This window comes from Endozoicomonas sp. ISHI1 (assembly GCF_024606225.1).
Classification (GTDB): domain Bacteria; phylum Pseudomonadota; class Gammaproteobacteria; order Pseudomonadales; family Endozoicomonadaceae; genus Endozoicomonas_A.
Window position 1 is genome coordinate 115,344 of record NZ_JAGRPU010000013.1, and the last position, 41,116, is coordinate 156,459.

Annotated in this window: 15 protein-coding genes (1 of these 15 running past the window's edge); 6 read left to right on the plus strand and 9 right to left on the minus strand. The window is 48.0% G+C overall.

Features of this window, described 5'->3' with window-relative positions:
* The 3 genes from KBW69_RS10285 to KBW69_RS10295 form a co-directional block, all read right to left on the minus strand.
* Positions 1–272 carry the beginning of an AAA family ATPase gene (locus KBW69_RS10285; protein WP_257280821.1) on the minus strand. Its footprint begins 7,102 nt before the window's first position, so the window shows 272 of its 7,374 coding nt (coding positions 1–272); its start codon is at positions 270–272; its stop codon lies off the left edge, out of view.
* 88 nt (positions 273–360) lie between these two features.
* Positions 361–8,121 carry an AAA family ATPase gene (locus KBW69_RS10290; RefSeq protein WP_257280822.1) on the minus strand — a complete coding sequence of 2,587 codons (7,761 nt, stop codon included), beginning with the start codon at positions 8,119–8,121 and terminating at the stop codon, positions 361–363.
* A gap of 339 nt (positions 8,122–8,460) precedes the next feature.
* Positions 8,461–10,410, minus strand: a complete 1,950-nt coding sequence (locus tag KBW69_RS10295) for an ATP-binding protein (protein WP_257280823.1) — start codon at positions 10,408–10,410, stop codon at positions 8,461–8,463.
* A 202-nt stretch (positions 10,411–10,612) separates the two neighbouring features.
* Here KBW69_RS10295 and KBW69_RS23765 point away from each other — a divergent pair, with 202 nt between their 5' ends.
* Together KBW69_RS23765 and KBW69_RS10305 are read left to right on the plus strand one after the other, a co-directional pair.
* Positions 10,613–10,882 carry a hypothetical protein gene (locus KBW69_RS23765; protein ID WP_257280824.1) on the plus strand — a complete coding sequence of 90 codons (270 nt, stop codon included), beginning with the start codon at positions 10,613–10,615 and terminating at the stop codon, positions 10,880–10,882.
* Positions 10,883–11,111: 229 nt separating this feature from the next.
* Positions 11,112–11,234 (plus strand): hypothetical protein, encoded by a 123-nt coding sequence (locus KBW69_RS10305; protein ID WP_257280825.1) that lies wholly within the window; start codon positions 11,112–11,114, stop codon positions 11,232–11,234.
* A gap of 8 nt (positions 11,235–11,242) precedes the next feature.
* Here KBW69_RS10305 and KBW69_RS10310 read toward each other — a convergent pair whose 3' ends face one another.
* Positions 11,243–13,414 carry an ATP-binding protein gene (locus tag KBW69_RS10310; RefSeq protein ID WP_257280826.1) on the minus strand — a complete coding sequence of 724 codons (2,172 nt, stop codon included), beginning with the start codon at positions 13,412–13,414 and terminating at the stop codon, positions 11,243–11,245.
* Between KBW69_RS10310 and KBW69_RS10315 the strand changes: the two genes are divergently transcribed.
* Positions 13,389–13,652 carry a hypothetical protein gene (locus KBW69_RS10315; RefSeq protein WP_257280827.1) on the plus strand — a complete coding sequence of 88 codons (264 nt, stop codon included), beginning with the start codon at positions 13,389–13,391 and terminating at the stop codon, positions 13,650–13,652. The genes KBW69_RS10310 and KBW69_RS10315 overlap by 26 nt on opposite strands.
* A 206-nt stretch (positions 13,653–13,858) precedes the next feature.
* On the opposite strand, the gene KBW69_RS10320 is transcribed toward KBW69_RS10315, so the two are convergent.
* Positions 13,859–15,961 (minus strand): F-box protein, encoded by a 2,103-nt coding sequence (locus KBW69_RS10320; protein ID WP_257280828.1) that lies wholly within the window; start codon positions 15,959–15,961, stop codon positions 13,859–13,861.
* A gap of 424 nt (positions 15,962–16,385) precedes the next feature.
* Here KBW69_RS10320 and KBW69_RS10325 point away from each other — a divergent pair, with 424 nt between their 5' ends.
* From KBW69_RS10325 to KBW69_RS10335, 3 genes are all read left to right on the plus strand, one after another.
* Positions 16,386–16,904, plus strand: coding sequence for an ATP-binding protein (locus KBW69_RS10325; protein ID WP_257280829.1), 519 nt, complete (start codon positions 16,386–16,388; stop codon positions 16,902–16,904).
* Positions 16,904–17,476: a hypothetical protein gene (locus KBW69_RS10330; protein ID WP_257280830.1), complete on the plus strand. Its 573-nt coding sequence runs from the start codon at positions 16,904–16,906 to the stop codon at positions 17,474–17,476. Before KBW69_RS10325 ends, KBW69_RS10330 begins: the two co-directional genes overlap by 1 nt.
* A gap of 585 nt (positions 17,477–18,061) precedes the next feature.
* Positions 18,062–20,455, plus strand: a complete 2,394-nt coding sequence (locus KBW69_RS10335; RefSeq protein ID WP_257255265.1) for a hypothetical protein — start codon at positions 18,062–18,064, stop codon at positions 20,453–20,455.
* Between the two features lie 113 nt (positions 20,456–20,568).
* On the opposite strand, the gene KBW69_RS10340 is transcribed toward KBW69_RS10335, so the two are convergent.
* The 4 genes from KBW69_RS10340 to KBW69_RS10355 all read right to left on the minus strand — a co-directional run.
* Complete coding sequence (locus KBW69_RS10340) at positions 20,569–22,662, minus strand: F-box protein (RefSeq protein ID WP_257280831.1); 2,094 nt, start codon at positions 22,660–22,662, stop codon at positions 20,569–20,571.
* A 149-nt stretch (positions 22,663–22,811) separates the two neighbouring features.
* Positions 22,812–30,353, minus strand: a complete 7,542-nt coding sequence (locus KBW69_RS10345; RefSeq protein WP_257280832.1) for an AAA family ATPase — start codon at positions 30,351–30,353, stop codon at positions 22,812–22,814.
* 192 nt (positions 30,354–30,545) lie between these two features.
* Entirely contained in the window at positions 30,546–38,084 is a 7,539-nt protein-coding gene (locus KBW69_RS10350; protein WP_257280833.1) for an AAA family ATPase, read from the minus strand.
* 150 nt (positions 38,085–38,234) lie between these two features.
* A partial coding sequence (locus tag KBW69_RS10355; RefSeq protein ID WP_257280834.1) for a transglutaminase-like domain-containing protein occupies positions 38,235–41,116 on the minus strand: 2,882 nt, incomplete at its 5' end.

A 41,116-nucleotide genomic window follows, 5' to 3' on the forward strand; every position in this document is an offset into this window, starting at 1 on the left:
TGGGCCACTAAAAGCTGTCGAACCTCATCGTCATTGGCAACAAAACGAAAATCGAAGGAACAAGAAGCCCCGGGGGACAGGAAATCTCCTGAGGATACGGTTCTCTCCTTCTCAGGCAACGTCATCGAAGGTGATGATCTATTGAGTTCGGGAGTGACATCAGGGCAGGTTTTGACATTCTTTTTTGACGATAACTCCAGCTTTGCTGCATCGGCTGGCACGCCGCTGCCAGGAACGGGTTTCTTTACTTCCCCACCAATCCGACCATCCATCGTCAACCTCTCTCCTGTGATCTGAAGGACTGCATTTAAATTGTTTGCTTATATGACCTTCAGACAGGATGAAAGTTCCAGTGGCGTATCACTTATCCAATGAGTCAGACAATGAATTCAAATTCACGCTGCTCAAAAACTCTTCGGCAATGGTTGTCAGCTCAGCGGATTTAAGCACCAGAGCGTCACTGGCCTTAAGTGCCTGCTTTAAGTAGGTTTTCCTGAGAGAGCCCTCAAAACACCAGGATCTATTGATTTCAGACATCATGGCAGAGAGCTCTTCTGGTGAAGATGGGTCGTGAGCGCCATAGTTGTTCGAATGATGGTTAAACCCGGTGGTTGCATTGGCCCAACAAAGCGTTAAACGACCACCCTTCGAGTGTGTCAACCCATACAGGTAATGACTGAAGGCCTGAAGAATCGCTTGTTTGCATTTGGTTTTCAAATTGCTAAAAAGGTCTCTGTCCTCGGGTGAAAGCTCACTGGCCCTCAGAATAGGTCGGTACTTTTCGTCGATAGCACGCTTTTGTTCTTCATATTCTTTTTCTTCAGCTCGAAACAGCCGATCCAGAGAAGCATCCTGGTTGTGACGTCGGTAGTAACTTCTTTTTTGACGATTGTTTTTTTTCAGATCACTGATGTGTCTGGTCAATGCATTCAGCTCCCTGTTGCGTTGATTTTCCGTCGCACGAGACTCTCTGTATCTTGCCAATAACTGCTTTAGATTCGGGCTCTTCTCGACTTTTAGTTGATACAGGGCCTCGACTTTTTTATTAATTAATGTGTTTTCCCAGAAAGGTTTACCCAAGATAATCACCGGACGGTGGTTCGCCTTGGCCGAGTTTAACTTTGCAAACGCAGGATGGCGCACCAGCATTCGTTCTATATTCGGGACGCCCTCAGGTTGGTCCGTCCAGACGTCCTTTAAAGATGGATTGGCAATGTTCTCTTCAAAGAAGGGCGAAAACCCTTCATGACAATGAGTGACGAAAAAGGCACCGACTTCTTTCTCCTGAATGACTTTATAAGCCAACCGCCATTCCTGGCTATTTTTTTCCCCGGACAGCAATGCCTGATACCACTTTTTCAGAGAATGAGCGGCTTCAACCTCCAGTTCATCGACATCTTTCAGACGCATCAATAGCTCATGGTGCTGAAGGGCATCTGCAATATAACTCTCATACATCGGCTGTGGATCCAGCCAGCCCGAAGTCAGAGCTTCATGGGCAAAGCGAATAACCGAAGGCTCGGCTAAGTTGCTGTATTTCAGAATGTACAACATTGAACTCAACCACTGCTGTGGGCTTGCTCCGCTCTGAACAACCATTTTTGAGTGCAATGACTTGAGCAGTTCAATGACCTGGTTTGCATCACTGTTGGGCAATATTTCTCTTAATGCCAACGATATCGGTTTATAGCAACATTTCACGTTGGGAGGCAGATCGCCGATCAATGTCTTTTCGTCTTCACTCAATGTTTCTATCTCCAGTAACATTGAGACACCCATGGAAAAACCGGGTAAATCCAGTCTCTGCCATAGGTTCCTTACAATTTCGAGAGTACTCAGATTGATTTTTGGCAATGCACCGTTTGTCTCCAGCGTTTTTTTCAGTCCCTCAAAACTCATGCCACAGGCTTTTGCCAGAGCTTGCTGTTGTGCTAAATCAGCCCCTTTCAGGACATCACTCAGGAGTTGTCTACTCTGCCTGGACTTAGTACCGGAAGCACTGACCTTCCTGGTGGGCTGGAAGTCAGGCAGAATTTCTGTTGCCTCGACAGGTGCCCCACCCAAATCCACTGACATCCAGGTTTGGCCTCCATCTGCGGAACACTCTGCAAAGGCGTGGGTGCGGTTAGCAATTTGCCGACATGGAATGCCAAAATAACGACAAAAAGCAATAAAAACAGGCACACGATGACGACAGCTCCCTTGTCGCTGTGTTACCAGGAATTCAAAGAAATTTTGTGTGCGCTTTGGTCTAGCATCACCGGAAAAATGATGGCAATAGTCCTTGATCGCCTCAATGCGTTGCGTCGTGTTTTTAGCGTTTTGTATTGTCCGCAAAGGCTCCCGTACTTTCTGTGGTTGTTCGTTAATGTTGGTAAACACTTCCTTCAGTACTGTTTCCATGCCTTCGCAACAGCGGGCGTCAAAACCTGTTGATTGTGCTTGCCGGGCTCTTCCGGTACGTGTTTTTTTGCCCGGTTCCCGTTGTTCTACGACATAAGCAAAGCGAATACTCTGGTGGGGTTTGGCCCCCGGAACAGACAGTGTGTGAATTCCGGTATATCGATCTCTTAACAGGATAAATGGCAAATCGGGTTCTATACGCAGGGCCACGATATAGTCGTTAACCGTCAGGCTGGGCAATGCATATTGACCATCGTTCGATGTCCAGTCAAAGGTTGCCAGCGTTTGGTCACTGGTTAATGTCACGTCCTGATCACGCCCTGGTAACCGATCAGGTATGAGGAATTCGGCCCCCTGCATGTACTTATTGCTAATATCGATCTCTTTGATATAACCCTCAGCAGACACATAAACATCCTCTGCCCACCAACGGTAAATCCCGGGGAAATGGTCCTGCTTGTCGAAAACTATATAATCGTCAAGTTGCTGCGTCTCCTGGTTCTCATAGTCTGTTATCTGGTCCAATGCCGGAACTATTTGTCCGACATTTTCTGGAATGTATTTTTGAGGAACGTTATCACTGCCAATGGTCAACGCTTCGGTCACGGGTTGTGGCTCATGATTCGTTCTCTGATCGAACGCCGGAGCCTGTTTCTCGTGAGCTTGTGGCAGGTGTTGTTCAGCAGCGTTGTCACCGTTAACAGCTAACGCTTCATCAATATAATCGTCAACCCAATGGTTCGGCAGTGCACTTATCTGATGCCAGAACGCAGGCCACAATCGAACTGCCTTGGAGTTCCAGTCACTTATCCGCCGATCAGCCTCCAGAAGATAAGGTCGGTTAGCTGATAAATTCAGCGTTAGTCCCTGTTCTATCGTGAGGGGAAATACGCTATCAACGCCCACGCCCGTCTGGCCAAAATTATGATCAAACCAGCGTTGCTGCCAGTGTCGGTACAATGCCTGGGTGAGAATATCATCCGAGTGATTCGGCTTCAGGGAAAGACCGGATGCCCGCCACCGGGTTTGAGCTACCCTCTTGGTAATTTCCGTTTTGGCTTCCTCTTCACCCTGTTCAGTCTTAACACGAATTTCATGGCATTTTTCATCGATACTGTTGAAATCACTGCGGCGTATCAACCATGGACGATCAATGCCCGATACCGTTTGGTTGAACCATTCGCAAAGTTCAGAATCAAACGCACTCTTACTCACGGCAACAGTCGCTGGCTCAGGCAGTTCCTCCAGTGATATTTTGGCGGCCATAAGGTAAAGCCGGTAGTGTTGATTGAGGCATTGATAAAGTCCGTTTTCGCTAAAATCGCCTCCCCGGATGACGGCTCTGGCCACATTCTGTAAATCAAGGCTGGTCGGCTGCAACGGTATTTTGTTCAGTTGCAGGTAAGCCCTTAAACGACAATGTTGCTCAGTCAGTTGTACAGCGATGATTTTTCCCTGCAGGGTCTCTGGCAACACTTTCTCAGCAACAGTCATTAGTTCTGCCGGGTTGTACTGGCGGATGGGTAAATGCCGGAAACGACCTTTCAGCGCCGGTGATAATGGTTTTCGCCCGCTGTACTCGGGTGGGTTAATGGTGGCAAACAGATGGAACCCCGGATGGGCGTCACCGGCCAGAATATCGTTCAACTCACCTTCCAGGTGCTGGCTGTGGATCAGATTCATTTCTGAAATAACCACGATGCCGCCATGCACTTTTGCCGTCTGGATCTTTTCACACACTCTGTCCCAGGAACAATCACAGGCATTCAGGAGAAAGACCTCTGGCATGGATTCTCCCCGTTGCTGAGCCTGTCGTTTGACGCTTTCAATCACCAGATTCAGAGTGGCATCTTTACCCCGCCCAGCCGGACCTTCAATCAGTGTCGCCTGACGACCGTCGTGTTTTATTTTGAGATGATAAGCCTGCTGACAGCGGCTTAAATCCTGTCCCAGCCGTTGCACCAGTTCATGGACTGCTGATCCGGAGGTATCAAAGTCAGGTCGGGTTTGTTGGGTGAATTCTTTGAAGGCCTGCTGTATATGCAGCAGGGTGGTTTGGTTATGAACTTTGTTGCTCAGGCTGTTGTCCGGTTCGTAACGGGCAGCAAACCAGATTTCCAGTGCTGACAGGGCATCCTGATGAGTCTCGCTGATTTCGGAACCCAGTACATCCCGAAAACTTTGCTGGATTAAACCGTTTATTTGCTTACCGGTAACAGTGTCGTTTACGGGTAGGGCACGATCCAGATACCAACCCACCCAACTGCAGATATCGGTTAAATCTCTGGGGGTAAACTCATGCTCCGGCAACAGTTCCTGATAATATTGCCAGAGTGTCATCACAATTTCGGTGGCACTGTGTGCAATGTCGTTTATTTGAGGTCTCGGCAGATGCCGTTGTAGCTGTTTGAACAGAGCCGGTTCCACCACTCTGTCTCGAAGAAATGCCTGATCCAGGCGGGGGTAATATGCTCTGGGCAGTTTCTCCTTCAGCGCCGGGTCCAGTTGGCGGCCTGTGTAATGATCCGGGTTACCGGTGAGAATCACCCGATGTTTTGCGCTGACCTTGACAGGATGACCGTTCACATAGATGCAGGGTTTGGGTTCCCACAAGCCGTTCAATGATGCCAGCAATCCGGCCTGGGCCAGGTTAGCCTCATCCAGCACCAGGGTAATGTATTCTCCGTCTTTGTCGGATTCGGTATTGGCCCATTCCATCAATGCCCGGTTTTGCTGTGCCATAGAACGGTCGCCATCGGTGTGGTGTTGCCATTGCCACCGTTTCATCAGGGTCTGTTCGCTGTCAGAAGGTCCAAGAGAAATGACTGCAGCCTGCCCTGAAGCCTTCGCCATTTTAGCGGAAAAGTAGCTTTTCCCGGTGCCGGTTTCTCCTTGCAGGAATATGACGGGAGAGTCCGTAAGTCGGTCATGGAGTCGGGACAATCGACGGCTTTCACGATCCTTCTGATGAGTCGAGCCGTGATAAAGGTCGTCAGCCAGTGCCGACAGCGGCTGGTCGGCAGAACCTTGCCATGCCAGTGATTGAGACAGTCGGTTTTTTATGTATTCTATGCGTTCTTTGTCAGGATTCTCTGAGTCAAGTTCTCTTTTGGCCATGTGATAACAATCGCTGACCAGAGCGTGAATGGTATCGAATCGGGTCTGCCCTGATGGCAAAAGTAGCTGCCAGCCAGAAGCCAGGGCATCTTGCAAACGTTTGATCTGTCTTGCCGGTCTGATGGCTAACCGTTGATAGGGCTCCGCTGCCGCCGGATCAACTTCCAACTGACAAGCTATTGCCTCTCTTTGTTCTTCAGGAGCATGGGCGACGATCATCGCACAGAGCCTGTCCAGATATCTTTCTTCAGCCCCCGATGGCCAGGGACTTTCATAGTACAGTTGCAAACCTTCAAGTTGGGTGTCCTTAAAGATTGCCGGGTCAAAGGCTCTGGCCAGTGGCCACAGGTTCTGTTTGACAAATTCTCGATCCAGCCGTGTAGCACTGGTGATGATGGCATTTAACCGATCCGGGTCTACCGAGGCGGTTTGATCCTCATCGGGCTTTTTATGAGCATCCGGCAATTTATGAGCATCCGGCAATAACTGCCAACAAGCCACTTTCATAAAATCTCGCACTGACGGATTCTGACGGGTGCCATGAGTGATGACGCTATTGATGGCTTTACGCCAGTGGCGAGTCAAGAGCTTTGGCGACTGGTCAACCTGCTGTGCTCGCCGGGCAGCCAGTATCAGGTTATTCAACAACCCTTCGGTCAGTTCAGGCAGAGGACTACAAAGGTGGGTTGGTACTGTTTTAAACGCTTCGTAAAGTGAGTGAAGTGCTCGTTCTGGTAACCCAGTCCGGGGGATATCATGCTTGGCCCCATTGATCTCCCAGATATCCACCTCAGGACAGGGTTTAGCCGTGGCAACCATTGAGCTGAATATCAAAGATGGACTTTTCACAGACTCAGGCCAGAGTACGGTGACATGAGCTTGTGGGTAGGCTTGTAATTGGCCATTAACCAACAGAGGTCGCCCAACAGCCAGGGGTTCCAGAAGCTGCTGTAGTGTCGGATTGGTTTCCAGTCCACGCAATACAACCAGTTGGCCAGTGGTTAATGCTTTCTGTAAATCAGTCTGACATCGTCCAAAATGAGCCTTTTGTTCCGAGGTGATATAGATATTATCAAACAGCTGGCTAAGGCTGGTCTGTTCATTGACCTGAATGACCAAAGGCGCTGCCTGATGATTGATCCAATGACTGGCCCGGGCTTGTTGCTGATACGTGATGGTATTAAAGGCGGCCTGATCTTTTATTGAGTGCCCACGGTTTTCTGCCAACCCCAGGGCTTTCGGCTGCTGTTTTGTGTGAGCCACCTGAAGTCGGGGCGCCAGGCCTGTGGTCTCGTGAATCGTCCGCAGTGTACCCAGTAAACAAAACCAGAGTGGCTCAGTGAGGGGAGACGTTACGGTGACGACACCACCCGACCGAATTTGCTCCAACAGGCGGATATTAGGGACTGCGGAGCCTTCCGGGGCAATGGCAATCGGGTTTAGCCATTGGGAAATATTACTTTGGTTAATAATGATCGGCGTTCCCGGTGCCTGCTCTTTATCAGCTTCCTTATCAGCTTCTTTATTACTCAAGTGGGACAGGGTTTGGAACAGTGCATGAAGCTCGTCGTTCCTTACCGGTATCTGGTAAAACTGAACATCGTCTGGCAACTGACAGATCTTCCCATTGCTCTCAAAGTTCTTTTGCTCCAGCATTTGTCGAATCGCCTGCTCAAAGGCCAGATCCTGCCAGTTGGCTCCTTTCAGAATCACCCGTTGTCCGGCCCTCAATGTTTCAAGCCTGCCGGGGATATGCTGGATTCGTCCTTGCTTATCCACTCCGGGGCCGCCCAGCAGCAAGTGTCGCCAGCTACTGTGCAAGTGACAGTCAATAAGAAGGGTATGGTCGTCATCCGTAGCACTTTGGGTACAGGGGAGTTCAGCCAATAGCGGAGGGACCACGTTGATGTTCATCGCCTGGTCATGGCCGGTCTGTGCGTCGAACTGCCAGGTATTTTCCGGTCGATTAATTCGCCGCCAAAAATCAGCGCCCGGAGCGCCATCAACGCGGCCAACCGATGTCAACTGTGCGGGGCCTGCCAAAACCAGCAGAGCAACATGTTCTCCCAGAGGGCGTTTCTTCTGGCTGACTTTGTCGAACAGACTGGGGTTGTCCGGGTCCAGTAGATCGTTAAATTTTGGCAGCTCCTCACTGGTGAGCTTGCGGATATCCATCACCAGGGTGAGTGGCTGTCGGCCTTCAAACAACTTGCCTGAACGCAGAACGTGGTGACCATCGTCAGAAATGCTTAACTGGCTCACCAGATTAGCCTGTGAGAGGTCATCGGGATGGGAGATAAGCACGACATCCCTATGTGCATCGCCGGTCTGGGCCACTAAAAGCTGTCGAACTTCATCATCACTGGCGACAAAACGAAAATCGAAGGAATAAGAAGCCCCGGGGGGCAAGGAATCTCCTGAGGATACGGTTCTCTCCTTCTCGGGCAACGTCATCGAAGGTGATGATCTATTGAGTTCGGGAGTGACATCAGGGCAGGTTTTGACATTCTTTTTTGACGATAACTCCAGCTTTGCTGCATCGGCTGGCACGCCGCTGCCATGAACGGGTTTCTTTACTTCCCCATCAATCCGACCATCCATAGTCAACCTCTCTCCTGTAATCTGAATGACTGCATTGAAACTGTTTAATTCTATGACCTTCAGACAGGATGAAAGTTTCGTTTTAATAGCCAGGAGCCTGTCAGACCTAACATCAGGTCATCTCAAGACGACGTGCAAACGATTTGATTCTGATACTTTCGTCTTAATATCTTGGCCAACAAGGAAGTGATTGCGTTAACTGCCAGATAGAGGTGCCCGGTTCAGAAGTTTGAATCTGATTGGTCGCTGTCTGCGCTTTGGTGTCACGATTGAAGGCATCGTCTGCCCGGTCAGAGCAGACGTGCCAACGAGTGGGAGTTCCGTATCATAAACAGTTATTCAGCGATTTTTTTCTGACGCAAAGTCCCGGAACATATGCGCTAGCCGCTCTTTGGTACGGACATCATTCTTTTCAAGTTTAAGAAGATTTAAATAATCCAGTACCTCATTTAACAATAATGAGCGGTCTTTGGTTTTCACTACGAGCTTCAGGCCTTCGTCGTGTACTTTCCGAATAACTCTTAAGAACTGCGTGGTATAAGCGCTACTATCAGTAACATCACACTCCATAAAAACAGCCTGATGCTCTGTTTTGGATAAATGGCTGAAATGGTAATCCGGGCTTACAACTTGCCTTCCGGGTAATAAGGGGGGCCCCACCCGGCGGATCTGTTCGGCTGGAATATTGAGTGCTCTGGCCATTTCGTCTATTGATACCGCGTGCTCAGTGATCACTGCTGCCGCATTGCGACCTTGATACTGACCCAGTTGCGATATTGCATCAGCAGCCTGTACTTCAGGGCTGTGCCACCAGTGGGAACGGTAACCATCTCCCTGCAAATCGTTCAGGTAAAGAAAGTTATGGGCGTACGCAGTTAAGGGGTCAATATCGTCATGGCATGCAGCTTTGACAGGAATATGATGATTTGAACTGACCATGATAGCTTTATTCTCAGTCATCACATGTTTCATTGTTTTTGCCAGCAGTTGGTCGCTGAAATAACCGCCGTTGGCATCATCGATGACCACCAAATCTTTACCGGCAAGTAATTCCCCGATCTTGCTATCCCATTCATTACCCTGGAAGCACTGATACAGTTCCCCTGCCTTGTCTGCGTCTATATACAGGGTGTTGACACCATAGTCGGCTGCTTTTCTGGCAACCGCTACACAAAGATGTGTCTTTCCTAGTCCGGGTGATCCGGTCAGGAACAGTCCCATGGGCTTTTTATGCAGGGCTTCACCCTGATTATTAATCACAGCATGGGTGAACTTCAGGGCCGTCCTGTGCATCAGTTCCTGCTGTGTTGAGTGGGGTTTGAATTGGTCTAAATCAGCATCAAGATTTTCAGTGTGGAACTGTGACCCATGATGCACCGGCTTTGGCTCCATAGTCGGAGTGACAGACAAAAGCGGTTGACGATGCCAGACTTGATCGCACCGGGACAAAAGATGTTCCCAGACGCCAGTATTAAAGCGAGCCGAAATAACAATACCGCCAATAGGGTGGTCATAGGGCAGAACATCGCTGGCCAGCACTTTGTGGTTCGTTTTCCCTTCTTTAATGGCAAGGAGTGTCTCGGGACTCTGTGGTTTATTGTAACCATCAATCAGCATTTTTTTGACTTGGTCGTAGGTTTTCGGTTCATCAAATTTACCCGGACCAAACCCCAGATAGAGATTCTGTCCACTGCTGTTTTGCCCGGTGCATACCAGATTGAAACCGACAGCAGAACCGCTTGCGTGCTTTAAACCGTAGTATTTTATGCCCTGAATATAGAGGATATCACCTTTTCTTATATCCAGTTCTGACGGCCCATCGCTCCCTGAACCTTTGTCAAAATGATGATAATCAAACAGATAATAGAGAGGGTTGCTGTAATGTATCAGATTTACATATTCATATTGTTTTGCGAAGAATTCAGAACTCTGGCTGATGTGAGCGAAAAGATTGGCGGAAATTCTGAACTTTGAGATCGGTGCGCCAAAGATGCGGTCGAATTCGTCGGTACCAATGATGGTTTCAATGGCCCGATACTGACAGGCCAAAAGGGTCGTTGCACAGTCTGCACAGGTTGGGCCATGAAAAAAAGCATTCAGACACTCACTGGGTTTATGCCCTTTATCCGTTGCCAGAAAGCTACGCTTGCTCTTGATGTCAAAATATTCCGGTAGTGAGTGCAACCCGAGGTCGTGACTTTTTGACAGACCTGGAAGTTCGTGGGCCCGATAATCCTCACGATAAAAAATACCCAGACGTTTTTTTTCTTCTACTTCAACACATCTCACTAGCCAAAGATCTCTCTCTTGACGACAAAAGCGTGTCTTGACTTTGTCCCGTTCCGCGTACGGTGTATTAATGAGCTGGAGCCAGTGAATTGTATTTTCGGCGAACTGCTCAGCCACGGGCTTGGTGCTGAGACTTTTCGGGAAGGGTTTGTAAGAGGGGGTTATCTTGCGCATAGCGCTGAGATGATCGTTTAAAAGAATAGTGTCCGGGACATCAGTTAAAACTGATTTCGTCTCATCGCCTGATGGCAAAGATGATACACACCTGGACGAAATAGATGTATGCATCGGTTTCTTTTCGAGCCCGATAACGGTTGCGCTTAAGGGTTTTAAATCATCTGTAGAACCTAATGGCAAAGACGATACAGACCTTGAGGGGTTAACTGAAAATTTTGTGGTGGAGCTTTCGTCAGGAGCTGTTTCAGAAAATTCAAAATCAACTGCTCCGGGCTGGAGATATGTGCCGGGTTGAAAGTTTGTAAGGCTGGTATCCATAGTTCTTATCCTCCATTCACTTATGCTTGCTGTTAATACCGTTCTTGTAGTCAGCTCATATAGTCAGCATGTTCAATCCTGCCTGACAGTATTTCAGGTGATCTCAAGAGAACGTTCGAATTATATGATTCTGACACTATCGTCTTAATATTTTTGACAACGAGAAAATGATTTAGTTCATTGCCAAAAGTTGAGGAATTTGAACCATGATCTACCAAATTGCGAACTTAAACCTGATGGTTCGCTGTCTGCGCTCCGGTGTCATGATTGATGGCATCATCTACCCGGTCAGAGCAGACGTGCCAGAGAGTGGGGGTTCAGTATCATAAACAGTCATTCAGGGATTTTTTACTGACGCAAAGTCCGGGAACATATGCTCTAGCCGCTCTTTGGTACGGACATCCTCCTTTTCAGGTTGAAGAAAATTTAAATAATCCAGTACAGCTTTTGACAATAATGAGCGGTCATTGGTTTTGACCACCAGCTTCAAGCCTTCGTTGTGTACTTTCTGAATAACATTTAAGAACTGCCTGATTCGAGTACTATCACGGGTAGCATCACACTCCATAAAAACAGCCTGATGCTCTGTCTTAGATAAATGGCTGAAATGGAAATCCGGGCTTACAAGATTTTCTCCGGGTAAATAGGGGGAGCCCACCCGGCGGATCTGTTCGGCTGGAATACTGAGTACTCTGGCCATTTCGTCTATTGATACCGCATGCTCAGTGATCACTGCTGCCGCATTGCGACCTTGATACTGACCCAGTTGCGATATTGCATCAGCAGCCTGTACTTCAGGGCTGTGCCACCAGTAGGAACGGTAACCATCTCCCTGCAAATCGTTCAGGTAAAGAAAATTATGGGCGCACGCCGTCAAGGGTTCAATATCGCCAGGGCATGCAGCTTTGACAGGAATATGATGATTTGAACTGACCATGATAGCTTTATTCTCAGTCATCACATGTTTCATTGTTTTTGCCAGCAGTTGGTCGCTGAAATAACCGCCGTTGGCATCATCGATGACCACCAAATCTTTACCGGCAAGTAATTCCCCGATCTTGCTATCCCATTCATTACCCTGGAAGCACTGATACAGTTCCCCTGCCTTGTCTGCGTCTATATACAGGGTGTTGACACCATAGTCGGCTGCTTTTCTGGCAACCGCTACACAAAGATGTGTCTTTCCTTGTCCGGGTGATCCGGTCAGGAACAGTCCCATGGGCTTTTTATGCAGGGCTTCACCCTGATTATTAATCACCGCATGGGTGAACTTCAGGGCCGTCTCATGTATTAGTTCCTGCTGTGTTGAGTGGGGTTTGAATTGATCTAAATCAGCATCAAGATTTTCAGTGTGGAACTGTGATCCATGATGCACCGGTTTTGGCTCTATAGTCGGAGTGACAGACAAAAGCGGTTGACGATGCCAGACTTGATCGCACCGGGACAAAAAATGTTCCCAGACGCCAGTATTAAAGCGAGCCGAAATAACAATACCGCCAATAGGGTGGTCATAGGGCAGAACATCGCTGGCCAGCTCTGTATAGCTCGTTTTCCCTTCTTTAATGACAAGGAGTGTCTCAGGACTCTGTGGTTTATTGTAACCATCAATCAGTATTTTTTTGACTTGGTCGTAGGTTTTCGGTTCATCAAATTTACCTGGACCAAACCCCTGATAGAGATTCTGTCCACTGCTGTTTTGCCCGGTGCATACCAGATTGAAACCGACAGCAGCACCGGTTACGTGCTTCAAAGCGTAGTGTTTTACGCCCTTAATATAGAGGATATCACCTTTTCTTATATCCCGTTCTGACGGCCCATCGCTCCCTGAACCTTTGTCAAAATCAAGGTAATCAAACAGATGATAGAGAGGGTTGCTGAAATGGATCAGATTTTCAGTTTCACCTTTTTTTGTTAAGAATTCAGGACTCTCGCTGATGTGGCCGAAAAGGTCGGCAGAAATTCTGAACTTTGAGACCGGGGCGCCAAAGATGCGGTCGAATTCGTCGGTACCAATGATGGTTTCAATGGCCCGATACTGACAGGCCAAAAGAGTCGTTGCACAGTCTGCACAGGTTGGGCCATGGAAAAAAGCATTCAGACACTTACTGGGTTTATGCCCTTTATCCGTTGATACAAAGCTACACCTGTTCATGGTGTCAAAATATTCCGGTAGTGAGTGCAACCCGAGGTAGTGACTTTTTGACAGATCGGGAAGTTCGAGGGCCTGATAATCCTCACTATAAAAAATACCCAGACGTTTATCTTCTTCTGATTTAAGATTTCTCCCTTGGAGATAAAAACTTGTCCTGACTGAGTGCCGTTCAGCGTAAGGTGTGTTAATGAGCTGGAGCCAGTGAATTGTATTTTCGGTGAACTGCTCAGCCACGGGCTTAGTGCTGAGACTTTTCGGGAAGGGTTTGTAAGCGGGTTTTATCTGGCGTATAGAGTTAATATGATCGTTGAAAACAATAGTATCGTAGTCCTTGGCAGTATTTAAAACTGATTTCATCTTATCGTCTGATATCAAAGATGACACATACCTGGACGAAATAGATGTATCCATCGGTTCCTTTTCGAACTCGATATCGGTTGCGCATAAAGGTTCTAAATCACCTATAGAATCTGATGGCAAAGATGATACAAGCCTTGAGGGGTTAACCGAAAATTTTGTGGTGGGGCTTTCGTCAAGCGCTGTTTCAGAAGATTCAAAAGCGACTGCTCCAGGCTGGAGATATGTGCCGGGTTGAAAGCCTGCAAGTCTGGTATCCATATTTCTTATCCTCCATTCACTTATGCTTGCTGTTAATACCGTTCTTGTAGTCAGCTCATATAGTCAGCATGTTCAATCCTGCCTGACAGTCGTTCAGTTAATCTCAAAAGGATGTGCGAATGATATGATTCTGACACCATCGTCTTAATTATTTGGACAATGAGAAAATAATTTAGTTCATTGTCAAATGGAGGTGCCCGGTTCAGGCATTTGGGTGACCTTGTCGGGCATGATCTGCCAAAGCGAAAAAAACTCTCGTCCTCTGGTAGAGCCGGTGGGAGGGCACAAACTGCGGACTTGAAGGGTGCGACTGCAAGGGCTGAAGCAAAATTTGAAAATTCTGCCTTCTGTTTGCAAACGGGCCCTTTCCAGCCAGCTCCCTTCTGCCGTCAAACCGAACAGAATCAGGCTGTGCGTTCCCGTCTTGGGAATCACAGCCAGAAGACAACCTTCCTGATTGAAACCTGCACCTATGATGGAAAACCCAATGCGTTGATTGACCCATTCAACGGCGGCGGGTTCAACGAATGGCTGTCCCAAAGTTTCAGCAAAAGGCTTACGTTGATAAATATCAGTATGTCCGGCACGATCGTTACAAACAATGGTTTCACCGTTGGGGCTGGTTTCTACCAGGGACTCAGCCGGAAATGTTTGTGTCTCGCCCCAGATTCCCGACGCTGCCTTGCGCCAGATCGTTACGCTTTGATTGCAACTTCTGATGAATTCACAAGGGTCCACAGAAAATTGAATTTCACCACCGCCGCTCCGGGGCTTCTTCTGTGCAGATTTGTGCCATTGGTCGTCAGTTAATTCCCAGATATCAATACTTTCCCGAGTGGTGATAATCAGAAGCCGACCATCCAGGCTGAATTCAGGTTTAAGAGTGAAATATCGGGTTGCCCGGTTACAGGATTCAACGATTCTCTCTTTTTCACGCCACTGCCCTTGCGGGTCACGGGCAAAAATGACGACAAAGAAATAACGCCGTTGAATATCATTGTGATGTGAATCATGGCCGGCCTCCTCAAACCATGTAGCAAAATGGCGGTTATCCGGACTGAATACCACGCGTAGATAATCAAAGTCGCTCACTGTTTCGCCGCTGGGTGTTTCTTTCAGATCATCAGCAGGGTTGGTAACAACAATGTCACCCGTTTGTGACCAGGAATCATCTTTTGCCCGGCTCATCACCTTGATGCATGGTCCATCATAAAGCGCAAGATGATTGCTGTCAGGACTGAACAGCCGGGGATAAAGACTTGTATTAATGTTGCCTCTGTTGATCCACTGCCCATCAGCCCCCCGACCGAGAATAGCAACACCGTCGCTCATGTTAATACAGACCGCTGACTTGGCATCAGGTGACAGGCGTATCCTAAAGATTTGCTTATCCTGACATTCAGGAAAAATCTCACCCGATGTCAGTTGTTGCTCAACCCACGCATCATTCTTGCGTTCATAGACAGATAGAAAATGCTCTTTGCCACTGTAATTGTAAGGAAACGGTCCTTCTCTCAACGCAAAGGGTTGCTCGACAAATAAAATATGGTCGGCCTGCTGATGATGATATTCGACCAGGTAATCGTGTGTGATCTCAGCTTCCCTGACCCATTGACCATCAGGACCCGGAGCCAGAATATCGCTGTAGTTATCCGACTTCTTCTCAATGACAAAGGGAATATGATCACGCAGATGATGTTTTTGGCGAACCTCTAAAACGCCACTGGGTATAAGGCTCAGTGTGGCCCCATCGAGAATCTGCTGGCGCAAATGGCTGGCGTAAAAGGAGTAAAAGGCCGGGCCCTGTTGTACAGGGAAATGACGAACAGAAAATATGGACAATGTCCTGAGGTACTCAAGGAGTAGATGACTGGACTGAATGATTGTCCGGCACGAAGTCTGCCTTTGTCTGCTCAGAGAGAGGAAGTGATGGACTTCTTCCAGACCGCATGAACTCAGGCGATCGCTCATTGTCGTCGATGTTTGCCCAAAATTATTGAGATCTTCGATGGACAAATAGCTGGCGATTATCTCAAGCACTTCCCGGGGCAGGGCAGCCCACCGCAGGTCGTAGCAAGTCATCGCCGTCGCTGAATCCGTTGAAGATACGATCCTCGTCTTGTCAGGCACAGTAACCGCAATTGACAATGAGCTGAGTTTGGGAATGACATCCGAGACCTCTACAATGTTTGACGGTGCATCTTGCTTTGCTCTATTGGCTGGATTGGCTGGCGCGCCAATATCAGGAACGGGTTCGTTTATCTTCCTGCCAGTAAGGCCATCCATAGTTGTTAATCTCCCTTCTGTCATCCGGAGGACTCTGTTGAAATTCTTTTATGGTTCGACCTTCAGACAGGAGAAAAGTTCTATTTGGATGGCTCTGTAGGAGACAATTTCGAACTTCAGCGCAGGACCGCCACCGAACCAGGTGGGGGGATGTAAGCTCGGCTTGCTTGGAGCAAGCCCATAAACTATCTTTCCTTGCGTCTCTTGCAGACCTGCCTCCAGGCTGGAGGAATGTTAAGCCTTCGGGGTTCGTGTGGCGCCCCCAGCCAGGCGCCCCCGACGCTACGCTTCCAATGAGAGGCTATGGATGGAGAATTTCTCGAGTTTCGTTAAATGAGTTCATGGTCAGCAGAAAAAGACGATAGAACCAGAATCTTGATCCATGGACATAGCAGCCTTTTACACTGCAAGGATCTGAGAGAGTATGAGTAACGTCAACATACAACGTGCAGTCGATCATATTCCGGCAGGCTCTGGTGTCAACGTCTACACCCCCATTATTGAATTGATGGTCAATGCGATTCAGTCCATTGAATGCACTGGCAATGATAGTGGCCTTGTACAGATTGTTGTTCATCGTGAACAACAAGACGATCTGTTAGAAAATTCCATGCCTGCTGTTTGTGGCTTTACTGTTATTGACAATGGTGTAGGGTTCGATACTGAAAATCGAAACTCTTTCGATACACTCTACTCAGACCACAAAATCACTCAGGGCGGCAAGGGGTTCGGTCGGTTTACCTGCTTAAAATATTTTCTAACGTTTAATGTCAAGAGCGTTTACAAAGAAGGTAAGGAATTTTTTTGCCGACGGTTTGAAATGGGTCGTCATAAAGACATCGTTACCTGGCTCATTATATTTCCATGCGTCGCAGTGTTATTGACATTTTTGAAAAAAGCCTGCAAACCGGTGATGATGGTAAGTACTCTTCTGAGGGTGTAGTGCATGACATTATTTTCCCCAGAAAAGGCGACAGTGACCAAACACCTTTTGAGGATCATAACCTTTGGTTAATTGATGAACGCCTCAATTTTACCGAGTACCTCTCCTCTGATATCCCTTTGGAAGGAAAGTCAGGCAGGCCAGATATTCTGGCATTTGATCACCGAATGGTTTTTCGAGGTGAGAATGAAGCCAGCAATCCTGTAACTATATTCGAGTTCAAGAGGCCACAGCGAGATGATTTTGCCAACCCATCTTCTAAGGAAGATCCTGTGCAGCAAATTATTCGCTATGTTCGCAAGCTACGTGATGGCGAGTTCACCACACCCCAGGGCAGGGAGATACAGATTAACACCAACACCCCGTTCTATGGCTATGTTATCTGTGACTTAAACAAAAAGGTGAAGACTTGGTTGGAAGAAGAAAAAGATTTCAAGCCCCTTCCAGATCGACAGGGGTACTTCCGTTGGCATGATAGTCTTAATCTCTACACTGAAGTAGTCAGTTGGGATAAGGTGTTAAAAGATGCAATGATGCGGAACCGGGTGTTCTTTCATCATCTTAGGATTTGACTTATGGAATAACCTATTGATTCGGACATTTGTCAATGATTGGCGGGAACTGCTGTATACAAAGACGGTGGTAAATTCTTTTGCCGACGTTTTGAAACGGGTCGCCATAAAGACATCGTTACTGACGACAGATATTAGGTAAATATCAGTCGGTGCGGTGAAAGGCAGATATAACCTTCAGATAGGATGAAAGTTCAATTTGGAGATATGTTTCTGGTCGGTTGGTTGGATACTTATAGGCTTGAATGAGTAAGTCAGTCTCCAGAGCCTTGGTGAGAAATCGGACAACGACACATAAACTTCGTTATTGGCGAAAGAATATTTCCCCGGCACACTTGATTAATAACTAGTCTGTTACTACCTTTTTGCGAAGTTAATTGAATATTAGAATAATTAGAGAGCACTGTGGTGATCCTTGTGAATAGAATTCTTAGTACTTTTTCATGTACAGAAGTACTTGCTCAGAGTATTTAATGGTAGGTATTGAGCGTGTCCTTTCACAGGTATAGCACCAGGGGTTACTCAACAGAGATTATTCGAATTATCATAATCAAGAAATATGGTTAAAAACTGAACTTTGTTACTATGAAATTATTTATATTTTTTTTCTGTTCATTCCTGAATGTTTCCCACGTGCTAGCTTTTGGTTCGCTTTCTTTTGACTATCAGAATGTTTTAACTCCGGCACTGAATGGGAAGCTTTTTTTCAGTAAACCTCCCATTGAAAAAAACAGTACTGACAAAATGTTAGTTGATGCTTTTAAGGAAGAAAAAATAGAAGATCTGAAAGGCTGGAAAGACCCCTATCTTACAAGCATAACATACAAAGTGACAAAAGAGTTTCAGGAACTCGATTACAAAAAGAATACAGGTTTTTCTAAAAAAGAAAAGGATGATTTCTACCAGCTAGCCCATGGAAAAAATGAGGGTAGCAATGGCGCAAATGTCTTGAATGTTTTTTTACCTTTATTACTTGGTACTGCTGACAATTTTTTTTTGAAAGTTAATATAAGTGACATAAACGGAATAATCAGCCTCGGTAACTCAAATAAAGAGGGAACAGCGAGTGACAAAGGTGATCGGGTACCTGAAAAAAATAGAGAGCAGACCAGGGCGGAAAGCCAACAAGCATCATCGGAAATGAAACCGGGAAAGCGCAAGAGAGGAAAAGAGCTTAACGTTGATGTACTGTTGTCACCCCGGGAGGCAGCCGGGCATTTGTTAAATACTGTTAATAAACTGGCTGAGGAGCATGGTTTATCCATCGAAAGAGTCATCGGGCATAAAAAATGGAAGACAAATGGTTATTTGCGTTTTGATAGTACTGATTATGTTACTACCAAAGAGAATGTTAAAGAAATATTTGTGGATTTTATATTGTTCACGGAAGGATTGTTAAGAGATCAGAAGTTTATTTATAGTAACGATGCTGATAAGTATCGTTCCAATCAAACAATTAGTCATAAACGAATCGAAATAATAGATTCAATATTGTCAGAAATGTTTGCTCAGCGACAAATTGAGATGTCAGATAGATATCGTCAATATTATTATCTTGGTCAGTTATTACCTGATTACCTTTATGAAAATTTCAAGGGCTCTGATGATAGTAGGGGCTATCAATTTGTTGGGCATGAGACATTTCAATTCTTTGAAAGGATGCTTTTTGGGGATGGCTATTTTTCAGAATATGACCATTTTATGAGATTTAGTGTTCGCTACAAGCGAGAACTTATTGATGAGATAAGGAAGGAAACCGTTGGATGTATAAAGTGCAAGAATTCCATTATTGCTGCCCTGAGAAGTAATCATAAGCTTAGAATGACTTTTAATGAAGAAGTCATGGGTTCGAAATTTAGAAGACGCTGGTTAGATGCTCTTAATGATATGTCTGAAAAAAAGCCAGATACAGCTGGACAGGGTATTCCACTCGACAAGCGTATTGATCTCAAATTTGGTGAAGAGTTGGAATATGATTTGATTTCTGAAGATGAACAAGGGGGCGGGTCAAGTTACTATTATCTTAATAAAGTCAATAAACATATGAAAAGATTAGGAGCAAATAAGACAGGTTATGATCCTGAAAGTTTCACTTTTGACGGTCAATTCTATGTAACTCCTTTTGTAGACTTTAGGAGATGGCTTGAGTTTAATTGTACGCCTTACCACGATGGTGACGCCGGTGCGAATAATTGTTTAGAAAAAGTATTTGAACTGGTTGACTTAATGATTAAAGATGGGCTCATAGGTTATGCCTCCGGTCACAAGCATGTCGATGCGCTCTCCGCTACGCATGGTAATCCCGGAGCTCTACTGGAATTACAGAGGGAAATTGAGAGCAATCCTTATCTAATCAGGGCATTCGGTAATAATGACCGAATTGTTAAAAATAATGAGAGTCAATGGTATAAATTGTTTTCTGATTATTCTGACATGAGAGGGTTAGCCATTGAACGGATCAATTGGATGATTGCTACGTATAATGAAAAGTTAGCTGGTTCCAATTATGAAGAAGCGAATGGTGACTGGTTAACGGATTCAGAAAAATTGGATAAGCTTAAACAGTTTTCAAAAATATATAGTCATTTTGTGCAGATGGCCCCCTTGCAACAAATGTTTGGTGAAATTGCTGATGTGATGATAGACAAATATATGGCCATATCTTTGTTGCATATTCCAGGAACTGAGGTGATCGATCCATATTCCACAATGGAGTTTCGGTTTTTCCGTTGTCCTGAAAATATGCAGGAATTAAAACTGATCAATCAGTTTTTACAAGCCTGGTTCGAATATATCCATGACCGTCGAATGAGAAATGAGCCGATTGAGGCTGTGCCTGATGATGTTAAAGCCAGCCAAGATTATACTACTGAAGAAGTTGTTCATCATACTATTCAATACTTGCGGAAACTGGGACTGAATCCTGACGACTATCATAGCTTCCTGGATAAAGTATCAAAAGGATTGAGCAGACTTTGAACACTGCAGGGGCTGCTAGAGACAGGATCATCTTTTCTTATATCAGGTGCAGCTTCCCCTTAACTTTGGCCAGCTCAAAATCAACAACATGATGGTCGCTAAGTAGGAGGTCGTCATTCCCCGTCAGCTGTCCGGGTGACTTTATCGGGCATGATCTGCCAGAGCGAAAAAAACTCTCGCCCTCTGGCATAGCCGCTGGCAGGGCTCAAACTGTGGACTTGAAGGTTGCGGCTGCAAGGGCTGAAGCGAAATTTGTAAATCCTGCCTTCTGTTTGCAAACGGGCCCTTTCCAGCCAGCTACCGTCTGCCGTCAACCCGAACAGAATCAGGCTGTGCGTAGCCGTCTTGGGAACCACAGCCAAAAGGCAACCTTCCCCATTGAAATCTGCACCTATGATGGAAAACTCAATGCGTTGATTAACCCACTCAACGGCGGCAGTTTCACCGAATGGCTGACCGAAAGGTTCAGCAAAAGGCTTACGTTGATAGAGATCAGTGTGTCCGGCAGGATCGTTACAAACAATGGTTTCACCGCTGGGACTTTTGACTACCAGGGACTCAGCCGGAAATGTTTGTGTCTCGCCCCACATTCCCGACGCTGCCTTACGCCAGATCGTTACGCTTTGATTGCAACTTCTGATGAATTCACAAGGGTCCAAAGAAAATTGAATATCACCGCCGCCGCTCCAGGGCTCCTTCTGTGCAGCTTTGTGCCATTGGTCGTCGGTTAATTCCCAGATATCAATACTTTCCGGAGTGGTGATAATCAGAAGCCGACCATCCAGGTTGAATTGAGGTTTAAGAGCGAAATATCGGGTTGGCCGGTTACAGCATTCAATGATTCTCTTTTTTTCACGCCACTGCCCTTGCGGGTCACGGGCAAAAATGACGACAAATAAATAACGCTGTTGAATATCATTGTGATGTGAATCATTGCCGACCTCCTCAAACCATGTAGCAAAATGGCGGTTATCCGGACTGAATACCACGTCAAGATCAAACTCAAAGTTGCTCACTTTTTCGCCGCTGGGCGTTTCTTTCAGATCATCAGGAGGGTCGGTAACAACAATGTCACCCGTTTGTGACCAGGAACCATCGTCTGCCCGGCTCATCACCTTGATGCGTGGTCCACTATAAAGCACAAAATGATTGCTGTCGGCACTGAACAGCCTATGACGAAGTATTGTATTAATGTTGCCTTTATTGATCCACTGCCCATCAGCCCCCCGACCGAGAATAGCAACAGCGTAGTTCATGTTAATACAGACCAGTGATCTGGCATCAGGTGACAGGTACATGCCAATGATATGCCTATCCTTACATTCAGGAAAAATCTCACCCGATGTCAGTTGTTGCTCAACCCACGAATTATTTTTGCGTTCATAGACAGACAGAAAATGCTCTTTGCCAGTGTAATTGTAACGAAACGGTACTCCCCCAATGCTCAACGCAGAGGGTTGCTCGACAAATAAAATATGGTCGGCCTGCTGATGACCATATTTGACCGGGGAATCGTGTTTGATCTCAGCTTCCCTGACCCATTGACCATCAGGACCCGGAGTCAGGATATCGCTGTAGTTATCCGCCTTCCCCTCAATGACAATGGGAATATGATCACGCAGATGATGGTTGTGGCGAACATTTAAAATGCCACTGGGTATAAGTGTCAGTGCGGCCCCATCAAGAATCTGCTGGCGCAAATGGCTGGCATAGCAGGAGTAAAAGGCCGGGCCCTGTTGTGCAGGGAAATGACGAACAGAAAATATAGACAATGTCCTGAGGTACTCAAGGAGTAGATGACTGGACTGAATGATTGCCCGGCACGAAGTCTGCCTTTGTTTGGTCTGGGAGAGGAAGTGATGGACCTCTTCCAGACCGCATGACCTCAGGCGTTCGCTCATTGTCGGCGATGTTTGCCCAAAATTATTGAGATCTTCGATGGATAAATAGCTGGCGATTATCTCAAGCGCTTCCTGGGGCAGGTCAGCCCAAGGGAGGACGTGGCAAGTCATCGCCGTTGCTGAATCCGTTGAAGATACGGTTCTCGTCTTGTCAGGCACAGTAACCGCAATTGACAATGAACTGAGTTTGGGAATGACATCAGAGACCTCTGCAATGTTTGACGGTGCATCTTGCTTTGCTCTGTTGGCTGGCGCGCCAGTATCAGGAGCGGGTTCGTTTATTTTTCTGCCAATCAGACCATCCATAGCTAATCTCCCTTCTGTCATGCGGAGGACGTTACTGAAATTGTTTAATGATTCGACCTTAAGACAGAAGAAAAGTTCTATTTGGATGGTTACCCGTAACCAGTGGTCGACATCAGCGGCCCGGAAAGCTCATCATGAGCAAACGGTTATTAAGCGTCCAATGATTCATAAATCGAATTCAAATTCACGCTGCTCAAAAATTCTCCGGCAATTTTTGTCAGCTCATCGGATTTGAGTACCAGAGCGTTACTGACGTTGAGTGTCTGCTGCAAGAAAACATTGTCAACAGACTTCCCAAAATCACTAGAGGTATCAATTTCGGATATCATGGCATACAGTTCTTCTGGCGAGGATGGATTATGAGCGCCATAGTTGTTTTTAATGCTCGTGTCCTCCCCGATGGTAGCTCTGGCCCAACAGAAGGTTAAGTGACCGGCTTTAGAGTGTGTCACTTCATACAGGTAATGACTGAAGGCCTGCCGAATCGCTTGCCTGCATTTGTCTCTTAAATTATGCAAAGGCTTTGTATCCTCCCGTGACAATTTAAGGGGTTTTAAAATGGCTCTGTGCTCGTTTTCAATATCAAGTTTTTTGTTCTCATAGTCTGTCTGCTGAGCTTGATATTCCTGATTGGAACGCATTGATTTTCCATAGATTGTATGATGGAACTCACTCTTCAGATCATCCAGGGCGCAGTGAAGTTCATCTACAGCCTTGTTATATTGTTCGCTTTTTTCCAATAAATACTGTAAGTGCGGGCTGCTCTCAACTTTTCGTTGATACAGGGCTTCGACCTTTTCATTAAACGCTGTGTGGCGCCAGGAAGGTTGCCCCAGGATAATCACCGGACGCTGGTTCGCTTTGCCCGAGTTTAACTTTGGAAACGCAGGTTGATGCACCAGCATTCGTTCTATATTCGGAATGCCTCCGGGTTGGTCCGTCCAGGTGTTCTGTATAGATGAGATGGTCATACTACCTTCAAGGAATGACGAAAACCCATCATGACCATGAGTGACGAACAAAGTGTCGCCTTTTCTCTTTTGGAAGTCTTTATACGCCAACTGCCACACCTGGCTATTTTTTTCTTTGGAGAAGAATTCCCTGTACCATTTTTTCAGACAATGGGCGGCTTTATCCTTCAGTTCATCGACACGGGTCAGACGCACCAATAGACTATGATGTTCATCAGCCTCCATAATGTGGCTCTTGTAGGTCGCCAGTGGATCCAGCCAACCCGATTCCAGAGCTTCAATGGCAAAGTGAATAACCGAAGGTATGGCTAAGTTACGGTATTTAAGTATATTTTGCATTGAGCGCAACCACTCGAGAGGGCTTGCTCCGGCCTCAACAACCAGTTTTGAATGGAGTAACTTGAGCTGTTCTGTGACCCGATCTTCGTCACTTTCGTATAATATTTTTCTTACTGCCTCTGACATGGGTTTAACAATACGACAATCGTCTTCAATGATTACAGCGCCGACCAATGCCATCACATCCTTGCCCAATGCTTTTGTCTCCAGCAACTCTATGATTGAGACACCCATGGCAAAACTGGTTAAATCTTTTTGCAGCCAAAGGTTCCTTACCATTTCGGCAATACTTAAATGGGTTTCCGGCAATGCGCTATTTGTCTCAAGGGCTTTTTTCAGTTCCTCAGGACTCACATCACAGGCTTTGGCCAGGGTTTGCTGTTGTAATGAATCAGCCCCTTTCAGGAGAGTCTTAATCTTTCTCGTCTCAGTACTGGAAGCACTGACCATTTTGGTAGGCTGGAATTCGGGTGTAATTTCTGTTTTCCGTACTGGTGCTCCGTCCAAATCTACTGACTCCCAGGTTTGGCCTCCATCCACAGAATACTCGGCAAAGCAGTGTCCAGCGTTATCAATTTGCCGACATGAAATCCCGAAATAACGACAAAAAGCAATGAAAACAGGCACGCGATGGCGACAGCTCCCTTGCCTTTGTGTTACGAGGAATTTGAAGAAATTCTTATGCTTCTCTGGTTTAGCCTTGCCGGTGAACTTCCGGCAATAGTTCGTGATCGTCTCAATTCGTTGCGTCGTGCCTCGCGCCTTTTTTAAGGCCCGCAAAAACCTCCGTACTTTGGATGATGGTTGTTCGGCAATGTTGTCAAACAGGCTGTTCAAAACTGTTTTCATACCTTCTGAACAACGGGTGTCAGGATGCGTTGATCGTTTTGGCCGGGCTTCTTTAGCAGGCGTTTTTTTGCCCGGTTTTCTGGTTTCCAGGACATAAACACACCGAATACTCTGTTCAGCGTCAGCTGCCGGAACAGACAGTGTGTGAAGCCCGGTATATCGATCCCTGATCAGCGTAAATGCCAAATCGGGTTCTATACGCAGGGCCACGATGTAGTCGTTAGCCGTCAGGCTGGGCAATGCATATTGGCCATCGTCCGATGAGATGTCCAAGGTTGCCAGCGTTTGATCGCTGGCTAATGTCAGCTCCTGTCCATGTTCTGGTAGCCGGGTGGGCATGAGGCTTTCGACTCCATGAATGTGTTGATCTACCAAATCGATCAGTTCGACACTACCCTCAGCAGAGACATCAATATCCCTGGCCCACTGGCGATGCATATGGGATGGATGGTTCCGGGTCTCAAAAATTTTATAAGCGCTAACTTGTGGCGTCTCCTCGTTCTCGTAGTTCGTTTCCCAATCCAATGTCATGGCCTGTTTTTCTTGGACTTGTGGGGTGTATTCTCCAGACTCGTCAACCCAATGGTTCAGCAGATCATTCATCTGATGCCAGAACGCAGTCCACCATTTAGCGCCATGGGCGTTCCATGCTTCTATGCGCTTATCAGCCTCCCGAAGATAAGGTTGGGAAGCTGGCATTTTCAACGTTAGTTTCTGTTCTTTCGTCAGGGAGAATAAGCCATTAGCGTCCATGCCCACCTGGCCAAATTCATGATCAAACCAGCGTTGCTGCCAGTGTCGGTAAAGTGCCTGGGTGAGAATATCGTCCGACTCGTCCGGATTCAGGGAAAGACCCGACGCCTGCCATCTGGCCTCAGCCACTCTCTTGATAATTTCTGTTCTGGCTTCCTCTTCATTCAGATCCGCCTTAACACGAATTTCATGGCGTTTTTCATCGATACTGTTGAAATCACTGCGGCGTACCAACCACGGACGATCAATGCCCGATACCGTTTGGTTGAACCATTCGCAAAGTCCAGAATCAAGCGCACTGTTATTCACGACAAGAGTTGATGACTCTGGCAGTACTTCCAGCGATGTTTTTGCGGCCATCAGGTAAAGCCGATAGTGCTGATTGAGGCATTGATGAAGTCCGTTTTCGCTAAAATCGCCTCCCCGGATGACGGCCCTGGCCACATTCTGTAAATCAAGGCTGGTCGGCTGCAACGGCAGTTTTTTCCGTTGCAGGTAAGCCCTCAAACGACAATGTTCCTTAGTCAGCTGTTCAGCCAGAATTTTCCCCTGCGGGTTCTTTGGCAACACTTTCTCGGCAATGGTTTGCAATTCTGCCGGACTGTACTGCCGAATAGGCAAATGCCGGAAACGCCCTTTCAGCGCCGGTGATAATGGTTTTCGCCCGCTGTACTCGGGTGGGTTGATGGTGGCGAACAGGTGGAAACCGGGATGAGCGTCACCGGCCAGAATATCGTTTAACTCTCCTTCCAGATGCTGGCTGTCAATCAGATTCATTTCCGAGATGACCACAATGCCGCCATGCACTTTAGCCGTCTGGATCTTTTCACACACTTTGTCCCAGGAACAATCACAGGCGTTCAGGGGAAAGACCTTCGGCATGGATTCTCTCCGTTGCTCAGTCTGCTGTTTGACGCTTTGAATCATCAGGTTCAGGATGGCATCCTTGCCCCGTCCAGCCGGACCTTCAATCAGCGTCGCCTGACGACCGTCGTGTTTTTTGCCGAGATGATAAGCCTGCTGACACCGACTTAGATCCTGTCCAAGCCGCTGCACCAGCTCATGGACTGCCGATCCGGAGGTATCAAAATCAGGCCGGTTTTGTTCGGTGAATGTTTTGAAGGACTGCTGTATATGGTGCAGGGTAGTCTGATTATGAACTTTGCTGCTCAGGGTGTTGTCCGGGTCGTAACGGACAGCAAACCAGATTTCCAGTGCTGTCAGGGCATCCTGATGCGCTTCGCCGATTTCGGGACCCAGTACATCCCGAAAACTTTGCCGGATCAAACCGTTGATTTGTTTGTAGGTAACACTGTCGTTTACGGGTAGCGCACGATCAAGATACCAACCCACCCAACTGCATATATCCGTTAAATCTCTCGGGGTAAAGGCATGCTCTGGCAACAGTTCCTGATAATATTGCCAAAGAGTCATCACGCTCTCACTGGTAATGTGTGCAATGTCGTTTATTTGAGAGTCCGGCAGGTGCCGTTGTAATTGCTTAACCAGAGCCGGTTCCACCACCCTGTCCCGAAGGAAAGCCTGGTCCAAAGGTGGGTAATAAGCCATAGGCAGTTTCTCTTTCAGGGTCGGATCCAGCTGGCGTCCGGCATAATGATCCGGGTTACCGGTGAGAATGACCCGGTGTTTTGAGCTAACCTTGACAGGGTGGCCATTCACATAGATACAGGGTTCCGGTTCCCATAAGCCGTTTAATGACGCCAGCAATCCGGTTTTGGCCAGGTTCGCTTCATCGAGTACCAGAGTGAGATAGTGTCCGTCTTTGTCGGGTGTCCTGGCCCATTCCATCAGCATCCGGTTTTGCTGTTCCGTAGAGCGGTCACCATCGGGGTGTTCTTGCCACTGCCAGCGTTGCATCAGGGTCTGTTCGCTGTCAGAAGGCCCAAGGGACAGCACTGAAGCCTCTCCCGAAGCCTCTGCCATTCTGGCAGAAAAGTAACTTTTCCCGGTGCCGGTTTCTCCTTGCACGAATATAACGGGAGAGTCTGCTAACCGGTCATGGAGTCGTGATAATCGACGACTTTCACGATCCTTCTGATTAGTCGAGCCGTGATAAAGATCGTCCGCCAGCGCTGACATGGGCTGATCGGCAGAACCTTGCCATTCCAGTGATTGAGACAGTCGGTTTTCTATGTATTCAATTCGCTCAATGCGTTCTTCGTCAGGGTTCTCTGCGTCATGTTCTCTTCTGGCCATGTGAAAACAATCAGTGGCCAGAGCGAGAATGGCATCGGACCGCGTCTGCCCTGGTGACAAAGGTAACTGCCAACCAGAAGCCAGTGCATCTTGCAAACGTTTGATCTGTCTTGATGGCCTGATGGCTAACCGTAGACGGGGCGCTGCTGCCGGATCGACCTGCAACTGATGCGCCATTGCCTGACGTTGTTGTTCAGGCGCATGAGCCACGATCATGGCACAGAACCTGCCCAGAACTTCTTTTTCATCACACTTTGAAAATGGTTTTTCATAAGACAGTTGAAATGGGCAGTCCTTAAATAACCGCGGGTCAAAAACTCGGGCCAGTGGCCATAGGTTTTGCTTCACAAACGTTCTGTCCAGCCGCAGGGAACCGTTGATGATGGCAGTTAACTGATCCGGGTCCACCGAGGGAGGGGGATGCTCATCCGGCTTTTTACAAGCATCCGGCAGTATCCACCAACAAGCCACTTTCATAAAATCCCGCACTACCGGATTCTGTCGGGTGCCATGGGTGATGACGCTGTTAATGGCCTTGCGCCAGTGGCGGGGCAGGAGTTTTGGGGAGTGGTCAACCTGCTGTGCTCGCCGGGCAGTCAGTATCAGGTTATTCAGCAACCCTTCGGTCATTTCAGGCAGTGGGTTACAGAGGTGGGCAGGTACGGTTTTAAACGCATCGTAAAGTTGGTGAAGTGCCTGTTCGGGCAGCTCGGTTCGGGGGATATCGTGCCGGTCCCCATTGATATCCCAGATATCCACCTCAGGACACGGTTTGCCCGTGGTGATCATCGAACGCCATACTGAAGATGGGCTTTTTGCAGACTCAGGCCAGACAACGGTGACCTGGGCTTGTGGGTACGCCTGTAATTGACCATTCACCAACAGAGGTTGCCCGATAACCAGAGGTTCCAGAAGCTCCTGAAGCGTTGGATTACTCTCCAGTCCCCGCATGACGACCGGCTTGCCAGAGGTTAATGCTTCCTGTAAGCCACTCTGATGCCGTCCAAAATGTGCCTTTTGTTCCGAGGTAATACGGAGGTTATCAAACAGCTGGCTGAGACGGGTCTGTTCATTGACCTGAATGACCAGGGGGGCTTTCTGATAATGATTGATCCAGTGGCTGGCCTGAGCTTGTTGCTGATACGTGACGGTATTAAAAACGGCCTGATCTCTCATTGAGTACTCATCGCTTTCTCTCAATCCCAGGGGTTTTGGCTGCCGTTTTGTCTGAGCCACCTGAAGTCGGGGCTTCAGGCCGGTCGTCTCGCGAATCGTCTGCAGTGAACCCAGCAAACAAAACCAGAGTGCCTCAGTGAGGGGAGACGTTACGGTGACGACACCGCCCGCCAGAACTTGTTCCAACAGACGGGTGTTAGGGACGGCATGGCCTTCCGGGGCAATAGCAATCGGGCCCAGCCAATCCCTGATATTACTCTGGTTAATGATGATTGTTTTTTGTGCTGCGTGCTCTTTATCACCTTCTTTGTCGCAAAAGCAGGACAGGCTTTGGAACAGTGAATGAAGCTCGGTATTCTCCACCGGCATCTGATAAAACTGAACATCGTCGGGTAACTGGCAGATCCCCCCATTGCTCTCAAAGCGCTTTTGCGCCAGCATCTGTCGAATGGTCTGTTCAAAGGCCAGATCCTGCCAGTCGGCTCCTTTCAGGATCACCTTTTGTCCGGCCCTCAATGACTCAAACCTGCCGGGGATGTGCTGAATTCGCCCCTGTTGATCCACTCCGGGGCCGCCCAGCAGCAACTGTCGCCAGTTACTGTGTATATGGCAGTCAATTAAAACGGTATTGTCGTCATCCATAGCACTTTCGCTACCGGGAAGCTCGGGCAATAGCGGAGGAACCTCATTGAGGTCCATCGTTGAATCATCACCGGTCTGTGGATCGAACTGCCAGATATTTCCCGGTCGATTAATTCGCCGCCAGAAATCAGCGCCCGGAGCACCACTGGCCTGACCAACTGGTGCCAACTGTTCAGGGGCTGCCAGAACCACCAGAGCAACATGCTCTCCCAGAGGACGTTTCTTCTGACTGACTTTGTCGAACAAACAGGGGTTATCGGGGTCCAGCAGATCGTTAAATTTTGGCAGATCGTCGCTGGTGAGCTTGCGGATGTCCATCACCAGAGTGAGCGGCTGTGACCCTTCAAACAACTTGCCTGAACGCAGGCTGTGTCGACCATCGGCGGCAATACTCAATCGGCTCACCAGGTTAGCCTGTGAGAGGTCATCAGGATGGGAAACAAGAATGACATCCTGATGTCCATCGCCGGTCCGGGCGTCTAAAAGCTGTCGAACCTCATCATCACTGCCGACAAAACGAAAGTCGAAGGACTGAGGGGCTTGTTGGAGCGAGCAGTCCATTGACGATACGGTTCTCGCTTTCTCAGGCATCGTTACCGGAGGGGACGATCTATTGAGTTCGGGCGTTACGTCAATGCAGGCTTCGACAGTCTTTTCTGACGATAACTCCAGCTTTGCTACCTTGGCTGGTACGCTATTACCAGAAACGGGTTTCTTTACTTCCCCAACAATCCGGCCATCCATAGTCAACCTTTCTCCTTAAATCTGAAGGACTGCATTGAAACTGTTTGATTGTTTGACCTTCGGATAGGAAGAAAGTTCTATTTGAATGGTTACCTGCAATCCCTTGAAGGAAGTCAGCGATCTCGAAAAAAGACCCATTGGCTGTCGCCGCACAACTGCGTGGATGCAGGAGCAATGGCCGTGTAGGGCAGACTATTCCCAGTCAGTCCACAGAGATTGGTTATCCAATGCGTCACAAAGCGAATTCAAATTCACGCTGTTCACAAACTCCCTGGCAATTTTTTTCAGCTCATAGGGTTTGAGCACCAGAGCATTACTGGCGTTTTGAGCCTGCTTTAAAAAGCAGGCATCCTTACGCGAGTGCTCAAAAACGTAAGAACTATTAATTTGAGTCATCATGGCATACAGCTCTTTTCGTGAGGATGGGTCATGAGAGCCATAGCTGCAAAGCTCCGACGAAGTCCTGAAGGATGCATGGCCCCAGCAATACATTAAACGACCACCCTTTGAGAGGGTCACGTCATACAGGTAATGAGTGAAAGCCTGCTGAATCGCTTGCCAACATCTATGCCTCAGCTTCTTTCTCACCTGTGACACAAAAAAGGAATTCACTTCGGTATTTTCCAATAACTGCTTCAAGTCAGGGCTGGTGTTAACTTTTCGTTGAAACAGGGTTTCGTGCTTTTCCTTTATCGCTCGGGCGTTCCAGTCAGGCCCCCCCACGATAATCACCGGACGCCGGTTCATCTTACCCGAGTTTAACTGCTCAAACGCCGGATCATGCACCAACATTCGTTCTATATTCGGAACGCCCTCAGGTTCGTCCGTCCAGACGATCTGTATGGATGGATCGACAATGTCATTTTCAAGGAGTGGCGAACTCCCATCATGACAATGAGTGATGAAGAAGGTGTCATTTTTTTTCTTTTGGAAGTTTTCGTAGGCTAACTGCCATACCTGGCTATTTTTTTCCCTGGACAAAAATTTCCTGTACCACATTTTCAGGCAGTGGGTGGCTTTAGCCTTCAGTTCATCGATGCTTTCAAGAGCCCACAAAAGCTGCCAATGTTCTTCGGGATTCTCAATACGGTCATCGCAGGTCGGCAGTGGGTCCAGCCAACCCAATGTCAGGGCTTCATCGGCAAGGCGAATAACCGGGGGGGTCTCCAGGTCACTCTTTGACAACATATCCACCATTGAATTCAACCACTGTTGAGGGTTTGCTCCGCCCTGAACAATCATTTTTGAATGCAATGGCTTGAGCAGTTCAGTGACCTGAACTTCGTCACCGTCGGCTAATATTTGCTGTACTGCCTCCGACATCGGTTTGTAGATACGGGTATTATAATAACGGCCGTAACGCACATTACCGACTAATGCCTTCTCGTCAGAACTCAATGTGTCTGTCTCCAGCGACTCTAACATTGAGACACCGGTTGCAAAACCGGTTACATCTTTTCTGTCCCAGAGATTCCTTACTATTCCGGAGTTACTCAGATCATCGGTGACGGGTAATGCACCGCCTGTTTCAAGGGCTGTGTTCAGTTCCTCAAGGCTAATGCCACAGGCTTCAGCCAGAGCTTGCTGTTGTGCTGAATCAGCCCCTTTAAAGAGTTTCTTAATCCTCTTTGATTCGCCGCCAGAACCACTGACCCGCTTGGTGGGTTGGAACTTGGACAGGATTTCTGTTGCCTCGACAGGTGCCCCGCCCAAATCCACGAACTTCCAGGTTTGGCCTCCGTCAACGGAACACTCTGCAAAGGCATGATCACGGTTAATAATTTGCCGACATGGAATCCCAAAATAACGACAAAAAGCAACAAAAACAGGCGCACGATGACGGCAGCTACCTTGCCGCCGTGTTACCAGGAAGTGAAATAAATTTGCACCGTACTCTGGTGCAGCATTACCGGAGAACTGTTGGCAATAGTGCTCGATTGCATTAATTCGTTGCTCTGGGTCTTTAGCGTTTTCTATTGTCTCTAAAAGTTGCTTTACTTCACACGACAGTTCGTCGATGTGCCTAAAGCGCCTGAACAGTTTCTCCAATACTGTTTTCATACCTTCGGAGCAGCGGGCGTCAAAACGGTTTGATGCTTCTGACCAGGCTTCTTCAACAGATGTTTTTTCGCGCGGTTTCCGCTGTTCTACGACATAAGCAAATTGAATATTCTGGTTGTCTTCGGCCTCTGCAACATACAGCGTGTGAAGTCCGGTATATCGATCTCTGATCAGAGTGTATGGCAAATCGGGCTTCATGCGCAGGGCCACGATATAGTCGTCAGGCGTCAGGCTGGGCAATGCATATCGACCATTGTCTGATGCCCAGTCAAAGGTCGCCAGTGTTTGATCGCTCGCTAATGTTACTTCCTGATCAGGCCCTGATAACCGGGCCGGTGAGAGAACTTCGGCCCCCTGCATGTGTTGATCATTAATATCGATGAGTTTGACATCACCCTCAGGAGACACATAAACATCCTTTGCCCACCAACGATACATCCCGGAAGGAAGGCCCGGCCTCTCAAAAATTATATAACTGTCAGCTTGTGGCTTACCCCGGTGCTCATAGCGTGTTCTCCGGTCCAATGCCGGAGCCTCTTCCTCGTGGTCTTCCGGATTGTATTTTTCAGGAGCGTTACCATCGCCGGTAGTTAACGCTTCCTTAATCGATTGTGGCTCATGGCACGTGCTCTGATCCAATGCCGGAGCCTGTCCCTCCCGGACTTTTGCAGCCCGCTCTTCGTCAATATAATCGTCAAACAGATGGCTCGGCAGATCACTCAGCTGATGCCAAAACGCTGGCCACAATTGAACCGTATTGGAATTCCATGCACTTATGCGCCGGTCAGCCTCCTGAAGGTAGGGCTGATTAGCCGATAATGTCAGTGTTTGTTGCTGTTCTTCCGTCATGGGGAGTACGCTATTGGCTTCTACGCCCGTGCGGCTGAATTGATGATTAAACCAGCCTTGCTGCCAGTGTCGGTAAAGTGCCCCGATGAGAAAATCATCCGACTCATTCGGCTTCAGGGGAAGACCGGATGCCTGCCACCTGGCCTGAACCACCCTCTTGATGATTTCGGTTTTGATCTCTTCTTCGGTCTGATGAGTGTTAATACAAATTTCGTGGTTTTGTTCATCAATACTGTTGAGGTCACTGCGTCGTATTAACCACGGGCGATTAATGCCCGGTATCGTGCGGTTGAACCAATCGCAAAGTTCAGCATCGGGCTCTCCTGTAGCTACGGCAATAGCCGATGGCCCGGGCAGTTTCTCCAGTGTTCTTTTGGCAGCCATCAGGTAAAGCCGGTAGTGCTGACTGAGGCATTGATGAAGCCCTTTTTCAGTAAAATCGCCTCCTCTGAGAACCGCTTTGGCGACATTCTGTAAATCAAGGCTGGTCGGTTGCAACGGCAGTTTTTTCTCTTGAAGGTAAGCCCTCAAACGACAATGTTGCTTAGTCAGTTGTTCAGCCAGAATTTTCCCTTGTTGGGTTTGCGGCAACACTTTACCGGCAATGGCCCGTAATTCTGCCTGGCTGTACTGCCTGATAGGCAAATGTCGAAAACGCCCTTTCAGCGCCGGTGATAACGGTTTTCGCCCGCTGTACTCCGGTGGGTTGATGGTGGCAAACAGATGGAACCCCGGATGAGCGTCACCGGCCAGAATATCGTTCAACTCACCTTCCAGATGCTGGCTGTCGATCAGATTCATTTCCGAAATAACCACGATGCCGCCGTGGACTTTTGCCGTCTGGATCTTTTCACACACTTTTTTCCATGAGCAATCACAGGCATTCAGGGAAAAGACCTCTGGCATGGATTCTTGCCGTTGTTCAGCCTGTTGTTTAAAACTTTTAATCACCAGGTTTAGCGTGGCATCCTTACCCCGCCCGGCAGGGCCTTCAATCAGCGTCGCCTGACGGCCGCCCTGTTTCCTGTTGAGATGATAAGCCTGCTGACAGCGGCTTAAATCCTGTCCAAGCCGTTGCACCAGTTCACTGACTGCCGATCCCGAGGTATCAAAGTCTGGTCGGGTTTGCCTGGTGACTGTGACAAAGGTCTGCTGTATATCCAGCAGGGTCTGGTTGCGAACCTTGTCGCTCAGGGTGTTGTCCGGTTCGTAACGGGCAGCAAACCAGATTTCCAGTGCTAACTGGGCATCCCGGTGAGTCTCGCTGATTTCAGGACCCAGTAGGTCGCGAAAACTTTGCCCGACCAAACCGTTCATTTGCTCGGGGGTAACACGGCCACCTGCGGGCAGTGCACGATCCAGATACCAACCCACCCAACTGCAGATATCCGTTAAATCCCTGGGGGTGAACTCATGCTCTGGCAACAGTTCCTGATAATATTGCCACAGTGCCATGACACTCTCGGTGGCGCTCTGTGCAACACTATTTATTTCAGGCTCCGGCATATGCCGTTGTAACTGATTGATCAGAGCCGGTTCCACCACCCTGTCCCGAAGGAAAGCCCGATCCAGGCGTGGGTAGTAGGCTCTGGGGAGTTTCTCTTTCAGGGCCGGGTCCAGCTGGCGCCCGGCGTAATCATCCGGGTTACCGGTGAGAATGACCCGGTGTTTCAGGCCGACCTTGACAGGATGACCATTCACATAAATGCAGGGTTCCGGCTCCCATAAGCCGTTTAATGAAGCCAGCAATCCGGCGTTGGTGAGGTTGGCTTCATCCAGAACCAGGGTGACATAGTGTCCGTTTTTGTCGGAGGGTGTATTGGCCCATTCCATCAGTGCCCGGTTTTGCTGCGCCATAGAGCGGTCGCCGTCGGCGTGTTCTTGCCACTGCCAGCGTTTCATCAGGGTCTGTTCGCTGTCAGAAGGCCCAAGGGAGATCACTGAAGCTTGTCCCGAAGCCTGTGCCATTCTGGCGGAAAAGTAACTTTTCCCGGTGCCGGTTTCCCCCTGCAGGAATATAACGGGAGAGTCCGCAAAACGATCATGGAGTCGGGATAATCGACGGCTTTCACGATCCTTCTGACTCATTTCGCCGTTATAAAGATCCTGGGCCAGTAGTGACAAAGGCCCGTCAACGGAACCCTGCCATTCCAGTGATTCAGACAGTCGTTGTTCTATACGTTCAATGCCTTCTGTCTCAGAATGCGCTGTTCTGGCCATCTTAAAACAATCGGAGGCCAGAGCCTGAATGGCATCGGATCGCGTCTGCCCTGAGGGTAAAGGCAACTTCCAGCCAGAGGCCAGTGCGTCTTGCAAACGTTTAATCTGTCTTGTTGGCCTGATGGCTAAAGATTGCCAGGGCTCTGCTGTCGCCGGATCGACTGCCAACTGATACGCCATAGCCTGTCGTTGTTCTTCAGGGACATGGGCCACGATCATGGCACAGAGACTGTCCGGGACCGCTTCTTCATCCCATTCTGGAAATGGATTTTCATAGGACAGCTGTAATTCTCCATCAAAGACTGCCGGGTCAAAGGCTCTGGCCAGTGACCACAGGTTTTTTTCCACAAACGCTCTATCCAACTGCATCGTATTATTAACGATCTCATTTAAGTGATCCGGGTCTACGGAGGCGGCTTGATCCTTATCGGCATCCGTTTTTTTATTAGCATCTGGCAATAACTGCCAGCAAGCCACTTTCATAAAATCACGCACAGTCGGATGCTGCCGGGTACCATGGGTGATGACGCTATTGATGGCCTTGCGCCAGTGCCGGGGCAAAAGCTGTGGGGACTGGTCAACCTGTTGTGCTCGAAGAGCAGCCAGTATCAGGTTATTCAATAACCCTTCGGTCATTTCAGGTAGCGGGTTGCAAAGGTCGGCGGGTACAGTTTTAAAGGCTTTGTAAAGTTCATTAAGCGCTTGTTCTGGCAGTTCAGTCCGGGGGATCTCATGCTTGATAGCATTGATCTCCCAGAGATCGACCTCAGGACAGGGTTTACCCGTGGCAACCATGGAATTAAATACTAAAGACGGGCTCTTCTCAGACTCAGGCCAGAGTAAGGTGACATCAGCTTCAGGGTAGGCCTGTAATTGACCATTCACCAACAGAGGTTGCCCAACAGCCAGAGGTTCCAGAAGCGCCTGAAGTGTTGGATTACTCTCCAGTCCCTGCAATACAACCGGCTTACCAGAGGTTAATGCCTCCTGCAACTCAGTCTCACGTCGCCCAAAATGCGCCTTTTGTTCCGAGGTGATATAGATATTATCAAACAGCTGGCTAAGGCTGGTCTGGTCATTGATCTGAATGACCAAAGGGTTTTCCGGCTGCTGTTTGAGCCAATGACTTGCCTGAGCGTTTTGCTGATACGTGGCGGTCTTGAAGGCAACGTGATCTCTCATTGAGTGCTCATCGTTTTCTGCCAATCCCAGGGCTTTCGGCTGCCGTTTGGTATGGGCCACCCGGAGTCGGGGCTCCAAATCGGTTGTCTCGCGAATCGTCTGTAGTGAACCCAGCAAACGAAACCAAAGTGCCTCAGTGAGGGGAGAGGTTATGGTGACTTCACCACCCGCCCGAACTTGTTCCAACAAACGGGTGTTAGGGACTGCATAGCCTTCCGGGGTAATGGCAATCGAGCTTAGCCATTCCCTGATATTACTCTGGTTAATGATGATCGGGTTTCGTGGTGCCTGCTCTTTGTGAAGTTCTTTTTCGCCTTTTTTATCGCAAGAGCGAGACAGGGTTTGAAACAGTGAATGAAGCTCGTCATTCCCCACCGGCATCCGACAAAATTGAACATTGTCGGGTAACGGACAGACCTTCCCGTTGCTCTCAAAACACTTTTGCGTCAGCATCTGTCGCATCGTTTGTTCAAAGGCCAGATCTTCCCAGTCGGCTCCTTTCAGAATCACCCGTTGTCCGGGCGTCAGTAGCTCAAGCCTGCCGGGTATGTGCTGGATTCGTCCCTGTTTATCCACTCCGGGGCCGCCTAGCAGCAGTTGTCGCCAGTTATTGTGCAGGTGGCAGTCAACTAAAACGGTATTGTCGTCATCCACAGCACTCTCGTTACCGGGGAGTTCCGGCAATAGCGGAGGAACCTCATTGATGTCCATCGTTGAATCATCATCGGTCTGTGCATCGAACTGCCAGGTATTACCCGGTCGATTAATCCGCCGCCAGAAATCAGCGCCCGGAGCGGCGGCTCCCGGAGCGTCGTCATGCCTGCCAATCGCTGCCAACTGTGCAGGATCTGCCACGACCAGCAGAGCAACATGCTCGCCCAGAGGTCGTTTCTGCTGGCTGACTTTGTCGTACAGACAAGGGTTATCCGGGTCCAGTAAATCGTTAAATCTGGGTAGATCCTCGCTGGTGAGTTTGCGGATATCCATCACCAGAGTGAGTGGCTGTGAACCTTCAAACAGCTTGCCCGAACGCAGAGTGTGGCGACCATCGCCGGAAATGCTCAGCCGGCTCACCAGGTTGGCCTTTGAGAGGTCATCGGGGTGGGAAATAATAGTGACATCGCGTTGTTTATCGCAGGTCTGGTCAACCAAAAGCTGTCGAACCTCATCATCACTGGTGACAAAACGAAAATCGAAGGTATGAGGGGGCTTTTGGAGAGGGGAATCCGCTGACGATACGTTTCTCGCCCTGTCAGGCAACATCATCGGAGATGACGATAGATTGAGTTTGGCCGTTACATCAGAGCAGACTTTTGCAATCGGTTCGTCCAGCTTTGCTCGCCTGATTGGAATGCTACTATCAGGTACGCCGTTGTTACGAACGGGTTTGTTTATTTTTCCACCAATCTGACCATCCATGATAATTATCCCTACTGCCGTTTGAAGGACTCAATTGAAACTTATAAATAATATGACCTTCAGACAGGAGGAAAGTTCTATTTGATTGGTTATCCGTAACCATGGAAGGAAGTTACCCATCTCGAAGAACTCATCACGAACAAGTGGTTATCATGTATCCAATGAGTCATAAATCGAATTCAAATTCACACTGCTCAGAAACTCTCCGGCAATAGTTGTCAGCTCACTGGAGCTGAGTACCAGAGCATTACTGGCGTTCAGTGTCACCCGTAAGTAGTCATCCTTAACAGATTCCTGAAAATGGGAAGAGCTATTAATTGCAGACATCATGGCATACAGCTCTTCCGGTGAGGATGGGTCATGAGCGCCGTAATGGTCTAAACCCCAGACCCCCTTGATAGCAGCATCGGCCCAACAATACGTCAAGCAACCGCCTTTCGAGTGTGTCAATCTATACAGGTAATGACTGAAGGCCTGCTGAATCGCCTGCTTGCATTTGTGTCTTAAACCATCCAAAGCAAGTATATTGTCACATACGTAGCGTTGTCTCTCTGAATCTGACTTTTCCCAATAACCCGGGGGTGGATTCTTCTCTAACTCATAGGGATGGTCACTTTTTGATATCTCAATCCACTTAGGGCTGCTCTCAACTTTTCGTTGAAACAGGTCTTCGGCCTTTTTCTGAAGCAGTTTTTCATCCCAGCAAGGTCTCCCCATGATAATCACCGGACGGTGGTTCTCTTCTCCCGTGATTGACCTCGGAAACGCGGGTTGGTGCGTCAACAATCGTTCTATATTCGGAATGCCCTCAGGTTCGTCCGTCCAGCCGATCTGTAAGGATCGACTGGCCATTTTATATTCAAGGGATGATGAAAACCCATCATGACAGTCACTGACGAAGAAGGTATTACCTTCTTTCTTCTGGAAGCTATCATAAGACTTCTGCCACAAATGACTATTGTTTTCCCTGGAAAAGAACTGCTTGTACCACTTTTTCAAGCAATGAGCGGCTTCAATCTTGAGTTCATCGAAGCTTTCAAGACGCACCAATAGCTGATGATGTCTTTCGACCTCCATTGTAGGCTCCCGATAGCACAGCAGTGGATCCAGCCAACCCGATTCCAGAACTTCGAGGGCAAAGCGAATAACCGAAGGTTTGGGATCACTCCCTTCCAGTATTTCTGCCATTAAACGCAACCATCGGTTAGCAGCTGAGTCGCTCTGACCAGTCATTTTTGGATGGAGTAACTTGAGTTGCTCAGTAACCTGCTCTCCATCACTGTCGGACAATATTTGCTTCACCGCTTCCGATATCGGTTCAAGTGGCTCCTTGTCATAGCCCGATGCTTCTTTCCCCAGCGACACGATTATTGAGACGGCCATGGAAAAACTGGCTAAATCTTTTTCCTCCCATAGGTTCTTGACTATTTTGGAAATAATTAGCCTGGTATCTGGCAATGCGCTGTTTTTCTCAAGGGCTTTGTTCAGTTCCCCGAGGCTCATGTTACAGGCCTTAGCCAGAGTTTTCTGTTGCGGCAAATCAGCACCTTTCATGAGATCTTTCAGGAAAGCCTTATGCTTCTTTAAATCAGTGCTGGAACTACTGACATTTGTGGTGTACTGGCCGTCAAATTCTATTTTTCTTCTGTTGGTGGGCGCACCGCCGAGATCGACTGACTTCCAGGTTTGGTCTTTATCGTCGTAATATTCAGCAAAGCTGTGGATAAAGCTATTCACTACCCGGGATGGAATCCCGAAATAACGACAAACAGCAACAAAAACAGGCGCACGATGACGACAGCTTCCTTGCCGTTGTTTGACTAGAAATTTAAAGAAATTCTTATGGCTCGCTGGTTTAGCTTTACCGGAAAACTCTCGGCAATAGTCCGCGATCGCCTTAATTCGTTGCTCCAGCTCTTTGGCGTTTTTTATTTTCTGTAAAGGCTTCTGTATTTTGGTCGGTTGTTCTTTAATGCTATTAAACAGTTCGTCCAGTACGGTTTTCATACCTTCTGAACACCGCGCGTCAAGGCTTGTTAATCGTTCTGGCCGGGCTTCTTCAGGAGGTGTTTTTCTGCCTGGTTCTCTGGGTTCTACGACATAAGCAATTTCAATGATTTGGTCGGCTTTGGCCTCCGGAATCAACAATGTGTGCAGTCCGGTATATCGATCCCTGAAGAGTTTATATGACAAACCGGGTTTAATACGCAGGGCAACGATATAGTCGTTAAACGACAGGCTTGGCAAAAGATGTAGATCATTCTTCTTCGAGTACGTCGTAAAATTTGCCAGCGTTTGATCGCTGGCCAGAGTCATTTCCTGGTCACTCTCTGGTAACGGATCCGGTATGAGGGTTTCGACCCCTTCAATGTATTGATTATCAAGAGCGGTCAGTTCGACATTACCCCTGCGATCCACATTAATATCCTTTGCTATCACGCGATACATACCGGAAGAATGGTTCTTGGTTTCAAAAATTTTATGATCCTCAACTTCTTTCAGTGGCAGACCCTCATAGTTCGTTCTCCGGTCCAATACCTGAGTATCAGGCTGGCTGGTTGGAGGAGTGCTGCTCAGCGGATCGTTATAGTTCGTTTTTCGGTTTAATGCCGGGTGATCAGGCTGGCTGGTTGGAGGAGTGCTGCTCAGCGGATCGTTATAGTTCGTTTTTCGGTTTAATGCCGGGTGATCAGGCTGGCTGGTTGGAGGAGTGCTGCTCAGCGGGCCGTTATCGTTCGTTTTTCGATTCAATGCCGGGTGATCAGGCTGGTTTCTGAGAGGTTTTTTGCTCACCGGGCCTTTATGGCTTTTTCTCCGCTTCAATGCCTCAGCCAGTTTCGAGCCGATTTTCAGGCGACGTTGTTCAGGAGACTTATCATTGTCAATCGCAGACGCTTCGATAATATCATTGCCAATCGCAGACGCTTCGTTAATATCATTGCCAACCGCAGACGCTTCGTTAATATCATTGCCAACCGCAGACGCTTCGTTAATATCATCTTCAAGCTGTTGGCTCGTCAGATCACTTATCT

What these genes read in the sequence shown, in the direction of transcription:
- KBW69_RS10335 (WP_257255265.1), top strand. Translation starts at nt 18,062, where the DNA reads ATGAAATTATTTATATTTTTTTTCTGTTCATTCCTGAATGTTTCCCAC.
- KBW69_RS10305 (WP_257280825.1), top strand. Translation starts at nt 11,112, where the DNA reads ATGATCTACCAAATTGCGAACTTAAACCTGATGGTTCGCTGTCTGCGC.
- KBW69_RS10310 (WP_257280826.1), bottom strand. Translation starts at nt 13,414, where the DNA reads ATGAAATCAGTTTTAAATACTGCCAAGGACTACGATACTATTGTTTTC.
- KBW69_RS10320 (WP_257280828.1), bottom strand. Translation starts at nt 15,961, where the DNA reads ATGGATGGCCTTACTGGCAGGAAGATAAACGAACCCGTTCCTGATATT.
- KBW69_RS10325 (WP_257280829.1), top strand. Translation starts at nt 16,386, where the DNA reads ATGAGTAACGTCAACATACAACGTGCAGTCGATCATATTCCGGCAGGC.
- KBW69_RS10290 (WP_257280822.1), bottom strand. Translation starts at nt 8,121, where the DNA reads ATGGATGGTCGGATTGATGGGGAAGTAAAGAAACCCGTTCATGGCAGC.
- KBW69_RS10345 (WP_257280832.1), bottom strand. Translation starts at nt 30,353, where the DNA reads ATGGATGGCCGGATTGTTGGGGAAGTAAAGAAACCCGTTTCTGGTAAT.
- KBW69_RS10340 (WP_257280831.1), bottom strand. Translation starts at nt 22,662, where the DNA reads ATGGATGGTCTGATTGGCAGAAAAATAAACGAACCCGCTCCTGATACT.
- KBW69_RS10350 (WP_257280833.1), bottom strand. Translation starts at nt 38,084, where the DNA reads ATGGATGGTCAGATTGGTGGAAAAATAAACAAACCCGTTCGTAACAAC.